At 59.7% G+C, this 57229-nt stretch carries 51 protein-coding genes and 1 pseudogene (1 of these 52 cut by a window edge); 36 read left to right on the top strand and 16 right to left on the bottom strand.

Annotated elements, in window-relative coordinates:
• The 3 genes in view from HMPREF3169_RS06855 to HMPREF3169_RS06845 are tightly spaced (at most 6 nt apart) and all read right to left on the bottom strand, a layout consistent with a single transcriptional unit that may run on beyond the window.
• Nucleotides 1–132: the 5' end (the start) of an alpha-(1->6)-mannopyranosyltransferase A gene (locus tag HMPREF3169_RS06855; RefSeq protein ID WP_070456011.1), read on the bottom strand. It extends 1428 nt beyond the left edge of the window; 132 of the gene's 1560 nt are visible here — the first part of the coding sequence; its start codon is at nt 130–132; the stop codon falls past the left edge of the window.
• Between the two features lie 5 nt (nt 133–137).
• A complete protein-coding gene (locus tag HMPREF3169_RS06850; RefSeq protein WP_070456010.1) occupies nt 138–1259 on the bottom strand; it encodes a polyprenyl synthetase family protein in 1122 nt (373 codons plus the stop codon).
• 6 nt (nt 1260–1265) lie between these two features.
• Nucleotides 1266–1829, bottom strand: coding sequence for a GNAT family N-acetyltransferase (locus tag HMPREF3169_RS06845; RefSeq protein WP_070456009.1), 564 nt, complete (start codon nt 1827–1829; stop codon nt 1266–1268).
• A 217-nt stretch (nt 1830–2046) separates the two neighbouring features.
• Between HMPREF3169_RS06845 and HMPREF3169_RS06840 the strand changes: the two genes are divergently transcribed.
• From HMPREF3169_RS06840 to HMPREF3169_RS06740, 21 genes are all read left to right on the top strand, one after another.
• Nucleotides 2047–2487, top strand: a complete 441-nt coding sequence (locus HMPREF3169_RS06840; protein WP_070456008.1) for an SAV_6107 family HEPN domain-containing protein — start codon at nt 2047–2049, stop codon at nt 2485–2487.
• A gap of 216 nt (nt 2488–2703) precedes the next feature.
• Nucleotides 2704–3075: a DUF3040 domain-containing protein gene (locus tag HMPREF3169_RS06835; protein WP_061923507.1), complete on the top strand. Its 372-nt coding sequence runs from the start codon at nt 2704–2706 to the stop codon at nt 3073–3075.
• Between the two features lie 735 nt (nt 3076–3810).
• Nucleotides 3811–4245 carry a division/cell wall cluster transcriptional repressor MraZ gene (gene mraZ, locus HMPREF3169_RS06830; protein WP_061923504.1) on the top strand — a complete coding sequence of 145 codons (435 nt, stop codon included), beginning with the start codon at nt 3811–3813 and terminating at the stop codon, nt 4243–4245.
• Nucleotides 4246–4400: 155 nt separating this feature from the next.
• Nucleotides 4401–5447 carry a 16S rRNA (cytosine(1402)-N(4))-methyltransferase RsmH gene (rsmH, locus tag HMPREF3169_RS06825; protein WP_070456007.1) on the top strand — a complete coding sequence of 349 codons (1047 nt, stop codon included), beginning with the start codon at nt 4401–4403 and terminating at the stop codon, nt 5445–5447.
• Entirely contained in the window at nt 5444–6253 is an 810-nt protein-coding gene (locus tag HMPREF3169_RS13120; protein WP_239238300.1) for a cell division protein FtsL, read from the top strand. The genes rsmH and HMPREF3169_RS13120 overlap by 4 nt, the downstream gene beginning before the upstream one ends.
• Nucleotides 6254–6719: 466 nt before the next feature.
• Nucleotides 6720–8552: a peptidoglycan D,D-transpeptidase FtsI family protein gene (locus HMPREF3169_RS06815; RefSeq protein ID WP_061923698.1), complete on the top strand. Its 1833-nt coding sequence runs from the start codon at nt 6720–6722 to the stop codon at nt 8550–8552.
• Between the two features lie 49 nt (nt 8553–8601).
• Nucleotides 8602–10182, top strand: coding sequence for a UDP-N-acetylmuramoyl-L-alanyl-D-glutamate--2,6-diaminopimelate ligase (locus HMPREF3169_RS06810; RefSeq protein ID WP_061923499.1), 1581 nt, complete (start codon nt 8602–8604; stop codon nt 10180–10182).
• Nucleotides 10179–11708 (top strand): UDP-N-acetylmuramoyl-tripeptide--D-alanyl-D-alanine ligase, encoded by a 1530-nt coding sequence (gene murF, locus HMPREF3169_RS06805; protein ID WP_061923497.1) that lies wholly within the window; start codon nt 10179–10181, stop codon nt 11706–11708. Before HMPREF3169_RS06810 ends, murF begins: the two co-directional genes overlap by 4 nt.
• Nucleotides 11709–11737: 29 nt before the next feature.
• Complete coding sequence (gene mraY, locus HMPREF3169_RS06800) at nt 11738–12850, top strand: phospho-N-acetylmuramoyl-pentapeptide-transferase (RefSeq protein ID WP_061923494.1); 1113 nt, start codon at nt 11738–11740, stop codon at nt 12848–12850.
• Nucleotides 12851–12852: 2 nt separating this feature from the next.
• Nucleotides 12853–14310, top strand: coding sequence for a UDP-N-acetylmuramoyl-L-alanine--D-glutamate ligase (gene murD / locus HMPREF3169_RS06795; protein WP_061923491.1), 1458 nt, complete (start codon nt 12853–12855; stop codon nt 14308–14310).
• Nucleotides 14311–14331: 21 nt separating this feature from the next.
• Nucleotides 14332–15753 (top strand): FtsW/RodA/SpoVE family cell cycle protein, encoded by a 1422-nt coding sequence (locus HMPREF3169_RS06790; protein WP_061923488.1) that lies wholly within the window; start codon nt 14332–14334, stop codon nt 15751–15753.
• A 29-nt stretch (nt 15754–15782) separates the two neighbouring features.
• On the top strand, nt 15783–16865 hold the full coding sequence (gene murG, locus HMPREF3169_RS06785) for an undecaprenyldiphospho-muramoylpentapeptide beta-N-acetylglucosaminyltransferase (protein ID WP_061923485.1): 1083 nt from the start codon (nt 15783–15785) through the stop codon (nt 16863–16865).
• Between the two features lie 43 nt (nt 16866–16908).
• Nucleotides 16909–18363, top strand: coding sequence for a UDP-N-acetylmuramate--L-alanine ligase (gene murC, locus HMPREF3169_RS06780; protein WP_061923482.1), 1455 nt, complete (start codon nt 16909–16911; stop codon nt 18361–18363).
• Complete coding sequence (locus tag HMPREF3169_RS06775; RefSeq protein ID WP_061923477.1) at nt 18356–19006, top strand: cell division protein FtsQ/DivIB; 651 nt, start codon at nt 18356–18358, stop codon at nt 19004–19006. Before murC ends, HMPREF3169_RS06775 begins: the two co-directional genes overlap by 8 nt.
• 249 nt (nt 19007–19255) lie before the next feature.
• Entirely contained in the window at nt 19256–20623 is a 1368-nt protein-coding gene (ftsZ, locus tag HMPREF3169_RS06770) for a cell division protein FtsZ (protein ID WP_070456006.1), read from the top strand.
• A gap of 31 nt (nt 20624–20654) precedes the next feature.
• The gene (gene pgeF, locus HMPREF3169_RS06765; RefSeq protein WP_061923470.1) at nt 20655–21383 is read left to right on the top strand and encodes a peptidoglycan editing factor PgeF; all 729 of its coding nucleotides are present in this window, start codon (nt 20655–20657) and stop codon (nt 21381–21383) included.
• On the top strand, nt 21384–22079 hold the full coding sequence (locus HMPREF3169_RS06760; protein WP_061923468.1) for a YggS family pyridoxal phosphate-dependent enzyme: 696 nt from the start codon (nt 21384–21386) through the stop codon (nt 22077–22079). It begins immediately after the preceding gene.
• 106 nt (nt 22080–22185) lie between these two features.
• Complete coding sequence (locus HMPREF3169_RS06755; protein ID WP_061923465.1) at nt 22186–22623, top strand: cell division protein SepF; 438 nt, start codon at nt 22186–22188, stop codon at nt 22621–22623.
• Between the two features lie 126 nt (nt 22624–22749).
• Nucleotides 22750–23040: a YggT family protein gene (locus HMPREF3169_RS06750; protein ID WP_061923462.1), complete on the top strand. Its 291-nt coding sequence runs from the start codon at nt 22750–22752 to the stop codon at nt 23038–23040.
• A gap of 235 nt (nt 23041–23275) precedes the next feature.
• Nucleotides 23276–24433 carry a DivIVA domain-containing protein gene (locus HMPREF3169_RS06745; protein WP_062038247.1) on the top strand — a complete coding sequence of 386 codons (1158 nt, stop codon included), beginning with the start codon at nt 23276–23278 and terminating at the stop codon, nt 24431–24433.
• Nucleotides 24434–24491: 58 nt separating this feature from the next.
• Nucleotides 24492–24692, top strand: coding sequence for a hypothetical protein (locus HMPREF3169_RS06740; protein WP_061923455.1), 201 nt, complete (start codon nt 24492–24494; stop codon nt 24690–24692).
• Between the two features lie 57 nt (nt 24693–24749).
• Here the strand turns inward: HMPREF3169_RS06740 and HMPREF3169_RS06735 are convergent, their stop codons facing one another.
• A complete protein-coding gene (locus HMPREF3169_RS06735; RefSeq protein WP_061923452.1) occupies nt 24750–25775 on the bottom strand; it encodes an HNH endonuclease signature motif containing protein in 1026 nt (341 codons plus the stop codon).
• A 344-nt stretch (nt 25776–26119) separates the two neighbouring features.
• Between HMPREF3169_RS06735 and ileS the strand changes: the two genes are divergently transcribed.
• Nucleotides 26120–29296 (top strand): isoleucine--tRNA ligase, encoded by a 3177-nt coding sequence (gene ileS, locus HMPREF3169_RS06730; RefSeq protein WP_061923448.1) that lies wholly within the window; start codon nt 26120–26122, stop codon nt 29294–29296.
• A 360-nt stretch (nt 29297–29656) separates the two neighbouring features.
• On the opposite strand, the gene HMPREF3169_RS06725 is transcribed toward ileS, so the two are convergent.
• A complete protein-coding gene (locus HMPREF3169_RS06725) occupies nt 29657–30841 on the bottom strand; it encodes an MFS transporter (protein WP_061923445.1) in 1185 nt (394 codons plus the stop codon).
• Nucleotides 30842–30972: 131 nt separating this feature from the next.
• On the bottom strand, nt 30973–31614 hold the full coding sequence (locus HMPREF3169_RS06720) for a GntR family transcriptional regulator (protein WP_070456005.1): 642 nt from the start codon (nt 31612–31614) through the stop codon (nt 30973–30975).
• A 168-nt stretch (nt 31615–31782) separates the two neighbouring features.
• On the opposite strand from HMPREF3169_RS06720, the gene HMPREF3169_RS06715 reads away from it, so the two are divergent.
• A complete protein-coding gene (locus HMPREF3169_RS06715; RefSeq protein ID WP_070456020.1) occupies nt 31783–33210 on the top strand; it encodes a DNA polymerase IV in 1428 nt (475 codons plus the stop codon).
• Between the two features lie 2 nt (nt 33211–33212).
• Here the strand turns inward: HMPREF3169_RS06715 and HMPREF3169_RS06710 are convergent, their stop codons facing one another.
• Nucleotides 33213–34130 (bottom strand): asparaginase, encoded by a 918-nt coding sequence (locus HMPREF3169_RS06710; protein ID WP_061923439.1) that lies wholly within the window; start codon nt 34128–34130, stop codon nt 33213–33215.
• Between the two features lie 168 nt (nt 34131–34298).
• On the opposite strand from HMPREF3169_RS06710, the gene HMPREF3169_RS06705 reads away from it, so the two are divergent.
• Entirely contained in the window at nt 34299–34943 is a 645-nt protein-coding gene (locus tag HMPREF3169_RS06705) for a WKL family lipoprotein (RefSeq protein WP_070456004.1), read from the top strand.
• Nucleotides 34944–34983: 40 nt separating this feature from the next.
• On the opposite strand, the gene HMPREF3169_RS06700 is transcribed toward HMPREF3169_RS06705, so the two are convergent.
• Nucleotides 34984–35943 (bottom strand): hypothetical protein, encoded by a 960-nt coding sequence (locus tag HMPREF3169_RS06700; RefSeq protein ID WP_061923433.1) that lies wholly within the window; start codon nt 35941–35943, stop codon nt 34984–34986.
• A gap of 33 nt (nt 35944–35976) precedes the next feature.
• Here HMPREF3169_RS06700 and lspA point away from each other — a divergent pair, with 33 nt between their 5' ends.
• The 4 genes from lspA (at nt 35977) to HMPREF3169_RS06680 (ending at nt 38321) form a co-directional block, all read left to right on the top strand.
• On the top strand, nt 35977–36504 hold the full coding sequence (gene lspA, locus HMPREF3169_RS06695) for a signal peptidase II (protein ID WP_061923430.1): 528 nt from the start codon (nt 35977–35979) through the stop codon (nt 36502–36504).
• The gene (locus HMPREF3169_RS06690; RefSeq protein WP_062038263.1) at nt 36488–37411 is read left to right on the top strand and encodes an RluA family pseudouridine synthase; all 924 of its coding nucleotides are present in this window, start codon (nt 36488–36490) and stop codon (nt 37409–37411) included. Before lspA ends, HMPREF3169_RS06690 begins: the two co-directional genes overlap by 17 nt.
• Entirely contained in the window at nt 37408–37983 is a 576-nt protein-coding gene (locus HMPREF3169_RS06685) for a hypothetical protein (RefSeq protein ID WP_062043989.1), read from the top strand. The genes HMPREF3169_RS06690 and HMPREF3169_RS06685 overlap by 4 nt, the downstream gene beginning before the upstream one ends.
• A gap of 74 nt (nt 37984–38057) precedes the next feature.
• Nucleotides 38058–38321 carry a hypothetical protein gene (locus tag HMPREF3169_RS06680; RefSeq protein ID WP_062038268.1) on the top strand — a complete coding sequence of 88 codons (264 nt, stop codon included), beginning with the start codon at nt 38058–38060 and terminating at the stop codon, nt 38319–38321.
• Here the strand turns inward: HMPREF3169_RS06680 and rarD are convergent.
• On the bottom strand, nt 38318–39184 hold the full coding sequence (rarD, locus tag HMPREF3169_RS06675; RefSeq protein ID WP_062038271.1) for an EamA family transporter RarD: 867 nt from the start codon (nt 39182–39184) through the stop codon (nt 38318–38320). The two genes, HMPREF3169_RS06680 and rarD, sit on opposite strands and share 4 nt — an antisense overlap.
• Nucleotides 39185–39284: 100 nt before the next feature.
• Between rarD and dnaE the strand changes: the two genes are divergently transcribed.
• Nucleotides 39285–42857 (top strand): DNA polymerase III subunit alpha, encoded by a 3573-nt coding sequence (dnaE, locus tag HMPREF3169_RS06670; protein ID WP_070433287.1) that lies wholly within the window; start codon nt 39285–39287, stop codon nt 42855–42857.
• Between the two features lie 130 nt (nt 42858–42987).
• Nucleotides 42988–44024: pseudogene (locus HMPREF3169_RS06665) on the top strand (cobalamin-independent methionine synthase II family protein).
• A gap of 86 nt (nt 44025–44110) precedes the next feature.
• Here HMPREF3169_RS06665 and HMPREF3169_RS06660 read toward each other — a convergent pair.
• Both HMPREF3169_RS06660 and HMPREF3169_RS06655 read right to left on the bottom strand, forming a co-directional pair.
• Complete coding sequence (locus tag HMPREF3169_RS06660) at nt 44111–44611, bottom strand: hypothetical protein (protein ID WP_061923410.1); 501 nt, start codon at nt 44609–44611, stop codon at nt 44111–44113.
• A 101-nt stretch (nt 44612–44712) separates the two neighbouring features.
• Nucleotides 44713–46632 carry a choice-of-anchor I family protein gene (locus HMPREF3169_RS06655; protein WP_070456003.1) on the bottom strand — a complete coding sequence of 640 codons (1920 nt, stop codon included), beginning with the start codon at nt 46630–46632 and terminating at the stop codon, nt 44713–44715.
• A 219-nt stretch (nt 46633–46851) separates the two neighbouring features.
• Here HMPREF3169_RS06655 and ilvA point away from each other — a divergent pair, with 219 nt between their 5' ends.
• From ilvA to HMPREF3169_RS06635, 4 genes are read left to right on the top strand one after another with little or no spacing between them, the layout of a single operon-like run.
• On the top strand, nt 46852–48135 hold the full coding sequence (ilvA, locus tag HMPREF3169_RS06650; protein WP_061923404.1) for a threonine ammonia-lyase IlvA: 1284 nt from the start codon (nt 46852–46854) through the stop codon (nt 48133–48135).
• A gap of 15 nt (nt 48136–48150) precedes the next feature.
• Nucleotides 48151–48792: a YigZ family protein gene (locus HMPREF3169_RS06645; RefSeq protein ID WP_061923401.1), complete on the top strand. Its 642-nt coding sequence runs from the start codon at nt 48151–48153 to the stop codon at nt 48790–48792.
• 38 nt (nt 48793–48830) lie between these two features.
• The gene (locus tag HMPREF3169_RS06640) at nt 48831–49067 is read left to right on the top strand and encodes a hypothetical protein (RefSeq protein ID WP_061923691.1); all 237 of its coding nucleotides are present in this window, start codon (nt 48831–48833) and stop codon (nt 49065–49067) included.
• A gap of 14 nt (nt 49068–49081) precedes the next feature.
• Complete coding sequence (locus HMPREF3169_RS06635) at nt 49082–49468, top strand: RNA-binding S4 domain-containing protein (RefSeq protein WP_061923398.1); 387 nt, start codon at nt 49082–49084, stop codon at nt 49466–49468.
• Here the strand turns inward: HMPREF3169_RS06635 and HMPREF3169_RS06630 are convergent.
• From HMPREF3169_RS06630 to HMPREF3169_RS06610, 5 genes are all read right to left on the bottom strand, one after another.
• A complete protein-coding gene (locus tag HMPREF3169_RS06630) occupies nt 49465–50490 on the bottom strand; it encodes a GTP pyrophosphokinase (RefSeq protein ID WP_061923395.1) in 1026 nt (341 codons plus the stop codon). The genes HMPREF3169_RS06635 and HMPREF3169_RS06630 overlap by 4 nt on opposite strands.
• A gap of 46 nt (nt 50491–50536) precedes the next feature.
• Nucleotides 50537–51202, bottom strand: coding sequence for a hypothetical protein (locus HMPREF3169_RS06625; protein WP_070456002.1), 666 nt, complete (start codon nt 51200–51202; stop codon nt 50537–50539).
• A gap of 94 nt (nt 51203–51296) precedes the next feature.
• Nucleotides 51297–52658, bottom strand: coding sequence for a 3'-5' exonuclease (locus tag HMPREF3169_RS06620; protein WP_070456001.1), 1362 nt, complete (start codon nt 52656–52658; stop codon nt 51297–51299).
• 36 nt (nt 52659–52694) lie between these two features.
• Nucleotides 52695–54866, bottom strand: a complete 2172-nt coding sequence (gene glgX / locus HMPREF3169_RS06615) for a glycogen debranching protein GlgX (protein WP_061923386.1) — start codon at nt 54864–54866, stop codon at nt 52695–52697.
• A 14-nt stretch (nt 54867–54880) separates the two neighbouring features.
• Entirely contained in the window at nt 54881–55459 is a 579-nt protein-coding gene (locus HMPREF3169_RS06610) for a TetR family transcriptional regulator (protein WP_061923383.1), read from the bottom strand.
• Nucleotides 55460–55767: 308 nt separating this feature from the next.
• Here HMPREF3169_RS06610 and HMPREF3169_RS06605 point away from each other — a divergent pair, with 308 nt between their 5' ends.
• Together HMPREF3169_RS06605 and HMPREF3169_RS06600 are read left to right on the top strand one after the other, a co-directional pair.
• Nucleotides 55768–56526 carry a hypothetical protein gene (locus HMPREF3169_RS06605; RefSeq protein ID WP_061923380.1) on the top strand — a complete coding sequence of 253 codons (759 nt, stop codon included), beginning with the start codon at nt 55768–55770 and terminating at the stop codon, nt 56524–56526.
• A gap of 115 nt (nt 56527–56641) precedes the next feature.
• Complete coding sequence (locus tag HMPREF3169_RS06600; protein WP_235591056.1) at nt 56642–57130, top strand: hypothetical protein; 489 nt, start codon at nt 56642–56644, stop codon at nt 57128–57130.
• The last annotated feature ends 99 nt before the right edge of the window (nt 57131–57229 follow it).

Below are 57229 nucleotides of genomic sequence, written 5' to 3'. Positions count from 1 at the left end.
TCCGCCGCGATTGCGCGTGGCGCCGCCCGAAAACGAGGCAAAGGCCAAGATGATGCTGGCGATGATTCCCACCGGCAGCGCATTGGGCAGGCGCACGGTATAAGTCTTGTGACCTTTCTCAGGTGCGGTCATAGTGCCTACATTCGACGGGCAGTGGACTTAATAGCCAGTGCCTCGAGGGTCTCTGTTACTGCAGGATCAACATGGGCCTTGCGCAAGTGGCCCAAGCCGGATTCGGTTAGTGCCGAAATCTGCTCCTCCAGCATTTGCGGGGCGCCGGAGTCAGCGATGATTTGAGCCATCTGCGCGATTTCGGCTGGGTCTTCCGTGTTGCCAATGAGCGAGCGCAGCACCTTCGCGGATGCTGGGTCCTTTTCATCAGCGCGCTGCAAAGCCAGCGAGAGCAGCACGGTGCGCTTGCCTTCGCGCAGGTCATCACCGGCGGGCTTGCCGGTGATTTCTGGGTCACCAAAGACACCCAGCTGATCATCGCGGAGTTGGAAGGCGATGCCGATGTCGCGGCCGTAGCCACGGAAAGCGCTGATAAGCGCGGCGTCAGCACCTGCCACCGCGGCACCCAAATGCAGCGGGCGCTCGATGGTGTAGGCGGCCGTCTTATAACGGTTCACGGAATTGGCCAAAGCGGGGTCCTCAGAGCCCGCTGCCTCTAGCGAGATATCGAGCAGCTGGCCGCCGATGACTTCGGTGCGCATGCCCGCCCATGGACCGCGCGCACGCTGCAAAGCCGCGCTGCTTAGACCTGAACCTTGCAGCATGTCTTCGGCCCAAGCTAGTGCGAGGTCACCGACGAGGATGGCAACCGACTGACCAAAGAAGTCTGCGTCACCGTGGAAGTTTTGTGCGCGATGCTGCGCTGCGACGGCGCGATGCACCGTGGGGTTGCCGCGGCGGGTATCAGAGGAATCGATGATGTCATCATGGATAAGCGCGCAGGCCTGAATGAATTCCAGCGACGATGCGGCGGTGGCCATGGCCTGCGGATCTTCCTCGCCGTCCAAGCCGCGTGCGCCCAAGAAACCCGCCCACGCGTAGATGGGGCGGATACGCTTGCCGCCGTCGAGGACAAAGTTTTCCAGGTAAGACGTGGCGCCAACGACGGGGCCGCCGATTTCGGCGACCTCGGGGCGGCGCTGGTCTAAAAACTCTAGGAGCTTTTCGCGGGCGGTATCCGGGAACTGCTCTAGGGAAGGAATGCTGTTGTCTTTCACTCCCCACACGTTACCTGTTGAACCGGACATTCCCTGTTACGTGGTGGAAAGCGGCAGGCGTGCCGCGAGAATTGCAAAGGCACGGGAATCAGCGGGGTATTCCAACTCGCGCAGCACATCGAAGAATCCCACCTTACGGTAGAGCTGAAATGCCGCGTTGGCCTCGTCGGGGACTTCCGGTGTCGACAGCAAAAGGTAACTGGCAGGAGCGTTCCACGCCAGCTCCTTTATTAGCGCCAATCCCAGCCCATGCCCTTGCAGGTTCGGTGCGACATGAATCTCGGCGAGCTCAAAGTAGTTGTGGAGAATCTCCAGCTGCTCCTGAGTGGCCCCGCCGGCCTCGGCGAATCCCCTTCGCAGCTGCTGGTCCCACCAGGTGTCGGGCGAACCGATGAAGCCATAAGCGACGCCGCCTATTCCATACTCATCTTCCGCGATCACCGCCGTAAACCCTGGCCGCATGATGTCTGCTTTCCATGCCTTGATTCGATTTGCACGCATGGTGGGGCTATATCCCATGGCGGCGATGTAAATATCGACCAAGGGGGGCGCCAGCATGGCGAACTCTTGCGGGCTCAAGCGACGAATACGAAAACTCACGTCTTTAATATCAGCAGATCTTGGCGGAGTTCGACAAGGAATTCCGGCAAAAGTTCCTGCCCTGCTTGGCGACGCCCCGATAAGGGGAGGGCATGTTCGAAAATAATTGGCTGTAGTGGGAAAACCATTGCCTTATTCGAACATTTGAACTAATCTGGAAGTAGATGTCCAGTGCACGCTCTAGATTTATGGTCAACAACAGTAAAGGAGGAGCATCATGGCACAGGTTATTTCTGCAACGGCACAGTTCAAGGGGTCGCGCGCTGCCGCAGGCGCGTTCAAGCGCGACCGTTTTCTAACGCAAGCCGGAGACCTTCTGTCGCAGGCCCGCGCCATGGCTGCCGCTGAGCGTTGGGACCAAGCCCTCGAGTTTGCATACCAGACAGGTCTGCGCACTGCCGGTGCGCGTATCGCAGATTCCGCAGTGTCAAAGCGGCGCCGTTTGCCCTCGAGTGCGTGGGAGCAGCTGGCCATGGTGGGCGCTTCCGAGAAGGATTGGGCGGAGCGTTTCCATGGATATTCCCGCCTTCGTTCTCGTGTGGCCTCCGGGCTGGATGATGCGCCGGATGAAGAAGTCGTTGTAAAGCTAATGGCCTTGGCTGCGGAATTTTTGGCAGAGGTTGAAGAGGGGATTGTCTTCGGTTCTCTTGCTGCCTAGCTGCGTGGTTTCGGGGCCAGCTATTTACTCCGGGTGTGACGTTGCCCAATAGTGGTGGGGGCAGACTGTGCTTGCGGGAACTTACTGATTACTCTGGGCGTTAGATAGTTAGTAGTTCACGAATCATGGTGTAATCCAAAGCCTGTGCGGTGGCGCGTAGTTGCATTGCAGCGTGGATTTTTGGCCCGATGCCCATTGAGATCAATTGGAGGAAAAGTGTCGCTTTCCGAGCACGAGCAGCAGGCACTGCGTGAAATTGAACGATCCTTGATGCAGGATGATCCCAAGTTTGGTTCCTCCGTTACGGGTGACTCCGGCTTTGGTAACGGCGGCGCCATCACCCTGCGCGGGGTTGCCCTCATCGTTGTTGGCCTTTTGCTGATGGTTGGCGGCGTAGCTTTGGCGCAGCAGTCACTGTGGTTTGTGGCCTTGTCTGTGCTGGGCTTCCTCGTGATGTTCGGTGCTGGCGTGTGGATGCTGCGCGGCCGTAAAGAGGCTGTTAGCTATAGCGCGCCGCGCCGCCCGGCTGGCAACCGTCAAGGCGTGAGCTCCCGCCTTGAGGAGAACTTCCGCCGCCGTTTCGAATAAGCTACCCGCTTTTTGGCGCTAGGGCCCGCATCCTTCTGGATGCGGGCTTTTAGTTTTCTCTGAGCTTTATCTCCCACTTTTACCCATTCCGCCCACTTCGACCCACATTCCCCACTTTGTCCCACTGCGGGGTGAGTGTGGCCTTTTGCGTGCGTTGGGCGGCGGTGCGTATCCCGGCGGTGTGCGAGGCGGCTGTGGGGTGTTCAAGAGGATTACCAGCCCTGGAAAACCAGACCTCCTGTTCGTGGGTTAGCGCTCTATGGGGTGACTGAAAACCGACCATGAACTCTGGGTTTCCAGCCCTGGGTATTTGTCGAAATGGATATAAAGACGGGCCGCCAAACGTCGGTACCCGGGCAGGCGGCTGCAATTGGGGTAGTCGTAAACGCGCATCGCGAGCTGAGCGCGGATTGCACTAATCGCAACATGCGGGGTTCAAGGTGGCGGTGGGGCGTAATATGTTGTTGTGATTGGTGGGGTAGTTGAGGTGTTTGCAGGGTGTTGTCAAGGGGGTGGCTGGGGAATTCTTCCCACCGTCAAAACGGTCTTCTACCTTGGCTGATTTGTCGGAAAACTTTTAAACACACAGCCGAAGGTGACAGAAGTGGGGGAAAGTGGGGTAGAGTGGGGGACAGTGTGGAACCGAGGGCCTGTGGATGTGTGTTGAACATCTGCCGGCGCGAGGGGCTGCACAGAGGAATCCGGAGTTTCGAGTAACAGGAAGGTGGACCCGGGATGTTTCTCGGTACCTACACTCCCAAGCTCGATGACAAAGGGCGGCTAACGCTTCCAGCGAAGTTCCGTGAAGAGCTGGCGGGTGGCCTCATGGTTACCAAAGGTCAGGACCATTCCTTAGCGGTGTACCCGCGTGAGGAATTTGCGGCGCGAGCGCGAAAAGCGGCGGCGGTATCTCGTACGAACCCAGATGCGCGTGCGTTTATCCGTAACTTGGCAGCAAGTGCGGATGAGCAAAGGCCAGACGGGCACGGGCGAATCACGCTTTCAGCAGCCCACCGCGAGTACGCAAGCCTCAAGAAGGAGTGCGTGGTTGTCGGTTCGGTGGACTTCCTTGAAATCTGGGACGCAGCCGCATGGGCTGAGTACCAGGCGCAAACTGAAGATGCTTACTCGGCGGCAGACGCCGATGACGTACTCGCTGGCTTGCTTTAGACATGCAGCTAGCGATGAGTGCGTGTACGGACTCTGCCCGAGGTGGATGCTCTGGTGTACTTCCCCGATATCAGAAACCTGCCTCGGACAGGGCCCTATACGCACTCTTTTGCACTGTAAGACAATTTTTCATAAGTGGGGGGTGACTAGCAGCGATGACGGCTCAGGACAATAACTCGGCAGTAAATTACGACGTAGCGGATAATCACGGCCACGTGCCGGTTATGCGTGAGCGCATGGCACAGCTGCTAGAACCTGCAGTTGCGGGCGATAACGCAGTGCTTATCGACGGCACCTTGGGGGCCGGCGGGCACACCGAGTACTTCTTGAACAAGTTCCCCAACGTCCGCGTAATTGGTGTCGACCGCGATGCCGCCTCCTTGGCGGCAGCCACCGAACGCCTTGCGCCCTTCGGAGATCGCTTCGTCGGCGTCAATGCCCGCTTTGATGATGTGTGTGCAGAAATTGAGCGCGCAGAGGGCGCGATTTTCGACGTCGCGCGTGAGCACGGAATCGCCGGAGCGCTCTTCGATTTGGGCGTTTCCTCGATGCAGCTTGACCAGGTCGAACGCGGTTTTGCTTATAAGACCGACGCGCCTTTGGACATGCGCATGGACCCTTCGCATGGGATTACCGCTGCGGACATCCTCAATACTTATAGCCACGGCGATTTGGCGCGCATCTTGAAGACCTACGGCGATGAACGCTTCGCCGGAAAGATTGCCTCCGCCGTCCTCAAGGAGCGCGAGAAGGAGCCCTTTAGTAACTCTGAGCGCCTCGTTGAACTGCTTTATTCCACCATCCCGGCTGCCACCCGCCGCACTGGCGGGCACCCTGCAAAGCGCACTTTCCAGGCGCTGCGCGTGGAGGTTAACCGCGAGTTGGAGGCAATCGAGCAGGTTATTCCTGTCATCACTGACGCGCTCACCGTTGGCGGGCGTGCGGTGTTCATGAGCTATCAGTCGTTGGAAGATCGCATCGTCAAACAGGCTTTTGCTGAGCTGACGAAGTCGAAAACTCCCGCCGGTTTGCCAATGGACCTGCCGGGTACGGCTCCGAAGTTCAAGACCGTCACCCGCGGTGCGGAAAAGGCGAGTGCCGAAGAGATCGAGGAAAACTCCCGCGCTGCTTCGGTTCGCGTCCGCGCTATCGAGCGTCTTGAGGGCGAGCCTTCGCTGCACCCACCGGGAGGCACGTCATGAGTCTTAACGAACGTATCCCTGAACGTAACTACTCTGCACAGACTTTTCAGAACCCAGCACTAGGAAGGACCCGCACCATGGGGGCGAGCCGCGACTTTACTACCGGAACTGATACCGGAGCCGCCACGACTCTTCTCGAGCCAGGCCGCCGTGCGGTCCCACAGCGTACTCCGCGCCGCGCCCCGCATCGCACGCAAGTGCCGACGCGCCGCGGCAACCGCTTGGGCTCGAAGCAAGTCGTGTCCTTCCGTGGCCGCCGGCTTCCGCAGCAAACCACCAAGAAGAACTCGCTGTTTACCCGGCTTTCCTTCATCGCAATCGGCTTGCTGATTTTCGGCGTGGTCGTCTCCATGTGGCTGTCCGGTATCTCCACCGCGCAGACCTTCGTGGTCAAGGATCTCACTGCCCAGGAGTCTGAGCTGGATAACCAGCTTGAGACTTTGAACCGCGACCTCGAAAACGTGCGTTCGGCATCCGACGTAGCGCGCCGTGCCAACGAGGCCAAGATGGGCGTTCCGACGCAGCCGGGCATCGTTGAGGTTGACCCAGAAGGTAACCCGCAAGAGAAGCGCCCAGCGGATCCGGCAACCGAAGCAATCGTTGACGTCAACGGCGCACCGGTTCGACCGGGACAGGCTTCCAGTGACCCGGATGCAACCAAGGATGTTTCCGGTAGCTTGAACGAGGTGCCGCAAGGCCGCCAACGCACGGACCGACAGCCAGGTGAAGAGAACGCCTCATCGCCGGCACCAGGCGCGCAGGTGGAATTGCCAAACATTCCGGCGCAAGCGCCGTATGCCAACTAGCTGTGAATGTGGTTTCTTCGGATGTGCTCGCGCGTGCCTGCGCGAGCACTTCGCATTTATAGGGCAAAATCTTGATCCAAGACTGTCTGCAGCGCGATGAGCTGTAAAAAGATAATCGGCAAAAGGAAAAGGTGACTTTGTGACTCGACCCAATTCAGGTGACCGCTATGGCGGTTCCCGGAGGGACCAGGGGCGCGCCGGCAGGGGCACCCCTGCGGATCGCAATAACCAAAGCCGCCTGGGACGCAACGAAGGCTACCGTCAGGGCCGTCCCACTAACCGCACCCATCGAGGAGCCAACACTGGCTCTGCCATGCCGCGTGCCAATGCGCTGCGTCCGAGTGAGCGCGTCACTGCCGCCAGCCGTGATAAGCAAACCCGCGGTCCTGCGGCACCCGGCCGCTTCAAGTTCTTGCCGCAGAAGGAAATCCTTAGCAAGCGCGTTAAAACCGTCGTTTCTGCGCTGATGGTCGTCCTCGTTATCCTGGGCGGGCGCCTAGCCTGGGTACAGCTCGTGTGGGGCCCGGATCTTGCCGCGAAGGCGGTGGCACAGCGTTCCCGTGTCTACATCGACTCCGCCCGCCGCGGTGAGATTGTTGACCGCAACGGCCAGCGCCTTGCCTACACCATGAAGTCCCGCTCGCTGACCGTTTCCCCGACCCGCTTGCGCGAAGAGCTACGGGAGCAGGAAGAGATTGAGGCAACTGGCGAGGATTCTTTCGACAGCATGGACGAAGCCTCCCGCAACAAGTTCCTAGATGACAAGGTCGAGTCCCGCCTGAAGGAGATGGCTGAGGGCATCCCAGACAAGATCAAGGCCGCGGGCCTTAGCACTGGCGACGTCAATTCCAAGCACATTCTCGATAAGCTCCACGCTGATACGCAGTATGAGGTCTTGGTCCGCAACGTCGATCCTGACGTCGCCGTAAAGATCGCCGAGGAGTACCACGGCTTGGCTGCCGACGAGCAGCAGATCCGCCAGTACCCCAACGGCGCAATTGCCGAAAACGTCATCGGTAAGGTTTCCATGGACGGCCAAGGCCAGTTCGGTTTCGAGGCCTCCGGCGATTCCACACTGACCGGTATCGACGGCAGCTCCACCGAGGACGTTTCCACCAGTGGCCAAGCCATCCCGGGCACCCTGCGCGATCAGGTTCCAGCTACAGACGGCAAGAACGTCACCTTGACCCTCGACCTAGACCTGCAGACCTATGTCCAGCAAAAGCTCGAAAAGGCCCGCGTGAACTCCAAGGCGAAGAACGCCCAAGCAGTCGTTCTCGACGTTGCTACCGGCGAGGTTCTTGCCATGGCTAACACAGGCACCATCGACCCAAACAAGGACATCGAAAAGCAGCTCAAAGAAGACAAGGCCTTCGACAACCGGAGCGTGTCCCACCCTTATGAGCCAGGTTCCGTTGCCAAGGTGATCACCGCCGCTGCCGCATTGCAGGAAGGCGTCACCACTCCGGACGAGGTCCACCAAGTCCCGGGCTCCATCGACATGTCCGGTGTGACCGTCAACGATGCGTGGCAGCACGGCGTCGAGCCGTACACCACTACGGGTATCTTCGGTAAGTCTTCCAACGTCGGTACCCTGATGCTCGCCCAGAAGCTGGGCCAGGAACGCTACGCCAAGTATCTCGAGGCCTTCGGCCTTGGCGAGACCACCGGCATTGAACTGCCAAATGAATCCGCAGGCCTCGTACCGGCTCAGGAACAGTGGTCCGGCGGCACCTTCGCCAACCTGCCCATCGGCCAGGGCCAGTCCTGGACCACCCTGCAATTGGCCAGCGTCTACCAAGCGCTTGCCAACGGCGGCGAGCGCATCGAACCGCGCATTATTTCCTCTATCACCGGCCCAGACGGCGAGAAGGAAAAACTCGACGAGCCGCGCAAGACCCGCGTGGTTAGCGAGGAAACCGCGAAGACCACCGTCGATATGTTCCGCGCCGTGTTCCAGAAGGATCCAAATGGCGTCCAGAACGGCACCGCGGGTGGCAATAACATCGAGGGCTATCAGCTTTCCGGTAAGACGGGCACCGCCCAGAAGGTCGATGAGAAGACCGGCGCCTACTCCAACTCCGCGTACTGGATCACTTTCGCGGGCATCGCGCCTGCCGACGACCCTCGTTTCGTCGTCGCCATCATGCTCGACGAACCGCAGTCGGGCGTCAACGACAACGGTTCCGGCGGCCAGTCTGCTGCGCCGGTGTTCAAGGACATCGCTAGCTGGCTGCTCAACCGCGACAACATTCCACCGTCCAAGCCCGCGCCGGAGCTGACCCTGCGCGCTCAATAAAAACTTCAACGAATACCACACCTTCGCACTACAAAAAGGGGAGAAAGCAATGAGCGTAGACCTAGAAAGCCTCGCTACTATCGGCGGCGGGCGCGTTATCGGTGACGAGACCGTCACTGTTTCCTCCTGCAGTCTCGACTCCAAGGCGATTGCTGCGGGCGGCCTCTTTGCAGCGTTGCCCGGAACCCGCGTGCATGGCGCCCAGTTCGCCGGCGGCACCGAAGCAGCGGCGATCCTCACCGACGAAGCCGGCCTGCAGCACTTGCAGGAAGCAGGGGAGCGCCGCCCGATCATCGTGGTCGAAGACATCCGCGCCGTGCTGGGGCTCATCGCCGCAGAAATCTATGAGCACCCGACGAAGTCGCTGACCGTCATTGCGGTCACCGGCACCTCCGGCAAGACGACCACCAGCTACCTGCTTGAGGCGGGCTTGCTCCACGCTGGCTACAAGGTCGGTCTCATCGGCACCACCGGCACTCGTATCAACCGCACGCCGGTTCCCACCAAGTTGACTACCCCGGAAGCACCGACGCTGCAGGAGCTGTTCGCACGCATGCTCGCGGAGGGGGTTACCCACGTGGTCATGGAGGTTTCCTCCCACGCTCTCGAGCTGGGCCGCGTGCGGGGCACACACTTCAAGGTCGGCGGTTTCAGCAACCTCAGCCAAGATCACCTTGACTTCCACCCGACGATGGAGGATTACTTCGGGGCCAAGGCCGCGCTTTTCGACGGCCCGCAATCCGCCGCCTCCGCCGTTATCTGCGTCGACGATGAGTGGGGCAAGCGCATGCTGGAGCGCGCCGCCGGTAAGCCGCGCACCGTGGTTGCCACCACCGCAGCAGAGCAGGCACAGCAACTGGCCGACGCCGTCGATGCAACTCTGGTCACCGCGACCCAGACCGGCACCGAGGTCACTGGCGAGCAGCATGTGGATATGAACTTCGCAGGCCAGCAGCATTCCTTCGAGCTGCCGATGCCAGGAAGATTTAATATTGCCAACGCCGCCCTGGCCACGGGCATGGCGGCCGCCGTTGGCGTTGACGTCGAGCAGTTCCTGGCCGGCATCGAGCGCGTGGCCGTTCCAGGCCGCATGGAGCGTATCGACCGCGGCCAGGAATTCGTCGCCGTGGTTGACTATGCCCATAAGCCGGCCGCAGTCGCCGCCGTTCTCGATACCCTGCGTGGCCAGCTCGAGGGAACCGATGGGCGCCTCGCGGTGGTCGTCGGCGCCGGAGGCGACCGCGACTCCTCCAAGCGCCCACTGATGGGTGCTGCCGCCGCAGAGCGCGCAGACCTTGTTGTGGTCACCGACGATAATCCGCGCAGCGAGGATCCAGCCACCATCCGCGCGGCCGTCATTGAGGGCGCGCGCGAGGCATCCTCGACCACCGATATCCGCGAGGTCGGCTCCCGTGCCGCCGCCATCGACGAAGCAGTCCGCTGGGCCGCACCTGGCGACGCCGTCATCGTCGTAGGCAAGGGCCACGAGGTCGGCCAAATCATCGGCGATGAGACTGTTCACTTCGACGACCGCGAAGAGCTCGCACGCGCTCTCGACGAAAAGCTAGCCGGCAACGCGCCACAGGAAAATGCGCGGTACGGTGACACTGTGGAAAAGGAACAAGCATGATTGCATTGACCCTTCAAGAAATCGCTGACATCACTGGCGGTCGCCTCGATTGCGTGGAAGATCCTTCCGTGCAGGTGACTGGATTCGTCGAATTCGATTCCCGCAAAGTCACCCCGGGCGGGCTTTTTCTCGCACTGCCGGGTGCTCGTGTAGACGGCCACGATTTTGCAGAAAAAGCAGTCGCATCAGGGGCAGTTGCTGTGCTGGCGGCACGTCCTGTTGGCGTGTCGGCTATTGTCGTTGAGCCGAAGGGCAAGGTCGAAGGCGACGGCGCCAACGCTGACATTTATGCCAACGATGAAGACGGCTCAGCCGCCGCAGTCATCGAGGCTTTGTCCGCACTGGCACGCGCGGTCACGCAGCGCCTAGCTACCGATTCCGCCCTCAACATCGTGGGCGTGACAGGCTCGGCCGGCAAGACCTCCACCAAGGATCTCATCGCCACTATCTTCCGCGCAGCGGGGGAGACCGTCGCGCCTCCGGGCTCTTTTAACAACGAGGTCGGCCTGCCCTATACCGCTCTGCGTTGCGACGAGCACACCGAATACTTGGTGGCTGAGATGTCCGCCCGCGGTATCGGCCACATTCGCCACCTCACTAACATCACCGCACCCAAGGTCGGTGTGGTCTTGAACGTCGGCTCCGCCCATTTGGGTGAGTTCGGCTCCCGCGAGAACATTGCCCAAGCCAAAGGCGAACTCGTCGAGGCCCTACCGAGCGCGAAAGACGGCGGCGTCGCAGTGCTCAACGCGGACGATCCTTTCGTCGCCGGCATGGCGCCGCGCACGGATGCGAAGGTGGTCTACTACTCGGCCGTGGATAAGCAAGGCTCTAATGTGCAGTACTACGCTACGCAGGTCCAGCTTGACGATGTCGCTCGTGCCTCGTTCATGATGCATACCCCAGACGCGCATCCGCTGCCGGTGAAACTGCAGGTTTTCGGCGCGCATCAGGTCTCCAACGCCTTGGCTGCCGCTGCAGCTGCCATCGAGCTGGGACTAAGCGCCGAGCTGGTAGCCAACGCTCTGTCTGGCCACCGCATTGCGTCGGAGCACCGCATGGACGTGCGCAACCGTCGCGATGGTGTCACACTCATCGATGACTCCTACAACGCAAACCCAGACTCCATGCGTGCGGCCATCGCCGCGCTGGCTTATACCGCGGCGGCGCGTCCCGACGCCCGTTCCATCGCCGTGCTCGGCGAGATGGGCGAGCTCGGCGAGGACGCACTCGACTCGCACCGCCAGTTGGGCAGTGAGCTGGCGAAGTACCACGTAGACCATCTGGTGGCCGTGGGCACTAGCGTCAACACGCGGGCGATGGCGGAAGCGGCACAAGCAAAGGGTATAAATACTAGTATCTGTGCCGATGTTGATGAGGCCGCAAAAATTGTTGACGGCCTTCTGCGTACCGCGCCAGTAGGCGTGGACGATTGGCCAAATAGGGACGCCAAAGATGTCGTCCTCGTCAAAGCTTCGAATGCCCAACGCCTGTGGCTCGTTGCAGAAAAGCTCAACCAGAGCTAGCTCACGAATATTAGAAGGAACCCAAGCAAGTGACACAGATCATCATCGCTGGTGTGGTCAGCTTTCTCGTAGCGATTTTCATCACCCCGCTGCTCATCCGTTATTTCTCGGATGTTGGCAAGGGTCAGGAGATCCGTGAGGACGGCCCGAAGTCGCACCTGCGCAAGCGCGGCACCCCGACCATGGGCGGCCTGGCCATTCTGGCAGGTATCACGGTGGGCTACCTGACGGTGGGAATCTACGGGCAGGTGACCGGCCACGGTGGCTTTACCTTCTCCGGAATCTTGGTGTTGGGCTTGACTCTGGGCCTCGGCGGCTTGGGTTTTGCCGATGACTTCATCAAGCTTTTCAAGCAGCGCAACTTGGGCCTAAACAAGACCGCCAAGTTGGTGGGGCAGCTCGCCCTCGCATTGGCTTTTGGCCTGCTCTGCCTGCAGCGCCCGGATGACACTGGCCTGACACCTGGTACCACGAAGCTGTCCTTCGTTCGAGATATTGAGACTTTCGACTTCGCGGTTGGCCCGACCATCGTGGGAACCATCGTGTTCTTGATCTTCATGTACATCTTGATCGCGGCGTGGTCGAACGCCGTGAACCTTACCGATGGTCTGGATGGTCTCGCAGCCGGCACCACCGCGATTGTCATGGGTGCGTATACCATCATGACCTTCTGGCAGTTCCGCAACTCTTGTGCCACCGAGTTCACAGCCGGCTGCTACCAGGTCCGCGACCCGCTGGATCTCGCGGTTCTCACCGCCGCTGGCCTAGGCGGCTGTCTGGGCTTCCTGTGGTGGAACGCGGCACCGGCGAAGATCTTCATGGGCGATACCGGCTCCCTCGCACTCGGTGGCCTCGTCGCAGGCATTTCCGTGACCAGCCGCACCGAGCTGCTGATGATCATCATCGGTGCGCTCTTTGTCATCGAGACCGTCTCCGTTGTTATCCAGATCGTGGTCTTCCGCACCAGCGGTAAGCGTTTCTTCCGTATGGCTCCAATCCACCACCACTTCGAAAACGGTGGCTGGGCAGAGACCGCAGTGGTCGTGCGCTTCTGGTTGATTGCCGCCATGGCGGCTATGGCCGGCGTTGCTATCTTCTACGGCGACTGGCTCGCTGATTCCGGTATCGGGCTGGTGGGCTAGTCATGTCGTCCGCTGCCTTCGATTTTGCTGCCTCCAATTCCGAGGTCTCGCCCGCGGCTCTGCCTGATTCCTTGCGCGGGCGCATCTTGGTCGCCGGCGCGGGCGTGTCCGGCCGCGGCTGTGCGAGCGTACTGCTGCGCCTCGGCGCCGACGTCGTGGTGGCTGATGGCAACGCGGATTCCCGCGCACGCCTGGAGGCCGACCTTTCTGTCACCACAATCGACGCCGCCACTGCCAACCCCGCCGATTACTCCCTCGTTGTTACCTCTCCGGGCTGGGCGCCGTCCTCGCCGCTTTTGCTCGCCGCAGCTGCGGCCGGGGTAGAGGTCATCGGGGATGTCGAGCTGGCCTATCGTCTTGATGCCGCCAGCGTCTTCGGCGCACCGCGCACCTGGCTTGCCGTCACGGGCACCAATGGCAAGACCACAACCACCGGCATGCTGGCCGCAATCATGGCCGCCGATGAGCAGCGCTCCGGAAAGCGCTCCCAAGCCGTCGGAAACATCGGCACCTCGCCATTCGACGCCCTAGCCGCCAGCCCACGCGTGGACGTCCTCGTCGCTGAGCTTTCCTCCTTCCAGCTGCATTGGTCCTCCCAGCTGCGCGCGGAGGTCGGAGTACTTCTCAACCTTGCCGACGACCACCTCGATTGGCACGGTTCCTTCGGTGCCTACGCTGAGGCCAAGGCAAAGGTGCTTGCCGGCGCCCACGCGGTCATCGGCCGCGACGACTCCCAGGTCCGCGAATACGCCGATGCCGCCGCAGAACGCGGCGCGCTTTCTCCAGACACCCACGCTTTTACCCACACCATTCCGAATGATGGGGAAGTAGGCGTCATCGACGGTCAGCTCGTTATTAACAACGTGGCAGGCGTTAGCGCCACCGTCATCGACGATGTCACCGCCCTTCAGCCCTCTGGTATGGCGGGCATTCTCGACGCCGCAGCAGCCGCCTGCGCTGCTTTGCTCGCCGGTGCCGAGCCGGCCTCAATCACCGAAGGCCTCGAAAGCTACACCGTCGCCGGTCACCGCGGCGAGCTAGTGCACCGCCATAACGGCATCGCTTTCATCGACAACTCCAAAGCCACCAATCCCCACGCAGCCGAAGCCGCGATGCGCGGGTTGGACAATGTGGTGTGGGTCGCTGGCGGCCAGCTCAAAGGCGCCGACGTCAGCGATCTTCTCGACGCCCACGCGGAAAGGCTAAAAGCAGCGGTTGTAATGGGCGTCGACAAGCAAGTGCTCTACGACGCCCTCCAGCAGCGTGGAGTTGCCACCACCGTCATCGAATCCACCGATCCCCTAAGGGCAATGGAGGAGGCGGTTACCGTCGCCGTGCAACACGCCGAACCCGGCGATACCGTCCTTTTGGCGCCGGCTGGGGCATCGTTGGATATGTACCAAGGCATGGCACAGCGCGGTGACTTCTTCGCCGCAGCCGCCCAGCGCATCGCACGTTAACCACGCAATTCAGGAGACTCCATGACCGCAACTAGGCCGCAACAACCAGCGTCGAAGACGCTCGGCCAACGCGTGGGCGAAATCCGCCAACACTACCGCGCGCAACCGGGGCTGGATTACCAGCTGCTGCGGATTATCATCTTTTCGCTGATTGGCATTGGCGTGCTCATGGCGTTCTCCGCATCCATGGCGATCTCCTTCACAGAAAACTCCAACGTGTGGACAGATGCCATCCGCCAGTGCCTGCTCGTGGCAGGCGGCCTGATTTTGTTCTGGATTGCGCTGCGGGTTTCTCCTTATACGCTGCGTAAGTTCGTGCCGTGGCTGCTGCTTTTGTCCATCATCTTGCTCATCGCAGTGTTGATTCCTGGCGTGGGTACCGGTCGTGAGACGGTGGGTTCGCAGTCCTGGATTCCGCTGGGCCCTGTGGCTTTCCAGCCTTCTGAGTTCGCACGTGTCACCGTAGCGATGTACGGCGCTTCGGCGCTGGCGGGCAAGCCGCACCGTTCGATGCGTCTTTCTGACCCATTCATGATGTACTCGCTCATCGCGTCTGTGATGTTCGTGCTCATCGTGTTGCAGGGCGATATCGGCATGGCGGCGTCGTTTGCCTTGGTGGTTATCTTCACCTTGCTTTTTGCGGGCGTGAATTGGCGCGTCGCTGCCACCATCATTGGCCTCGGCGCGTTGGGCTTAACCGCAGTCTTTCTGGGCGGCGGCTTCCGTACGCACCGTTTCCACACCTACTTTGATGCTTTCCGCGGCAACATCGAGGACACGCAGGGCACCGGTTTCCAGGCTTACCAGGGCTTCCTTTCGCTTGCCGACGGCGGGTTCTGGGGCGTTGGCCTCGGCCAATCCCGTGCGAAGTGGTTCTACCTGCCGGAGGCGAAGAATGACTTCGTCTTCGCCATCATCGGCGAGGAACTCGGGCTGTGGGGCGGCTTGCTGGTTATCGGCTTGTTTGCCGCACTGGGTTACATCGGGCTGCGTACGGCAAAGAATGCGCAGGATTCTTTCCAGGCGCTGCTGGCCGCCACATTGACGGTCGGCGTTGTTATCCAGGCGTTCATTAACATCGGCTATGTGGTGGGTCTTCTTCCTGTGACGGGCATTCAGCTGCCGATGATTTCCGCAGGCGGCTCCGCAGCGCTTATCACCATCGGTTCGATGGGCGTGCTGTGTAACGTCGCGCGCCATGAGCCGCTGCAGATTTCTGCGATGCAGAACTTCGGCCGTCCGCTGTTCGACCGTCTGTTTTTCATCCCCGAGCCGCAGCTTTTCGACGCCGCCCCGAAGCGTAAGGGAGGCCGCCATGCCTCGCAGCCGCAGAAGAATCGGGGCGGGCGTCGGCCAGCGGAGCGCGAGGAGCGCTTTGGCCGAACGGTGACGAGCCGTGGGCCTAGTGATTACCGCCTGCCGCGGCGCGGCGAGAAGCGGTAGGCCTGGGTGGCGCTGGTAGCCTGTAGGTCATGAATTCCACCCCCATTTCTGTCGTCCTTGCAGGTGGCGGCACCGCAGGCCATATCGAACCAGCGCTCGCAGTGGGTGAAGCGCTCCGGCAGCGTCACGGCGCGAAGTTAACCGCGTTGGGCACCGAGAAGGGACTGGAGCGCGATATCGTTCCCGCCCGCGGGGTGGATCTGCGCATGGTGACCCCTGTTCCGGTTCCGCGCAAGGTGAATGTCGATCTGTTTAAGCTTCCTTTGAACGTTGCAAAGTCGGTAATGCAAACCCGCAAGGTTTTAAAAGACGTTGAGGCTGACGTGGTCTTTGGTACGGGCGGATACGTTTCCGCTTCGGCCTACCTTGCTGCAAAGACTCTAGGCATGCCTTTTTATGTGCTAGAAACCAACGCGCTTTCGGGCATTGCAAATAAGCTTGGAGTGCGTTTGGGCGGAATCGGCTTCAACGCGCACCCGAACTCCGGCATGCCTGGCGAGGTCGTGGGTATCCCAGTGCGCCCAGGAATGGGTCAAGACCCTGACGGTTCTGTGGCTGCGGAGGCCCGTAAGCGCTGGGGGCTGCGCGAGGATATGCCCACCATCGTCATTACCGGTGGCTCGCAGGGCGCAGCCAGCATCAATAAGGCAGTGGCGGGCGCGTTGCCGGAGCTGACCAAGAAGTACCAGGTCCTGCATGCCTACGGCAAGAAGAATGAGGCGCCGGCGCCTGCTCCGAATTACACGCCTCTGCCGTACATCGACGATATGGCCGGCGCCCTTGCCGTAGCTGACTTGATGATTTGCCGCTCAGGCGCGATGACGGTCGCTGAGGTAACCGCTGCCGGCGTTCCTGCCATTTACGTGCCACTGCCAATCGGCAATGGTGAGCAGGCACTGAACTCCCGCGAGCTAGTAGAAGCCGGTGCTGCCGTGCAGATCGCCGACGCCGAACTCAACCCCCAGCGCTTGGTCTCCGAGGTCCGCGGCATTATGGAAGATGACGCTCGCTTAAAGGAAATGCGCGCGGCCGCGGCGACGAACTCTGCTGGCGACGTTGCCAACACCATTGCTGACCGAATCGCAACCACCATCGAGCAAGCGCGCGCCTAAAACCCTCGCGCAAGATCTTTGAAGCTGAAGGAATTTAAAGAAGATGACTGACTCTTATGACCTCACTCGCGTCCACATGGTGGGCATCGGCGGCTCTGGCATGTCTGGCCTGGCGCGCATCCTCGCTTCGCGCGGTGGCGTCGTTACCGGTTCCGACGTTAAGGAGTCCACGCCGGTGGAAATCCTGCGCACGATGGGCGTAAAGATTGCGGTAGGCCACGCGGCAGAAAATGTCGAGCTGGCGGGGGAGAAGCCGACTGTCGTGGTCACTTCCTTCGCAGCCATCCCGCAGGATAACCCGGAGTTGGTCGGCGCCCGCGAGGCCGGTATTCCGGTGATTCGCCGCTCTGACCTTCTCGCCGAGCTGATGGAGGGCCACCAGCAGGTGCTCCTCGCCGGTACGCATGGCAAGACTTCCACCACCTCGATGACTGTTTCTGCAATGCAGCAGGCAGGTCTTGATCCTTCCTTTGCCATTGGCGGCCAGCTCAACCGCGCGGGCACCAACGCCCATGGCGGAACTGGCAACGCCTTTGTTGCCGAGGCCGATGAATCCGATGCTTCCTTGCTGCGCTATAGCCCTGAAGTCGCGGTGATTACCAACATCGAGCCGGACCACCTGGATTTCTTCCACAATGCTGAGGCCTATTACCAAGTCTTCGACGACTTCGCCGATCGTATCGTGCCCGGCGGACATCTCGTCGTCTGCTTGGAGGATGAGCATGCAGCGCAGGCCGGTAAACGCGCCCTTGACCGCGGAATCAACGTTCTTGGCTACGGCAGCGCTCAAGCAGCCGCACAGTATCCGGAGATTCCCTTGGCCGCTGAGGTAGTAGAAGAGCAGGTCTCTGTCATTGGCATGCAAGTCCGTGCACGCGTCACGCTGCCCGGCGGAAAGTCGAAAGAGCTCTCCTATGAGCTGCAGATTCCGGGGCATCACATGGTGCTTAACTCTTTGGCCTCGCTTATCGCGGGCGGCTTGGCCGGCGGCGACCTGGACGATCTCGCGGTGGGCCTTAGTGATTTCACCGGTGTGCGCCGTCGCTTTGAGTATCGCGGCACCGAGCACGAGGTGCGCGTCTTCGATGACTATGCCCACCACCCAACCGAGGTCACCGCAGTCCTCGGTGCTGCCCGCCAAAAGGTAGAGGCAGAAGGCAAGGGGGCGCGCGTTATCGCATGCTTCCAGCCGCACCTGTACTCCCGCACGATGGAATTCGACAAGGAGTTCGCTGCAGCACTCGCGCTTGCCGACGCCGCCGTTGTCCTTGACATCTACGGCGCTCGGGAGCAACCGGTGGAGGGCATTACCTCCCGCATCATCACCGACAAAATGCCGGAAGAGATGAAGGTCATTTTCGAACCGGATTTCTCGGAGGCGGCTCAAGATGTTGTGTCCCTGGTGCGCCCTGGCGATGTCGTACTCACCATCGGCGCGGGTTCAGTCACGATGCTGGCCGCGGAGATCCTCGATGAGCTGAAGGCGCTTAATGACTAAGAAGACAATTGCGGTTTCTGTCACGGGGCTCGTGGCGGTCGTTGTGCTGGCGGCAGTTGCCGTGTGGATGTTTCCTGTGTTCAAGGTTTCTTCCTTCGAGGTACAAGGCATAAGCCACGTCGATGCAGCGCAGGTGGAAGAAGCCAGTGGCGTCGCTAAAGGCGAGAACCTAGTGCGGGTGGATGCCCGTGCAGCGGCGTCGGGAGTCGCACGCTTGCCGTGGGTAAAGTCCGCAACCGTATCGCGCGCATTTCCGTCCACCTTGAGCGTGGAGGTTACAGAACACGAGGCGGTGGCTTTCCGTGATAAGAACAAGCTTATCGACGCCGAGGGTGAAGAATTCGCCGAGGACACCCCTCCGGAGGGCGCAGTGGAAATTACCGGCAGCGCCGAGCCCGGCTCGGAGGAGATGAGTGATGCCGTGGAGGTAGTCGCCGCTTTGCCACAGCCGTTGCGTGCACAGGTGAAGTCTCTCGAGGCTAAAAACGCTTATTCGATGATCTTCCACCTGAAGGATGACCGCAGCGTCTTCTGGGGCGCCTCGGAGGATAACGCCAATAAGGCTTTGGCTTTCGAGACGGTTTTGAAGATGGAAGGCGGGCAGTGGAATATTTCAAACCCCGAATTGGTAACCACGAAATAGCCGTCTGAATTTAACGCCCTGCGCAGAGCCCATCTTGGTCATACAGGTGGGGTGCGTGGGGCGTTTGTGATTTGAAAACCCGCACGTCAGCAACCCTAAACTACAACTTGAGGGTACCGACACGCGGCAAAATGTACGTGAAAAACTACGGCACTTCCATAAAGATGGAAATAACCGCGCGTGAGAAAAAGTCGCGTGCAATAAAAATCCTCGTTTACGCACCAACAGTGAAAGGTGAGCACCCCTCACATGATCTCAACTAGCAATAACCTCGCGGAAATCAAGGTCGTCGGTGTCGGCGGCGGCGGCGTTAACGCCGTGAACCGCATGATCGAAGAAGGTCTGAAGGGCGTTCAGTTCGTCGCGATTAACACTGACTCCCAGGCGCTGATTTTCTCGGATGCTGACACCAAGCTCGATATCGGCCGCGAAGCCACCCGCGGTCTCGGCGCGGGCGCTAACCCGGAGGTTGGCAAGACCTCCGCAGAAGACCACAAGACTGAGATTGAGGATGCCCTGGAAGGCTCGGACATGGTCTTCGTCACCGCCGGCGAGGGTGGCGGCACTGGTACCGGCGCCGCTCCGGTCGTTGCTTCCATCGCGAAAAAGATGGGGGCGCTGACCGTCGGCGTTGTTACCCGTCCATTCAAGTTCGAGGGCGCACGCCGTACCCGCCAGGCAATGTCTGGCATCGAGGAGCTGCGCGACGTCTGCGACACGCTCATTGTTATTCCGAACGACCGCCTGATGCAGCTGGGCGGCGAGGAGCTGTCCATCGTCGAGGCATTCCGCGCAGCCGATGAGGTCCTCCACAACGGTGTCCAGGGTATTACGAACCTGATTACCATCCCGGGCATGATTAACGTCGACTTTGCCGACGTCCGCTCCGTCATGGCCGATGCCGGCTCCGCCCTCATGGGCATCGGCTCTGCACGCGGTGACAACCGTGCGCTCAATGCCGCTGAGCAGGCAATCAACTCCCCGCTGCTCGAGTCCACCATGGAAGGCGCAAAGGGTGTTCTGCTCTCCATCGCCGGCGGCTCTGATCTTGGTCTGCATGAGGTTAACGCCGCTGCATCCATGGTCGAGGAGCGCGCTGACGAAGACGCCAACATCATCTTCGGTACCATCATCGATGACAACCTGGGCGACGAAGTCCGCGTCACCATCATCGCCACCGGCTTTGATGCACAGGCCAACATGACCACCGCAGCTCAGCCGACACAGTCCCAGCCACAGCAGCAGCGTCCGGGCTCCCTGTTCGATAACCGCCAGGAAACTTCGGCGCAGCAGTCGGCGCAACAGTCGGCACAACAGCAACCAATGCACCAGCAGCAACCGGTACAGCAGCAGCCGCTGCAGCAGGAGCCAGTGCAGCAGCAGCCGGTACAGCAGCAACCGCGCTACGAGGAACCTGCGCAGCCGCGTTACGAGGAGCAGCCGGCTGAGACCTACCGTCCACGCCATTCCTCCAACGGTCTGTTCACCAGCTCCGATCGCTTTGCTCGTGAAGATCGCCGTGACGACTACCGCCTGTCCCGCCCGGCAGATCGTCGTGACGACCGTCGCCACGATGACGGCGATGATGATCTCGACGTGCCGTCCTTCATGCGCTAAAGCAGCAAAATACTGCGCTAACCTGGAGTGCATGCCAGTAAACGAGGAAGCACCTAAACGCCCCGTTCGCATGGTCTTTACGACTCGTGCGGGCGGGGTTTCGTCATCGCCTTACGACTCTTTCAACCTAGGCGACCACGTCGGCGATGACCCGGCAAACGTCGCCCATAACCGCGCCCGTCTCGCCAGGGTTCTCGGGCTCGATGAGATTGTGTGGATGGAACAGCTCCACACCAACACCGTTACGCGCGTCGACCGTAGCCATGTTGGCACCCCGGTGGCGGCGACCGATGCAATCGTCACTACCGAAAAGCGCTTAGGACTCGGGGTTTTGGTTGCTGATTGCACCCCCGTATTGCTCAGCGACATCTCCGCCGGCGTTATCGCCGCTGCCCATGCTGGTCGGCTCGGTGCCCGCAACGGGATCATTCGCAACACGGTTACTACGATGTGCGAGCTGGGCGCGAGCCCCTCCAATATTCAAGTTCTTCTCGGCCCCGCCGCATCGGGACTGAACTATGAGGTGCCTGAGGCTATGGCAAACGACGTCGAGAAGCATTTGCCCGGGGCGAAGACCCGCACAAAGAAGGGCACCTGGGGCGTCGACGTGCGCAAGGGCCTTGTCCGTCAGCTGATGGGGATGGGAATTACCAACATTGAAGCGGACCCTCGCTGCACCATCGAAGACAGCGACTTCTTTTCTTACCGCCGCGAAGGCACTACCGGACGCCAAGCCGGTGTTATTTGGTTGGAGGCATAAATGACACGCAAGCAGCAATTACAGGAAAACCTCGAGCGCACCCGCGCTGATATCGCAGAAATCGCCAAGAATGCCGGCCGTCCTGCGCCCGAACTGCTGCCGGTGACCAAGTTCCACCCGGCTGCCGACGTCGCGCTACTCGCCGAGCTTGGTATCACTGACGTCGCCGAGAACCGCGAACAAGAAGCCCGTGCCAAGGCGGCGGAGTTGCCGCAGATGTGTTTCCATATGATTGGCCAGATTCAGACGAAGAAGGCCAATCACGTCGCGCGGTGGGCACAAAGCGTGCATTCGTTGGATACGGAAAAGCTTGCGCGTGCGTTGGACCGGGGCGTCGGCAATGCTCTGCAAGCGGGCGAGCGCGAAGGAAAACTGCCGGTGTTCATCCAGCTCTCCCACGACGGAGATACTGCGCGCGGGGGAGTAGCCTATGCGGATGTCGATGAGCTTGTGGGCCTCGTGGAGGATCTCGACAACCTCGAACTGCGCGGTTTCATGGTCGTTCCGCCCCTAGATGCGGACCCCGTCGAAGTTTTTGCCCGAGTTCGCAAGCTCTGTGACGAGGTGAGCGGCCGCCTTGGACGGAAGCTTTTGATGTCGGCGGGAATGAGCGCAGATATGGCTGTGGCGATTGCCGCGGGAAGCGATATCGTGCGTGTCGGAACCGGCATCATGGGACCCCGCCCATTAGGTTAAGTGGCAACGCAAAAGCGCATTTCACGGGTGCAATTCACTGCTTTCACATGAGTAACATTCGCACCAAATAACATGCTCAACAATTAGGGTCAGAGGGAGACCAGAAATGTCATTGATTGATAGGACGAAAGAGTTCTTCGGACTGGGTCCGGTGGACATCGAAGCGGACGACGCATACTACGCAGACGAGCGCAGCTATGAGTCCAACGGCTCTGCTGCTTACGCGCCGCGCTCTTTCGAGCCGGCAGCGCAGGAGGAGTTCGTTCCGACTATCGTCGCGCTTTCCCTCGTTTCCTTCAACGATGCCGCCAAGGTCGGCGCACCGTTCCGTGATGGCGACGCCGTTGTCTTTGAGCTGACCGATGCGGACAAGGCGTCGGCAAAGCGTTTCATTGACTTTGCTGCTGGCCTGTGCTTCGGTCTCGAGGGTCGCATGCTCAACCTGACCAAGGGTATGGACACCGACCGTCGCGTTTTCGCCATCGTGCCGAAGGATGCAGGCATCTCCACTCTGGAGCTTGAGCGCGCAGCGCACCTGCGTTAAGCAGAAGCTTTTAAAGTAGCGCCGTCTTATCTTTCCTCTAAGTGTTGGTGGGGGAAGGGTAGGGCGGCGTTCGCCATTAGCGAGCCGAGTGCCGAACACGGGGGTAATTCATATAGGCTCGAGCGGGTGAGCATTATCGGATATAGTTTGTTGCTGCTTCTACGCATCTTCTCGTGGATTTTGGCCCTGCGAATCATCATCGAGATGATTCAGTCTTTCTCGCGCCAATTTAACCCACCGCGGTGGTTCATGGTGGTGGCAGAGCCGCTGTTTGTAGTTACTGACCCGCCAGTAAAGGAACTCCGCCGCGTGGTCCCGCCGCTGCGTCTGGGCGGTGTGGCACTGGACATGTCCATCCTTGTTTTGTTCCTGATTTTGATGCTCTTGCAACTGATTGTTGTTGGAGTGTTCTTGTAGTGCGGGTGTATTAAAACCTCCCGTTAACGTTGAGACTGCGTGCAACGTTAGATAATGTGGGCTTTTGGATATAGTCTTTACTGATATTCCGTAAAATTAAACGCACAAGTTCTTTGTTAGCGCGTCCTGTGTAGACACCTGAGTTCAGAATTTAGGTACTCTCGGGATACGTTTACATCTCCCAAAAACTCCGGACCCACCGGAGTTGCACCGACTCGAAGGGGAAGAGAAGTCAATGCCACTGTCACCAGCTGATGTTCACAACGTCGCTTTTAGCAAGCCGCCAATTGGCAAGCGTGGCTACAACGAGGATGAGGTCGACCAGTTCCTGGACCTCGTCGAGGACACCCTTGCCCAGCTGCAGGACGAGAATGATGACCTGCAGTCTCAGGTAGAGCAGCTGCAGTCCAAGGGCGGCGCTGGTGCTGTAGCGGGTGCCGCTGCAGGGTCCGCAGCTACTACGGGTGCAGACGAAGCTACCCTCCGTAAGGAGATCGAGTCCAAGCTGCGCGCTGAGTACGAGACCAAGCTTGCTGATTCCAAGAATGAAGTTGCCAAGGCTAAGGAAGAAGCAAAGCGCGCGCAGGAACAGGCAAAGAATGCTGAGTCCGCTAAGGCTCCGGCTGCTGCTTTCTCGAACAACGATGCTGAGCTGAAGGCTGCACGCGAGGACGCCGCAAAGGCAAAGCGCGAGCTCGAGGCAGCTCGTGCAGAGGCTACTCAGGCCAAGAAGGACCTCGAGGCTTCCAAGAAGGAGAACGAGGACCTGAAGAAGAACGCTGGCTCTGCAAAGACCGCAGCGGCTTCTGGTCTGGCTGGTGCAGGTGTTGGCGCTGCCGCAACCAAGGCTGCCGACGGCCTGGCTACCCCAGAGACCCACATGCAGGCAGCTCGCGTTCTGGGCTTGGCGCAGGAGATGGCAGACCGCCTGACCTCCGAGGCAAAGGCAGAGTCCGAGTCCATGCTCTCCGAGGCACGCACTGCCGCCGAGAAGCAGCTGACCGATGCTGATTCCCGCTCCAAGGCACAGCTCGCAGACGCTCAGCAGAAGTTTGACGCACAGCTCGCAGACGCTGATACTCGCTCCAAGAAGCTGGTTTCCGAGGCTGAGGCTAAGGCAAAGCAGACCGAGTCCGAGGCTAACTCCCGCGCTGAGGCACAGATTCGCCAGGCAGAGGAGAAGGCTGCTGCCCTGCAGGCTGACGCTGAGAAGAAGCACACCGAGGTCATGAACACCGTCAAGCAGCAGCAGACGGCTCTTGAGGCTCGTATCGCTGAGCTGCGCACCTTCGAGCGCGAGTACCGCACCCGTCTGAAGACCCTGCTGGAGTCCCAGCTGGAGGAGCTTGAGACTCGCGGCACCGCTGCTCCTAACGGCGAGGCTGGCAAGTAAAAGCTATTTATAAAGCGCCCTTCCGAGTATCCGGGAGGGCGCTTTTCTGGAGGTTTAAATGCTTGTTGCAGCACTCGTCTTGGCGTTCGTGGCTTTCCTAGCTCTCGTCAACTTCATTCTGACTGCAGCTGATTGGTCGCTGTATCTTCTCTTCGCTTCTGCCGGCCTAGGCATGGTGCTGTTCGTGATAGACGGTCTACGCAAGCGCAAACCTGATCTTGCGCAGGACGAGGAGGCAGGGGAGTACCCTGCCTCCTAGATTGTGGCGCATTGCCCTGACATTGCATTGCATATAGTCGTGGTTGTTGCCTTTTTGCTAGCCGCGCTGCCAGCGCACCTTTCCATCGACCCTGGCTAACCTACCGCGTAACGGCGGGGCGTTAGGGTCGTCCTCGTTCACGCCGTTGTGGTAATGACACAAAGTCGCAAGATTTGCCATGTTCGTTGGGCCTCCCTGCGACCAGGCGTTTAAGTGATGCACCTGACTAGTATCTGCCGGGTGATTACAACCTGGCCAAGCACAGGTGGGATTTTCCGCTCCCGCCATCAGTCTTTGCTTGTGGTTGGCAAAGCGCTTCGTGCGATAGAGATTCACTGGCCCCTCATGTGGATGCACGAGTGTGGCGAAGTCAAGGCACGAGTCCAGTGCTCTTCTCACGAATTCCGCGCCGGACATGACGGCGCCGTTTGTCATTTGCAGGCTTATCTCCTCGCCGTCGCCCTGCAAGATCTTTGCCAGCGCGGGCAGTTGTACGATGACGTTGGTATGTACCCGCGGCCTTTCTCCGGTTGCGCTAGACACCCTTGTTGAGTCCTTAGCAGCGGGGAAGAAGAGGTTCTCCAAAGACTCCAGGGGAGAAGCAGGGTCGATAGCCGCATGCATATCCGCGATTAAAGTCGATGGGCCGGTGATCGCTAAAGTCCATGGCTTATCCTTGCGGCGATAAAGCTTTACTCCTTGCTCTGGCTCGCGCTCGCTATTGAGCGCCTTCAGCTTTTTCTTCGCTAGCTGCTCCATCGCGAGGGTATCGGCCTTGGTATTGCACAGTTCCTCGCGCATCTGCCACGCCGCACGTTGGGTCTTCGCGCGCATTGCGTAGCGTTCGATAACTTCGATTGTGGGCAGGGAATGGCCAAGCCTTTGCGCCGCGGCCACGGAATCGCGTTGCTGGCGGGTGAAAGCGGTGCGGCCAAAGTAGACGTCGTAAAGCGCGAGCAATTGCTGTGCCGTTTTATCCGGCGCGCCAGCCGAAATCAAAGCCTTTTCAGACAGCCCTGCGCACCCAGCCACGATGTCCATGCCTGGGCGTATTGCCGCTAAGAATGTCTGAAGTGAAGTCATAAACCCACCCTAAAAAGCCCTATCGACAAGGCACAAGGGGCAATTTTCAACCTGTGGATAACTTTGTCTCAACCGACTCATTGATATCCATTTGCACCACTCGGGAACCTCAGCCTGTGAAAAGTTGACGCCGTGGGTATAATTTCCTCACGTATGCAATGATCCGGCCATCACCGGGGAGCATCTCGGAAGAACCTAAGCCACAGAGCTTAAAAGTAGAACCGAGCGGGTGGGACCGAAATCTCCTTCACCGAAATGAAGCGGGCGCATTTTCGCGCCAAGCAGGGTGGTACCGCGAGCCGCAAGGCGCGTCCCTGCACCAGCACTCGAGTGAAGGAAGATTAATGAGCGAAAACGTAGGCGGTGTCTACCCCAAGGTAGACATGACCGGTGGTTCCACCCGTTTCCCCGACATGGAGGAAATCGTCCAGAAGTTCTGGAAGGAAGACGATACCTTCAAAGCCAGCTTGGACCAGACCAAGGATTGTCCTGAGTACATCTTCTATGATGGCCCTCCCTTCGCGAATGGCCTGCCACACTACGGTCACCTCCTGACCGGCTACGTCAAGGACATCGTCCCTCGTTACCGCACGATGGCAGGCAATTATGTGCCACGTATCTTCGGTTGGGATACCCACGGCTTGCCGGCTGAGTTGGAGGCGGAAAAGCAGCTGGGCATCACGGACAAGGCTCAGATTCAGGACATGGGTCTAGCCAAGTTCAATGAGTACTGCGAGAAGTCCGTTATGCAGTATGCAGATGAGTGGGAAGACTACGTCAACCGCCAGGCACGCTGGGTTGATTTCGAGAATGGCTACAAGACGCTCGATATCAACTACATGGAATCTGTTATGTGGGCTTTCAAGGAGCTCTACGATAAGGGCCTTATCTACCAAGGATTCCGCGTGCTGCCTTATTCCTGGGCGGAGCATACTTCGCTGTCTAACCAGGAAACTCGCCTGGATGATTCTTATAAGATGCGCCAAGACCCGACGCTGACGGTGACTTTCCCGGTTACTGGTGCGAAGGCTGATTCGGCGGCTGCGGAGACGCTTTCCGCACATCCTGCGCTTGCCGACGCCTCCTTCCTCGCCTGGACCACGACACCTTGGACTTTGCCGTCGAATGCTGCATTGGCGGTCCACCCTGAGGTTAACTATGTCCTGTTCAAAGCTACGGATGGCGACTTCGCGGGCCACACGTTCATCATGGCCGAGGCTTTGACGGCGACGTTGGCCAAGGAACTCGGCGAGGTAGAAGTCCTCGAAACTTTCCAGGGCAATCAGTTGGAAGGCTTTACCTACGAGCCGATCTTCGGATTCTTCCCAGAGCTGGAGAACGCCTACCAGGTCATCCTTGCAGATTACGTCACCACTGAAGACGGCACCGGCGTGGTTCACCAGGCTCCAGCCTTTGGTGAGGACGATATGTTGACCTGCCAGAAGTACGGCATCGAACTTGCCATCCCAGTAGATGAGGACGGCGAATTTACCTCGCAGGTTCCGCCGTATGAGGGCCAGTTGGTCTTCGATGCGAACAAGGACATCATCAAGGATCTTAAAGCTGCTGGCCGCGTGGTTCGCCACGTGACGATTGAGCACTCCTACCCGCACTCTTGGCGTTCGGGCGAGCCTCTTATTTACAAGGCAATGCCGGCGTGGTTTGTGAAGGTGACCGAGTTCCGTGACCGCATGGTGGAGCTAAACCACAACGAAATCGAGTGGTTGCCGGAGCATATCCGCGATGGCCAGTTCGGTAAGTGGCTGGAAGGCGCACGAGATTGGAACATCTCTCGTACTCGCTACTGGGGTGCACCGATTCCGGCGTGGGTTTCCGATAACCCGGAGTACCCGCGCGTTGATGTCTACGGTTCTTTGGATGAGCTGGAGGCAGACTTCGGCGTGCGTCCTACCTCCTTGCACCGCCCATACATCGATGAGCTGACCCGCCCGAACCCGGATGACCCGACGGGCAAGTCCATGATGGTTCGTGTGCCGGACGTGCTGGATTGCTGGTTCGAGTCTGGTTCGATGCCGTTTGCGCAAAAGCACTACCCGTTTGAGAACAAAGAGTGGTTCGAGACGCATTCGCCGTCTGACTTCATCGTGGAGTACTCGGGCCAGACGCGTGGTTGGTTCTACGTGATGCACGTACTGTCTACGGCGCTGTTTGACCGTCCGGCGTATAACAAGGTCGTCGCTCACGGCATCGTCTTGGGCAATGATGGTCTGAAGATGTCGAAGTCTAAGGGCAACTACCCGAACGTCAACGAGGTCTTTGACCGCGATGGCTCGGATGCGATGCGCTGGTTCTTGATGTCCAGCCCGATTCTGCGCGGCGGCAATCTGATCGTCACGGAGCAGGGCATCCGCGAGGGCGTGCGCCAGGCCATCTTGCCGATCTGGAATGCGTATACCTTCCTGCAGCTCTACGCGAGCCGCGAGGCGAAGTTTGATGTCACTTCGGGCAATGTTCTTGACCGCTACATCCTGGCTAAGACCCATGACTTGGTGGAGCATACCGATGCGGCGTTGGCGAATACTGACATCGCTGCGGCGACGGAGGAGGTGCGTCACTTCGCGGACGTGCTGACCAACTGGTACGTGCGTCGCTCGCGTGACCGCTTCTGGTCGGGAGAGGAAGAGCACGCAGAGGCCTTTAACACCCTCTACACCGTGCTGGAGACTGTCACCCGCGTGGTGGCTCCGCTGCTGCCACACGTGGCTGAGGTCATCTACCGCGGCCTGACCGGCGAGCGCTCCGTGCACTTGGCTAGCTACCCGAAGGCTGAGGATTACCCGGCTGATGCGGAGCTGGTTTCCGCGATGGATGCAGTGCGCGCGGTAGCTTCCGCAGCCTCGAGCGTGCGTAAGTCCAACAAGCTACGTAACCGCCTGCCGCTGCCGAAGCTGACCGTGGCCATGGCTGATTCCGCGCAGCTCGCTGACTTTGCGGACATCATCCGCGATGAGGTCAACGTGAAGGATGTCATTCTGACCGACGACGTCGATTCCGTGGGCACCTTCGAGGTTGTCTGTAATGCAAAGATCGCGGGTCCGCGCTTGGGCAAGGACGTCCAGCGCGCAATCAAGAACCTGAAGGCGGGTAATTACGAGCGCCGTGGTGACGAGGTTGTCGTTGACGGCGATATCGTTCTGGGCGCTGATGAGTACACCGAGCGTCTGCAGGCGGCGAACCCGGCATCGACGGCGCGTATCGACGGCATCGATGGCCTCGTGGTCTTGGACACCGAGGTGACCGAGGAGCTCGAGGCAGAAGGCTGGGCCGCCGACGTCATCCGCGGCCTGCAGGATGCCCGTAAAGCCGAGGACTTTGAAGTCTATGACCGCATCAGCGTTGTCCTGTCCGTTCCGGCCGAGAAGGAAGAATGGGCACAGCGTCACGCGGAGCACATTGCGGCTGAGGTTCTGGCCACCGAGTTCAATGTGGTTACCGAGCCTCTCGAAGGCCACAAGGTGGTCAAGGACGTCACCGCGACCGTCGCGCGCACGAACGTATAGACACCTGGATGTCAGAGCTTAAGTGAATAATGCCCGGAAGGAGGTAGTCTCTCCTTCCGGGCACGTTTCTTTTTGGCCAGTTACCTGGGTATTTTTCTGTGTAGATTTGCAGGTATGCGAATCGAACACATGGCCATGTACGTACAGGGCTAAAGACCTATTTTCTGAGTTTCGAAGACGGTGCCCGTTTCGAAATCATGGCGCGACCAGGCCATGAAAAGCGGCTAGCTTCGGCTGGGTGGAATCATTTGGCATTGTCTGTGGGCAGCCGCGAGAAGGTAAATCGTCTCGCGGCGCATGGGTACTATGAATTCGCCTTTCTTGATGCGGAGGTGACTATTTAGGCCACAGTGCGCAAAGTCAGCGCTGTGCGCCGGGCAGGTGCGCACGCCAGGCAATAGTGACGTTGATTAGACACAAAATGGCCAAAATGCTGCCGATGATGAAAAGCTTCGTAAATCCGATGTAGGCCGATAGCGCGCTAAACGCCATAGGGATGAAGAAGCCGGTATAGGAGATGGAGTAGTACACGGCGGTGAGGCCTGCCAGCTCCTCTTCACCGGCGATCCGCTGGACCTCGGAGAGTCCTGCGACAAGGGCGAGGCCGTAGCCAGCGCCCATCGTGGCGGCAGCGGCGATGCCCAAAGGCAGCGACAACGTCTGCGCTGCGAAGGCCGCGACGAAAGCCCCGAGCGTAATAACCGCCATGGCGATCGCGGATGCTCGGGCGGACTTATGGGTATCGATGAGGCGTCCGAGCATTTGCACGCCAACGCCGCAGCCCAAAGTAATGACGGTCATGAGGCCGGAGAACGCAATGGGCGTTTGCCCCGCAGACGTGGCGAGCAACTGCGGGAGCAAGGCATAGGCGGCACCGGCACATCCGAATACCCACGGGGCAACGGGAACGACCACGCGCAGGAAGCGCTTGTGAGCGGCGGCCGGGATATGCAGCATTTCGAGCATCTCGCGAACCTTCAGCTCCAAGATGGTGGTCTTTACCGTACCGTGGCGTGGCTCACGAGTTTCCGGAGTATACGTCAGCCAAACCGCAGTCGCGAGAGTCAGCAGAATGTGCAGGATATAAGCCAAATGCGTGGGCCAAGGTCCCCATTGCGCCAGTACCGAGGCAATTCCGGCGCCTACCAAGAATCCGATGGTAAGGCACAGCGAAGCTTTTCTTGCACCGGCCGCGGGGTCCCCTCCAGCCCGGGAGACAAGCTCGGTAATCCACGTGGAACCCACCGCCATAACAAGGCCCAGCGCCATGCCACACAGCACGCGACCTAGCGCGATGATAAGCGGCTCATGCGGAGCGATGGACAGCAGGAAAGATCCCAGCAGCGACAAAGGCGCGGCCGGCAGGAGAGTAGGCTTGCGGCCGATGAGGTCGGATAGCGGGCCTCCCACAAGCAACGCGGGGACGATTCCTAAGACATAAGCCGCGAGCAAACCGTTGACGGTCACCTGCGAAAAGTGCGAAGTCTCGCGGTACATCACCAACAATGGGGTGAACTCGTTGCCGCCCCACGCGACCGCCACCATTGAACCGGCGACGGGAAACCACGAATGAGGCCTAAACGAAGGCAACACCTCCGGCGCCGGCGATGCGCTAGGCGCGGACTCAGTCGCGGGCACAGGGGAAAGCGACGATGTGGATGTTGAGGTTTGAGTGCTCACAGTTGATTCCTAGAAGTAGTCAGGTGGTCTTCGAGTTCGGTGAGGTAGGTGGAGTAGTTGCCGTGGCGGAGGGCTTCGGCAAGCAGGCGGTGCTGGGCGACGAAGCCACGCGCTCGCTCCACATTGCGGCCAATTGCCGTGGCTGTGAAGCGCTGCTGACGCTCGCGCAGTGTGTGACCGAGATGGGCAAGCAGGCTATTTCCGCCGTTGTCCATGATGGTCTGGTGGAAACGCGCATCGAGGTGGGCGTATGTGCGCAGATCACCGGCGTTGAGCGCGGCGTCTTGTTCCGCGATGATCGCATCGAGGCAATCAGCAATGACGGCGCGCTCTGCGGCGGGGAGGGCGCAGATATGGCGGGCGGAGTGGGCGTCGACAAGCAGGCGCGCCTCGTAGACCTCGCGAATCTCGCGCGGGCTGATCGGGACCACTAGCGCGCCGCGTTTGGGATAGAGCTTCAAAAAGCCCTCAACTTCCAAGCGGAGGAAGGCCTCGCGCATGGGAGTCCTGCTCATCCCGAGCTCTGAGGCGATGACTGCCTCGGAGAGCATCTCGGATTCGGCAATGTCACCTTCGATGATTGCACGCTTGACCCATTCATAGGCGCGCTCGGCGGCTGGTGTGCTTGCATTTGACATGCATTCATCTTGCATACAAGCCACGGGCGTTGTCTAAAAAATCGTGCTATTCGTGAGGCGGTGATCACCTTCGTGCTTTATGAGATCTGCGAGACTTTTCGCGTGTTTTCCATGCTAGAAAGCTGGGCAGTGCATGACATTTAGGACGCATGTTCTAAAATGGGGCGCATGCAACGCTGGGTTTTACACATCGACATGGACGCTTTTTTCGCGTCCGTCGAGCAGCTGACCCGGCCCACTTTGCGTGGGCGCCCGGTGTTGGTCGCGGGCGTCGGCGGGCGCGGCGTCGTGGCGGGCGCATCCTATGAGGCCCGCGCGTTCGGCGCCCACTCAGCTATGCCCACTTTCCGCGCCCAGCAGCTGGTTGGTCTGCGCGGAGTGGTGGTGCAGCCGCGGCACGTGGTGTACTCGGCGGCGTCGAAAAGAGTGTTTAAGATTCTCGCGGAACACGTGGGAGTTATAGAGCAGCTTTCCGTTGATGAGGCCTTTATGGAGCCTGAAGCTTTGATCGGCGCGAGCCCAGAAGAAGTAAAAGAATGGGCAGATAACCTGCGGGAGCTGATTCGTGCGGAGACTGGCCTGCCGAGTTCGATTGGGGCGGGTTCGGGTAAGCAATTTGCCAAGATTGGTTCTGGGGAGGCGAAGCCGGACGGCACGTTTGTGATTCCAGCAGAAAAACAGTTGGAGATTCTCCACCCCATGCCGGTGGGAAAGCTGTGGGGCGTAGGGCCTGTAACGAGGACGAAGCTCGCGGCTATCGGTGTGGAGACCATCGGGCAGCTGGCGGCGATGTCGCAAAAAGAAGTGGAGATTTCTTTAGGCGCGACGATTGGTGTGGGTTTGTGGAAGCTCGCTCAAGGCATCGACGACAGGGCGGTGGCCCCGCGCGCAGTGGCCAAGCAGATTTCCACGGAGCATACCTATCCTAAGGATTTGCTCACGGTAGCGGAGGTAGACGCTGCGATTGTGAGGGCGGCGGAGGGCGCGCATCGGCGCTTGCTTCGCGACGGCCGCGGTGCCCGCACCGTCTCCGTCAAACTGCGGATGGCAGATTTCCACATCGAATCGCGCTCGGCCACGCTTCCTTATGCCACGGATGATGTGGAAACCTTAAAAGCAACGGCATTCAAGCTCGCGCGCTATCCCGATGAGCTTGGTCCGATTCGTTTGGTGGGCGTGAGCTATTCGGGCTTGGAGGCCGCGCGCCAAGACGTACTCTTTCCTGAGCTGGACCGCGTGGTGGTGCGCCCGCCGAGTAAAGCGGACGATGACTACGAGGCCGGAGTTTCGGACAACGCACTTGATGAGGGGCGCGTGGAAGTAAGCATCGAGGACGAACCCGATAGCACGTGGCGGGCAACGCAAGACGTTTATCATCCCGATTATGGCCACGGCTGGATTCAGGGCGCCGGTCACGGTGTGGTCAGCGTGCGGTTTGAAACGCGTGCGACAGGCCCCGGCCGCACCAAATCCTTTGCTGCTGATGATCCGGATCTAATGCCCGGGGACCCACTTGATTCTTTGGTATGGCCGGAGTGGTTTGCGCAGGACGCTGATCCGGATGCTGAACCAGGCACTGAGTCAGGCGCTGTGTAAAGCTAGCGCGAGTATTGTTTCGGCGCTGCTTTGGCGGCGAAAACTTCGGAGACGGGAGTGCCGGTGGCGAGGGCGGCGGCGAGAAGGATTCGCGCTTGACCGGGGCGGAAAGCGCCAGCACTAACCGCGCCTTTATCGGCAAGCGTTGCACCACCACCGGAGCCGCCGTAGGCGAGGGAAGTAGTGCCGTAGGGCACGCGGGTGCTGATGGCAACGGGAAGGCCTGCTTCGAGTGCGCGCGCTACGCCTTCGCCCATACCTTCGCCCATGTTTCCGGAACCGAGCGCCTCGATGACGAGGCCCGAAAAGTGGGGAATGGCGGCGTCGACAAGCGTGGCGTCAGCGCCGGGGTACGCGGCAAGGATGGCAACCGGGTGTGGTGCGAGTGGGGCAAGCGGTAGGGGAAAGAGATTGGATTCGCCAACGGGCATCGATTCAAAGCCGTTGAGATGAAAGGTGTGGTTCTTGCGTGCCCCGCGCGCCGGGATGGTCATGCCTCCGAACTGGATATAAACACCGGGGGTTCCTTGCTCGATGAGGTGCAGGCTGTCGTGGAGGTTGCGCGGACCGTCGCCTCCGGGATGATCGAAAGACCGCTGCGCGCCTGTGAGAACAACGGGCTTTGTGCCCGGATCAAAAATGGAAAGCGCCATGGCGGTTTCTTCCATGGAATCCGTGCCATGGGTGATGAGGATGCCGTCGATGTCGGTGCGGGTGAGTTGCACGTGGACGGTGCCGAGCAGCTCATCGAGATCCGCCAAGGTGATGGAGCTGGAGTCGAGTTGGCGGAATTCGATGACTTCAATGTCTGCCGAAAGGCTACGGGCCAGTTCCTGGCCGGTGACTGTTGGAATGAGCGAGCCGTCCGCGGCCGCGGTGCAGGCGATGGTGCCGCCGGTGGCGATAAGCGCGATAGTCATGGACTCCACCCTAGCGATTAGCGGCGGGGTATTAGTAGCGAAAAAGATGGTGTTGGTGGGCGCGGGGCGCACGGAAATGGAAGTGGCGTGGGTAATGTGGTGTGAAGAAAAGCGACAATTATCGTGCGCTAAGATGCGAAGTCGCGCCACCCAACGTGAGGAGAAAAAGTGAAGTTCACCAAGCTCGGGGCCGCTCTCATGGCCGTTAGTGCTGCTACCGCTTTGGCTGCCTGCTCTTCTTCCGATGAAGCTGACAAGGCTAAACCATCATCTGCTGAGAAGTCCTCGAGTGCAGAGGAGACCTCAATTGCCTCCACTGAGATTCCGGATGCAGCTGCCCTCAACGCCATCCTGACCAAGGCCACCGACCCGAACGTGCCGGTCGAGGAAAAGACCAAGACCGTGCAAGGCTCCGAGGAGGCGCCAGAGCTTTTCGACGTCATGGCAGCCTCCCAGGCAGAGTCCGGCGCAGTTTTTGAGGTCGTCGACCCAGTGCTGCCGGGCTACAGCCCAGAATCCGCGCTGGCTACCGTTAACTTCTCTACCCCGGATGGCCAGGGCCAGACCGCAGACCAGGTTGAGTTTGTCTTCGAAAACGGCGACTGGAAGCTGTCGAAGAACTGGGCCTGCATCTTGGTTTCCAACATCGTGCCGCCAGAGCAAGTCCCGCCGATGTGCGCGGATACCGCAGGCGGCGCTGCAGGTGCGCCGGCAGAAAACGCTCCGGCCGAGCAGCCAACAGAGGGCGCTCCGGCAGAACAACCCGCCGAGCAGCCGGCAGAAGGTGCGCCAGCCGAGCAGCCGGCGCAGTAACAAGCGCTAGAAAAGAAGAGCTAAAACTCGAAGCCGGGAACTACTTAGCTGGGGAGAACTTCAGATCTGTGGTGGTGGACTGCACCACGCGCAGGTCGGAGGAGTCGGCGCCGTAGGTGATTTTGGTGTCGATGGCCACCTCGCCGTCGGTTGGCAGCGGCTGCGATAGGTCCACGGTCAGCTGGCCAGAGGAATCGGTTGTGGAGTCCATGACCTTGAGCTCTTTATCAGCCAGCTCCGTGCCCGCGGCTTGCCCTTCGAAAGACAGCGCGCCCAGGGATGGGCGCTGCTTTACAGAAACACTGAGCTTGACGACGTCGCCGTCCTGCTCATCCAGCGTATAAGTTGCGGTTTGCAGCAAAGTGGACTCGCCGGCCACGCGGGATTCCACTGACCACTTTGCGCCCTTGCCGATTTCCTCGTCCGGGAAGACTACAGGTAGGGAAGTCAGCTTCATGATGGCCTGTTCAGTAATGCCGCGGGCCTCGTCGGTGCCGTCTTGCGGCGCGGCCAAGCGCAGCGAAGACATCTGGCCCGAGTCCTCGGCACGCCAGCCAAACTGGAATCCCTCGCCGGAGGAAGCATCAGCATCCCCGGAGTATTCCGGCGTGCCGCTGGTGGCAAAAACGTTGCGGGTAGCAGGCAGCTGGCCCTCGACGTTCTCGGTAGCCTCATCGACGCTGGCCTCTAGCGGCAGCGTCGTGGTGGCCGCCTTAATCTTGGAGGCATTGAAGTCCTTGGCAGCTGTTGACTTCATCAGGTCCTGGCTAAAGCCCTCGGTTACGGAATAGGTGACTTTCTGCTCGGCATCGATGTCGTGGTAGGAAAGCACCCGCTTTTCTCCGCTGCCTGCGGATTCGACGGTGATACGCGGGGCGTCGATTGGCAGGCCCACCGGCTGCTCAACGGTTGGCGCAGGCTTTTCATAGGAGCAGGCGCTAAGCGGTGAGGCGGCGAGCGCGAGGACAGAAACGGTGGCTAAAGCTTTAACACGGAACACAGCATTCCAAATTACCGGAAGCGGGTGTTTAGAATGACTTGGGTGAGTCAAAAAAGAAGGAGTTTCGTTGGGCTGATGGCCGCGGTAGTTACCGCGGTGGCCGTCATTGACCAAGCAGTAAAGCAAATAATGCTGTCCATCCTCACTGAGGGGGAGCCGATGAATATTATCGGCGGATGGTTCCGCTTCTACCTTCTGTTTAACCCCGGCGCGGCCTTTTCTATGGGCGGCGAGGGCAGTACTTGGCTGTTTACCACCATTCAGCTGGCATTCGTCGTGGGCGTGGCTATCGCGGCGCCGCGGATGAAGGACAAATGGCAGGCCGTGAGCTTAGCCATGATCGCCGGCGGCGCGCTGGGTAACCTCATCGACCGACTCTTCCGCGAGCCGGGCTTTTGGTTTGGTCATGTAGTGGATTACATCTCCGTGGGACGGTTCGCAGTATTTAATCTGGCGGATGCCTCGATTACCTGCGGCGTAGTGGTATTCATTGTGGCGATGTTGCTGGAAGATACAAAGAAGCAAGCAGAAAAGGCAGGTGGCGATGCGCGAGAGTCGTAGACTTCCGATTCCAGAAGGCCTCGAGGGCATGCGTGCCGACGCCGCCTTGGCCAAGCTCATCGGTATCTCCCGGGCAAAGGCTGCGGATTTGTGCATGGCTGGCGACGTCGAGATGGACGGTGCTGCGGTAGCCAAGTCCGACCGCTTGGAGGCAGGCGGCTGGATTGACGTCATGATGCCCGCGCCGGAGGAGCCGCTGATTCCGAAGGAAGAACTCGTCGAGGGCATGGATGTGCTCTATGCCGATGACGATGTCATCTGCGTGCACAAGCCGGTGGGCGTGGCAGCGCATCCGACGCTGGGCTGGGAAGGCCCCACGGTCATCGGCGGTTTGCGCGCGGCGGGCTACCAGCTTGCCGACGCGGGGCCTACCGAACGCAAGGGCATCGTCCACCGCCTTGACGTCGGCACCTCGGGCGTGATGGTGGTGGCCGCAAGTGAGCGCGCCTATTCGCAGCTGAAGGCAGCGTTTAAAGAACGCACCGTGACCAAGACCTATCACGCGGTGGTCCAGGGCCTCCCGGACCCGATTGTGGGAACCATCGATGCGCCGATTGGCCGCCATCCCTCCTCCGGCTGGAAGTTTGCGGTGGTAGACGATGGCAAGCACGCCGTGACCCACTACAAGCTACTTGAAGCCTTTCGCGAGGCCAGCCTGCTCGAGGTACACCTAGAAACTGGGCGCACCCACCAGATTCGCGTGCACATGGCGGCAACGGGGCATCCCTGCGTGGGCGATCCCATGTATGGCTGCGATCCGAACCTGGCCAAGCGCCTGCGGCTGGTTAGGCAGTGGCTGCATGCGGTGACGTTGGGCTTTGCCCACCCGGGAACGGGCAAGTACTTCGAGGTGTCGGCGCCGTATCCGGATGATCTGCGCTTTGCGCTGGAGGAACTACGCGGATGAGGCATCCACCGGAGATTTATCGGCGGCGTCGGATAGCAGCGGGCGTTATGGCAGTAATGTTTGTTCTATTCATCCTGCTGTGCTTTGGGCTTTTCGGTACCAAGTCGACGGTGGCTCTGCAGGGGGATCAGCTAGGCCCCGATAATGAGTCGCGGGAGGAATACATAGCGCGGGCGGCAGATGCGCTTGCTGCTGCCGATGAACCGTCATATGCGTTGGTCAGCTTTGACGAGTCATTGAACTCGCAGCAGGTCGCCGCTCTGGCGCAGCCGGCCCCGCGCATGAGCGCCATCATCTTAGGGATGGCGGCACCTTTGGCAGTGCCGGAGCCTACTGCAGGAGCAGACCGCGCTGGCGTTATCGATACGGAGATAAAGCGCCTGCGCGATTCCTATGCGGGAGTAGGCCAAGCGAATGTGCCGTCGAAGGTGGATGCGGTCATCGTCTGGGCTGATGGCGATAGCCTGCGCGAGATTGCCGGCAACGAGTTGGTTGCTGCAGTAGAACCCGCGCCTGCCGACGCCGCCTGGGGCAGCTTTGGCGTCCGGCCCCTAAATTCCTTGCAGTACTAGTGCATGCTCAAGCACGGGCTCTCGCGAAAGGGCTCGCAAAAGAACCGGAAGAAGGAACACAGAAGAGGATAAAGATGCGCATTTTTGCCGATACCAGCGCCTGGATGCCGAACTACCGCTTTGCCTACATTGCCGTGTGGGCGGGGCTGGTGTTCTGTCTTATTGGGCTGGTGTTTCTGTTTTTTACTTCCGGTGAGCCGCTTTCGATTGGCATCTGTGCCTTCGTGGCCGTCTATTGCTTGTTTATGATTTTTCAGATGCCGCGCTGGGCGCTTGATGCGCGGGAAGAAAAAGAAAGGCGCCGCCGAGCAAAGGCAGCGCGGAAAGAGATGCGTTAGCGGGCGCGGCGTCGGGAAGCGCGGCGCGTGCGGACCAGATCCGCGAGGTAGATGATAACCGCCACCCAGATGATGCCAAAGCCAATCCAGCGGGCGGTGGACATGTGCTCGTGATTGACAAACAGTGCCCAGAGCATCTGCATGATAGGGGTCATGTACTGCAGCATGCCCACTGTGGCCAGCGGTAGCTGTTTGGCGCCCTTGGCAAAGCACAGCAGCGGCAAAGCGGTGATCAGGCCGGAGGCAATCAGAAGCACAATGTGGCTGGGGCCTTCGCTGGCGAATGTGGATTGGCCTTGGAAGGTTAGCCAGACCAGGTAGCCGATTGCCACCGGCAGCATCGCGATGGTCTCCGCCGCCACCGAACCAGTAGAGGAGACGTGGATGCGCTTTTTCATAAGGCCGTAGATGCCAAAGCTAAACGCCAAAGCCAGGGAGATATACGGTGCCTGGCCGGTCATAAACGTCAGCCAGATAACGGCGATGAAGGCCACTCCAACCGATGCCGCCTGCGCCTTGTTGAGCGTTTCCTTCAAGAAGATGATGCCGAGCGCCACCGAAACAAGCGGGTTGATGAAGTAGCCCAGCGCGGCGTCGGCAACATGCCCGGAGTTAATCGCAATGACGTAAGTGCCCCAGTTGACCGTAATGGCCACACCACACGCGAGCATCCATCCCCACGTGCGTGCGCTAAACGCCCGTAACTCGCGCCAACCGCCGGTGAGGAAAAGGAAACCGGTAACCAGCACGGCAGTCCACACGATGCGGTGCGCCAGAATCTCCAGCGGGCTCGCTGGCAGCAAAAGCGGGAAGAAAGCGGGGAAGAAGCCCCACATGAGATAGGCAGCAATGGTGTAAATCATCGGGAAATAATGTACTCGTTGGCAGCCGAAACTGCGAAGAATTCTTGTCAGTATTTTCGGCGCGGCGTCGGGGTTTGACGCGCCCGCTAAACTAACCCGCATGGCGAAAAACTCCTCCTTTGTTCACCTTCACAATCACACCGAGTTCTCGATGTTGGACGGCATGGCCAAGGTGGACATGCTCGCCGATGAGGTGGTGCGCCAGGAGATGCCGGCCGTGGGCATGACCGACCACGGCAATATGTATGGCTCTAACGCTTTCTATAAGAGGATGACCAGCGCGGGTGTGAAACCCATCATCGGCATTGAGGCCTACATGGCGCCGGAGTCCCGCTTTAACAAAAAGCGCGTGCTGTGGGGCACTCCTGATCAAAAGCGCGACGACGTCTCCGCATCGGGTGCTTACCTGCACCAAACCATGCTGGCGGAAAACGCGACGGGCCTGAAAAACCTGTTCAAGCTTTCCTCGCTGGCTTCTTATGAGGGCCAATTGGGTAAGTGGCCGCGTATGGATGCCGAGCTCATCGCAGAGCATGCAGAAGGCATCATCGCCACCACCGGCTGCCCGTCTGGCGACGTCCAGACTCGCCTGCGCTTAGGGCAGTTCGACGAGGCGCTGGAGGCTGCGGCGATGTGGCAGGACATCTATGGCAAGGACAACTTCTTCTTGGAGCTCATGGACCACGGGCTCGACATCGAGAAGCGCACGCGTGACGGCCTGTTGGAAATCGGCCGCAAACTGGACTTGCCGCCGCTTGTTACCAATGACTGCCACTACGTGCTGGAAAGCCAGGCGCCCTCGCATGAGGCAATGCTGTGTGTGCAGACCGGCAAGACCTTCATGGACCCGGATCGCTTCAAGTTTGACGGCACCGGTTACTACATCAAATCCGCAGCGCAGATGCGTGAGATCTGGGATGACATGATTCCAGACGGCTGCGATAACACCCTGTGGATCGCCGAACGCGTACAGGACTACGGCGAGATTTGGGAGGAGCATACCCACGACCGCATGCCGATTGCGGACGTGCCGGAAGGTCACACGCCAACTTCCTGGCTGACCCACGAGGTGATGGAGGGCCTGCAGGATCGCTTCCCGGGCAAGGAGGTGCCGGAGGAGTACGTGAAGCGCGCTGAGTATGAAATCAGCGTCATCGATATGAAGGGTTATCCTTCCTACTTCCTCATCGTGGCCGAGCTCATCAAGCATGCGCGATCCGTGGGCATTCGCGTGGGGCCGGGGCGTGGTTCCGCGGCAGGTGCGCTGGTGGCTTACGCGCTTACCATCACGAATATTGACCCAATTGAGCACGACCTCCTCTTCGAGCGATTCCTCAACCCGGAGCGTCCATCCGCACCGGATATTGATATCGACTTCGACGACCGCCGCCGTGGCGAGATGATTCAGTACGCCGCCGATCGTTGGGGCGAGGACAAGGTCGCGCAGGTGATTACCTTCGGCACCGTGAAGACCAAGCAGGCCATCAAGGACTCCGCGAAAGTGCACTTTGGCCAGCCAGGCTTCCAGATGGCTGACCGCATCAACGGCGCGCTGCCGCCTGCCATCATGGCGAAGGACATTCCGCTATCGGGCATCATGGACCCGGAGCACGAGCGCTACTCAGAGGCCACCGAGGTCCGGCAGATGATTGAGACGGACCCGGACGTCAAGAAGATTTATGAGACCGCGCGTGGTCTCGAGGGCGTCGTCCGCCAGGCCGGTGTGCACGCTTGTGCGGTGATTATGGCGTCCGTGCGCCTGATGGACCACATTCCGATGTGGCAAAGGCCTGCCGACGGCGCGTATATTACCGGCTGGGATTACCCGGCATGCGAGGCCATTGGCCTGCTGAAGATGGACTTCCTGGGACTGCGAAACCTCACAGTCATCGGCGATTGCCTAGAAAACATCAAGAAAAACCGCGGCGAGGAAATCCAACTGGAGGAAATCCACGCCGACGACCCTAACGTGTCAAAGGTATACGAGCTGCTTTCCCGCGGCGAGACCCTGGGCGTGTTCCAGCTGGACTCCGGCGGCATGCAGGAGCTGCTTAAGCGCATGAAACCGACGGGCTTTAAAGACATCGTCGCGTCGCTGGCGCTATACCGCCCGGGCCCGATGGGCGTTAACGCACACTGGGACTATGCGGACCGCAAGAACGGCCGCAAGGAAATCACGCCGATTCACCCCGAGCTGGAGGAGCCGCTGCGTGAGATCCTCGATGAGACCTATGGTCTTATCGTCTACCAGGAGCAGATCATGCGTATCTCCCAGAAGGTAGCCAATTACACCGCTGGTGAGGCAGATGGCTTCCGCAAGGCCATGGGTAAGAAGAAGCCAGAAGTCCTGGCCCAGCAGTACGACAAGTTCTGGGGCGGCATGCAGGAAAACGGCTACTCCAAGGACGCCATGGATGCGCTGTGGGGCACGATTGAGCCCTTCGCTTCCTACGCGTTTAACAAGTCCCACGCCGCAGGCTACGGCCTGGTTTCCTTCTGGACCGCGTATCTCAAGGCCTACTACGCGCCGGAGTACATGGCAGCGCTGCTGACCTCGGTGGGCGATAAGAAAGATAAGTCCGCTATCTATCTTTCCGATTGCCGCCACCTTGGCATCAAGGTGCTTTCGCCCGACGTCAACGAGTCTGTGGAGAACTTCCAGGCGGTCGGTGAGGATATTCGCTTCGGCATGGGCGCTATCCGTAACGTCGGCTCGGAAGTGGTGGAGTCCATCGTCAAGACCCGCAAGGAAAAGGGCGCATATACCTCTTTTTCGGATTACCTCGACAAGATTGAGCTGACCGCTTGCACCAAGCGCGTGACGGAATCGCTCATCAAGGCCGGCGCCTTCGATTCCATGGAGCACCCGCGCAAGGGCTTGATGCTCATCCACGAGGATGCAGTCGATGCCGTGCAGACCACGAAGAAGGCAGCGGACAAGGGGCAGTTCGACCTTTTTGCTGGCTTCGGCGGCGATGAGCAATCTGAAGTGGCTTCTGCCTTCGCCATTGATATCCCGGACGACAACTGGGAGCGCAAGCATGAGCTCGCCCTGGAGCGAGAGATGCTGGGTCTTTACGTCTCCGGCCATCCGCTGGACGGTTTCGAGGAAGCACTTGAGTCGCAGACGGATACGCCACTGCCGAAGATTCTCTCCGGCGAGGTTCAAAACGGCCAGGAGCTGGTCATCGGCGGCATCATCTCGGGCGTTGACAGGCGCTTTTCCAAGCGTGATGGCTCTCCGTGGGCGATCGTGAATATGGAAGACCACAACGGCGCGCAGGTGGATATTCTGGTATTCAACCAGGTCTATTCGCTGGTGGCCCCGCAGATTGCGGAAGACAACATCATTTTGGCCAAAGTACAGGTCAAAATTCGTGACGAGCGTATGTCCCTGTTCTGCTCCGATATCCGGGTGCCGGATTTGGGGCCAGGTGGGGGAGCGGGCCTGCCGCTGCGCCTTACCATGCGCACGGATCAGTGCACGATGGAAAACATCGCCAAGCTCAAGCAGGTGCTGGTCAACAACAAGGGCGAGTCGGATGTGTACTTAACGCTTGTCGACGGCGCGGAGTCCACCATGATGGTCCTTGGCGAACACCTGCGCGTGGAGCGTTCGGGCAACCTGATGGGTGACTTGAAGGCCACGATGGGTGCCGGAATTCTGGGCTAGACGGCCGCGTGACTTTAATGGGTGAACTTAGCAGGTGAATCTAAAGCGCCAAAAGCCTTAACGCGCGTGGAGCCTTCGGTTAATCTAGACAGCACAGTCTAGAAGTGAAAAATCGGAGGTACACGCACTTATGGTCAACAAGATTCGCACTACCCACGTGGGTTCGCTGCCGCGTACGGAGGAACTGCTGGAGGCTAACCTTCAGCGTTCTGCCGGAGAAATTAGCGACGAAGCCTTTCACGAGATCCTGGAGCGCTCGGTAGACGACGTCGTAAAGCGCCAGGTAAGATTCGCCTTTCTTCGATGAAGGATCGCCGTGACCGAGCGCTTTTCGCGGAGGCCTATAACGACCCTGACTCGGGCATTTTTACCGGTCGCAAGAAGGTGGCGAACCCAGAGTTCACCGGTCCCGTGACCTACATTGGCCATGACCAGGTGGATGCGGATGTTTCTTTGCTGAAGCAGGCGATGAGCAAGGCAGGGGCCAGCAACGGCTTCGTGGCGGCATTGTCGCCGGGCTCGGCGGCGCGCCTTCCCAACAAGTTCTATGAGGAAGACATCGACCTGGTCCGCGCCTGCGGTGAGGCCCTGAAAGCGGAGTACAAGGCCATCACCGATGCTGGTCTGACTGTTCAGTTCGATGCCCCTGACCTGGCAGAGGCCTGGGATAGCGTGGTGCCGGAGCCGTCAGTGGCTGACTTCCAGGCTTTCCTGCATGAGCGCATCGCGGTGCTCAACGAGTCCATCAAGGACATCCCGCGCGAGCAGACCCGCTTGCACATCTGCTGGGGATCGTGGCATGGACCGCATGTCACCGACATCCCGTTCGGTGACATCATCGAAGAGATTCTGCAGGCCAAGGTCGGTGGTTTCTCCTTCGAGGGCGCTTCGCCGCGCCATGCCCACGAGTGGCGCGTGTGGCAGGACCACAAGCTGCCGGAGGGAACCGTCATCTACCCGGGCGTGGTTTCGCATTCCACCAATGCGGTGGAGCACCCGCAGCTCGTGGCCGATCGCATCATCAAGTTTGCCGAGCTGGTAGGCCCGGAAAACGTCGTGGCCTCGACTGACTGCGGCCTGGGTGGGCGTCTGCACTATCAGATTGCGTGGGCAAAGCTACAAGCGCTTGTCGATGGCGCCGAGCTCGCCACCCGCGAACTGTTCTAGTCCTTCTGAATAGGTCTTCCACATACGAAAAGCGGCACGCGCCCTACCCCGCGAAAGTGAGGAGCGCGTGCCGCTTCTTTAAGGTTTTAGAACTTGACGCCTGCGTTGCGCAGCATCTGCTTGACCGGCTCGAGGATGGCCGGGTTAGCCTTAGCAACCATTGCGAGGACCTGGACAACCGTAGCGACGCCGGTCAGGGCGATGGAGACCCAAGCGAAGACTTCCTTGGTCTCCTCAGATGGGCGAGCGGACTGTGCCCACTCCGGCATCTTTGACCAATTTTCCTCTTCCTTGGCCTTAGCGGCGGCGTCCTTTTCTGCAGCAACGCATGGCGGGGTTGCCGGCATGCCGGAGGAACCGTAGCCGCTGAGGATTCCCTTGAGCAGCTCCTGTGGGCCCATGAAAGAAGAACCCGCGGTGCCGGCCTCAACAGCATCCTTGTGGTCCTGAACAGCCTTATCTACCTGGGCCTGGCATTCAGCGGACAGTTCTGGCGTGGGAGCAGCTGGAGCGGCGTTTGCGGCGACAGGGGTGATGAGAGCGAGACCGGTGGCGCAAGCTGCGACCATGGTGGTGGAAAGACGCATGAGAATTAGTTCTCCTTAGAGTGTGGCGCGGGAGCCAGTGAAGGCAATTAATAACTCATCTACCGTAGCAAGCTCGCGCGAATCAAGAGCCTAAAATTTTACTAGAAGAATTTTTCCAGTTCAGAGCGCAGATGTCCAGGCAGGAAGCCGAGAATCTGGTCACGTAGGCCCGGTGTGAAGGCCACACCGACCACCGCTGCGATCAAAGCGAAGATGCTCAGCGCCGCGCCCACGGAGGAGCCATGCGCGGAGCTTCCGGTCGAGCTCAGGGAAGAACCTTGCGATGAAGCCCCGGAAGAGGCGCGCGCGGGATCGTCTGCCGAGGTGAGGTCTTCGATGTCGTAGGTGGTGGTCGTGCCGGAGACCTCGTTGCCGACGATGAGCATGTAACGCCCGGTTGGGGAGTCCTTCTTGTCCACGAACGCAAAGCCCTCAGGGCCTAGGTCGCCGGCCTGGGAAAATTCATCGGTGCTGAAGTCACGGTTGTTGACGTAGGTGGTGAACTTAGCATTTGTGGGGTCGGTGACGTCGTAGACAAAGATGCCGCCGAGGCGCTCGGCGCCGATGAATACGTAGGTCCTGTCGTCAACCTTGCCAACAGCAAGTGCCTCTGGTTCCGGGCCCTTATTGTCAGAGCGATCATCAAACTCCGCAGACTCATTGTCGGCGTTGTGGTTTAAGACGCCTTCGGCATGCAGTTTGGCGCTGATTTTCTCGAACTCGGAGCCAGAATCGAATACAACATTGCCGGCGGCGTCGTAGATAGAAAAGGAACGGCTGCCAAAGCTATAGACCGTATCGAAGCATTCTTTGTCCGCATTCCAGCCGGAAGCCGTGGTGACCTTCAGGTTGCCGGCGACTTTCTTGCTGGCAAGCTCGTCGAGGTTGGCGTCGCCAAGCGCGCCCTCACATACCTTTCCTGCCTCAATGAGGTCCTTCAGCTTGGCCTCCTCGGAGTAGACACCCGTGCCGCCATCTTTCTCATCGATGCCCCACTCGCGGGCGTCGCCCTCGTTTGCGGTGGCGAAATAGGTTTGACCGTTGGTTTGGAAAGCGCCGATAGAATCCGGCATCGACAAGCCCTTAACCCCCAGGGTGCGCAGCTCAGCGGCGTCATCTTTGTTGGAGGTATCGAGGGCTACTTGGGAGTGGTCAGCGATGTGGGCAGGCAGAATTTTTTCCACGCTTGCTGATTCGATATCAACGACCGCAATGGCATTTGCTTCCTGCAGGCTCACGTAGGCCTTGCCCTCGGCGGAGGTGATGTACTCCGGCTCGAAGTCGATGGAAGGCTTAGGATCGTGTGCCTCCGGGCCAAACACCCGTACGCCTGCGGGAAGCGGGGTGTTATCAAAAGCTCGGAAATCAGCGATGCGAGCATCTGCCTGCGTCGGCGCTGCGACATCCTGCGGCAGCGCGATGACGGAGATGGAACCCTCCGGATCGCTTAGGTAGTCATCGCCAGCTGCGTTGAGCTCGTTAGAAGGCTCGCCCTCATTGGCAAGCAGAGCGTAAGCGCCATCAGCAGTGATGTGTACGTTATCCGGCAGTGCTCCGACGGTGATACGCCCCAACTCCTCGCCCGAGTTGACGTCAAAGAAGAGAGCCTCGCCCTGCTCGGTCTTGTCTTGTTGCTGAACAGCTGCGACGGCAAGGCCATCAGGGCGGACGGCGACGGAGTTGATTTCCTTGTCGCCGCCAGCGGAGACGGTAGAAACCTTGCGCGGGTGCGCGGCGTCGGAAGCATCCAGGATATCGACCTCACCCGATACCGCGTTGATGGTCAGGATGCGCTGGGAAGCGGCGTGGAAGGCCACGATTTCCGCGGCCGATTCGCCATGCACCCCGGACTCGTAGGTGCCCAGCGGGGTGAGTTTGATTCCGGCGTCGGCGGCAGATTCTTCTACCGGTTTCGCCACGATGGCGCCATGCGCGGGGCTAACCAGCGAAAAACTGGTCACAAGGGCCGCACACATTGCGGTGGCGCGCCGGCGGAGAGAAAAACGGGGAGCTTGAGACATAAGTTGTGAATTCCTTGAAGAAAGTAGGAAGAGAGTAGGAAAGAGAGATAATTCGTGCGAGAAAACGCAGCGAAAACCATCGAATACCTTCGCTGGAGAAAGTTATCCGCATGCTAACTTCAGCTAACTCTCCAGAAAGTTCTGAGTGAACTTCCCATAAACCGGTCGATTATTAGATAATCGCATCCCGCGGGGTAGCGGACACGCTAAACTTGGCGCATGACTGAAACTTCCGCTGCTTATTCACCCATCCATGCCTCCGATATTCAGATGGCACAGGCGAGAATTAGCTCGGAAATTTCTCCCACACCCCTGCACTATTGCCCGCGCCTTTCCCAAGAAATAGGCGCTGAAGTTTATCTCAAGCGCGAAGACCTGCAAGACGTGCGCTCTTATAAAATCCGCGGCGCGCTGTATGGCATCTCAAACCTTTCGGCGGAGCAGCGCCGTCTCGGCATCGTGACAGCTTCGGCCGGAAACCATGCGCAAGGCGTAGCTTATGCTTGCCGTTCGATGGGCATTCGAGGAAAAATCTTCGTCCCAGAACCTACTCCGAAGCAAAAACGCGACCGCATTAAGGTACATGGGGCAGACATGGTGGAGCTGGTGGTCACCGGTTCCACGTTCGATGAGGCCGCCGCAGCCGCGCATGCCGACGCCGCCGAGCACGGCGCCATTTTCATCGAGCCCTTCGACGCGCGTGACACCGTTACGGGGCAAGGCACCGTCGCTGCCGAGGTGCTTGCGCAACTGTCAGCACAGGGCAAGTCCCTGGATACCATGGTGGTTCCCGTCGGCGGGGGAGGGCTGATCTCCGGAATTACCTCTTATCTTGCAGACATGTCCCCGCGCACCCAGGTGGTGGGAATTGAGCCGCAGGGCGCGGCGTCGCTTAGCGCGGCATTCGCGGCAGGCGAGCCGGTGACCTTGGAAAGCGTTGATCCCTTCGTCGACGGCGCTGCAGTTAAACGAGTAGGGGTGTTGCCTTTTCAGATCCTGCAGGCAAATAGGCAGCGCGTGCGCTGGGACAGCGTTTCTGAAGGCGCTGTGTGCACCGAGCTGCTGGGGTTGTATCAGAACGAGGGCATCATTGCCGAGCCCGCCGGCGCGCTTTCGGTGGCAGGTCTGCGCGAGCTGGAGTTAGCGCCAGGCAGCGTGGTGGTGTGCGTGATATCCGGCGGTAACAATGACGTCTTGCGCTATGCCGAAATCATGGAGCGCTCGCTGGTGCATCGCGGCTTGAAGCACTACTTCTTGGTTAATTTCCCGCAGGAACCAGGCCAGCTGCGACATTTCCTGCAGGATATTTTGGGCCCGGATGATGACATCACGCTGTTTGAGTACTTGAAGCGAAACAATCGTGAGACTGGGGCTGCCTTGGTGGGACTTGAGCTGGGGCGTGCAGAGGACCTGAACGGACTGCTTGAGCGCATGGAAAGTTCCAAGATTCACGTCCAACAGCTGCATCCAGGCACTGCCGAATATGACTTTCTGGTGGCATAGGTAGACTGACACGCAGTGTTGACCAGCTATGAACGGCCCGTTCCGGGCGAGATTGAAAATGAGATCGAGATTAAGCACTCGCGCTTTATCACGCTCGTGGATCGAGTGACCTGTGAGAGTGAGGCGCGTGCGTTTATCGACGCCGCGCGCGAACGCTTCCCTGATGCCCGCCACCATTGCTCGGCGTATATCTACCACGTTGACGAAGCCAACCCAGTGGAGCGTTCCTCAGACGACGGCGAGCCTTCCGGCACAGCCGGAAAACCCATGCTTGACGTGCTGAAAGGCTCGGGAATGCTGGATATCTGTGCCGTAGTCGTGCGCTACTTCGGTGGCGTGAAGTTGGGCGCGGGCGGGCTCGTTCATGCTTATGGCGGTTCGGTCAGCGAGGCGCTCGAACTGGTCGAGCGCAGCACGCGGGCGCTGCGGGAGCTATATACCGCCGAATTCAGCCATGCCCAGGCCGGCCGCGTGGAAGCGGAGCTGCGCAATCGTGGTTATGAGATTACTGATACCGCATATGGTGCGGCGGTGACCTTTACTCTGGCTATCGAGCCCGGCGGCAGGGAAGACTTGGATGCCACGCTCGCCGCACTTTCCCAGGGCGAGGTGGAATCTAGCGAAGCCGGCACCGCCTGGGTGGAGCTTGGCGCCTAGGGGCGAGGGAAAGTCGGCGCTGCGCTAGAATGGCCGCCATGACTATGCAACGACGCCCCAACAATCCGATCGAGCTGAAGAAGCAGCAGGTTCGTAAGTACTCCCGGAACGGAGTAGTTAGCGTGGTCGGCGGCGTTGCTGGTGGCGTGCTGCTTGGGTGGGCCTTGTCTGGTTTCTGGGTCTTTATGACCTTGGGCCTTATCGTCGCCGTGGTTGGCGGTGCCTATAACTGGCGCAAGGTGCAAAAGATCGTCAACGAAAACCACAATTACTAGACCCGAAGGCTTAGATGCCGATCCAACCTGACTCAAAACCCGTCCGTATCGACGCCTGGGTGTGGTCTGTGCGCATGGCAAAGACGCGCTCGGAGGCTGCTGAGGCGGTGAAGGCGGGGCACGTAAAGCTCAACGGCAATGCGGTAAAGCCTGCCCAGCAGGTGGTTCCGGGAGATCGCGTACGTATCTGGCGCAATCACCACGAGCATGACTTGGAAGTCCTAGCCACCGTGGCAAAGCGCGTCGGAGCGCCGGTGGCTCGTGCGTGTTACATCGACCATGCGCCGCCGCCACCGCCGAAGGAGTTCATGCCTTCGGTTCCAGTCCGCGAGCGCGGCGCGGGCAGGCCTACCAAGAAGGAACGCCGCCAGATGGAAAAGTTCCGCGGCGGCTTCCGCTAGTTATTGGCCTCTTTTTTCTCCGTCTTTGAGGAGTGCGCGCGGTAATTCTGCAGCGCTTTGTAGCGGCCATTGAGGCGGCGCTTGCGGTCTTTGCGGTCTCCTGCAAGGGCAGTGGCCTCCACGTGCTGCTTGCCAAATTTATTAAGCAGCAGGTCGTCGATGAGGCGCACCTGGCCGGGGCGGAAGCGGTAGTTGATGGCGTCGTGTACGAAGGCGATGTCACCTGCATTCAGCAGCGACTTCAATTGGCTCATTGTGGTCACACCGTTGAGCTCCAAAATCTCTGCTAGGAAGCGGTAGTGCTCCGAACGCGAGCGCGGGAAGCGCCCGCCCATCAACACAGCCAAGACACCGGGCAGGGTCTCGGCGGAAAGCTCTACGTCTTCGCTGGTATCCGTGGAAGGATCTTTCAGCGCAGCAATCTGATCGAATTGCTGGTCCGCCAGCTCGATAAGCCCGGCGGCCAAGGTAAAGAGGCGGTCAACCTGCGCGGAAGGAGCCGCAGTGCCTTGCTTATAGCGGATATCGTGCTCGAACTCTGCCCACGCATGCTGCAGCGCGGTGCGTATTTGTACCTCAAAGGTCCAGCCTTCGTACTCTGCGAGCTCTTCAATCGCGTTGGTCACGCGCAGCACTAAATGGTGGGAGCCGTAGCCAAAACCGCCGGAAATGCGGGTCTCTGCGGCCTTATCCACCGAGCGCACCACCGCAAAGGAATCGCCCAAGACCTCGAGCGCCTGGGGGATAGCGGTGGAGTGGAAGACCGTAATGCGCACGCCGAGAACGTCGTGGATGTCTTCCCAGGGTCTGGGGTAATAAAGCTCGCCGTTTGCGTGGCGCTTTTTGGCCTTGGCTTTTAGCGATGGCCAGCGCTTGACGCGGGCGGAGGCGCGGTCGAAGATAACGCCGGCGTCGTTAAGCAGGTCCTCGATGGCCTCGTTGAAGTCTGCTTCTGCTCGTGGATGCCGGCGAACCCACTCGTGATACTGGTTGCTCAACCGAGAGATGGCGGATTCCTTCACCCCGCACCGACCTCCTGACTTTTTGCTTAAGCATGCGTTTATTCCCCTAAGCTTCTAGAGGAAATCCGTTAGCCCATAATAGTGGTTCGGGCGCAAGAACCGCACCGCGCAGGCGCCTTTGCTCGTTTATTCGCCGTGACCAGTGCCGGACGCGCTTTAGCGGCGAGTCATGCAAGGCCACCACCGTGGCGGGATCCGGAACCAGGTAGTACAACGTCTGCCGAGCTGTTGCATGGGTTAAGCGGCGCAGGTGCGAGTCCATGATGCTGAAAGTCTGCGGATGCGCCAACCACGCACTAGCCTCGGCGCCGCGGGCCTGGATTTGAATGCCTTCCTCGCAGCCCGGCAGAATCTCCGCCGCGCAACGGGTGCGAAAGCGCAGTCCTTGGGCAGTAAGAGCGCGCCTTTGCAGGTTCGCTGCCGCCAAGTCCCACGCGCGGCGGGTGCTCAAGCCGAAACCGCTGATAGTGCGATGCGAAACAAAAGCCCGCGGAGCGTGCGCGGAGGTGTCTGCGAACTCGTCGCGCTGAAGGAATAGCACCGAAAGCTGGCGGGAGAGCTGCACTCCAGCAGGAGTATCGCCAAAGCCCTGGTCCGTCAAGGTAGCGCCCGAAAAGTCCTTCCGGCGCGCTAGGGCCGGCAGCAACCCCGCTAGGGCGATAGCTTCGAAATCTAGCGACTCAAACTTTTCCGGCGCAATGGCAGTGGTCATGGCGTGTGTCCTCCCCGCAGGACGAATATTTCACTTTCTGCACTAATTGGACTGCCATTTCCCGCCATCGGTTCCCAACGGAGTAGGAGAGTTTTTAAAAAGGCGGCTGCTCGTTGAGCTGGAGTTCTTCCAGCAGCTTCGACGCCGGCCACAATGCGATGTCCTGGCCTTTTTCGATGAGCTCTTCGGCGCGCTTTTCCTTCGAGGTCTTCGTCGCCCACTCGCCGAGGACCAGAATGGTGGTCTTTTTGGTGACGTTCTTGCCAATCTTGCCGCCGCGCTCAGCGATGCCCTTCCAGAGCAGACCTTTATCGAAAGGCTCAAAGTCACCGGTCAGAGTTACGTTTTGGCCAAAGAGCGCGCCTTCCGGATCCGCATCGAGGTTCGGGTCCGGAATGGTATCCGGTGTGGCTACCGACTGCCACGGAGCGGGTCCGCGGCCGGACTTCTTTTCCTTTCCGCCGGCCTTTGCGTCGGTCTTAGTACCCGACTTACGGGTCTTGTCGCGGAAGTCCGTGCCAGCGCCAAGGTCGGCCGCAGAGGTAGGCGCGGTATGCGCGCGCAGTACCGGCAGAATTGCCTCTTTATCCAACTTGCCGAGGCTAAATTCGCGGGAACGGAAGAGCTCATCCACCGAGCCCACGTGCCCAAAGCGCCGCGCAAGGTCCGCGACGATGACGCCGGCTGCGCGGGCGTCGGCAGTTGCCTCGTGGTGTTGGAAGTCATCGGCGCCACAGAATGCAGCCACCGTGGGCAGCTTGTGGTTGACCACATCGATAACGCCGGCAGAAGAGGCATCGCGAGCCAGTGCTAGCGAACATGCCAAGGTGATCTCCGGAATCGAACCGCCAGCCTTCAGCAGGCCCTGGCGCAAAGCGGTGGAATCAAACTGCGCATTGTGCGCGACCAAAACATCGCCGTCCATGAACTCAAAAAGTTCCGCCGCGGCCTCTGCAAAAGGCTGGGCACCCTCGACGTCGGCAGGCTTAATGCCGTGAATCGAGATGTTGATATCGGCGAACTTCTCAAGGCCCGGCGGGGGAGTACACAGCCAAGTGCGGGATTCTGTTTCCTGCCCATCGCGGAAACGCACCGCACCAATCTGGCACACCGAACCCCAATCGTCGTTGGCGGTTTCCACATCAACGGCGGTGAAGTTCAGCCCGCTGACCGAGGTCTCCTCCGCCGGCGCCTCACCGCGCAGCGCAGCCTCGACCGCACGCGCGAAAGCCGCCGCGTCCTGATTGGGGGCAAAGGCGATGCGCTTGCCGACGCCGCCTAATTCCACGTATCCAAAGCCCGCCGCGGTGGGGGCGCAGACGGTGACATCGGTGACGTCGCTTAGCGCAACCTGCTCCTGTTTAGCCTTGCCCAGGCAAGCAGAAAGCAAAGAAGCTTGGAAAATAAGCTCCTTATTCGTGACATCGATGCGGGTGGCGTGGGCGTGAAAAGACACGAACTACCTTTCCGGGGAAAATCGGAGGAAAATTTCTTAAGCGTCGAAGACTGGCGGCTCTTCCTGGCGCAGAATCAGCGTCGAGCGCGGTTGAACAGTGATCGTACCCTCTGCATCAATGTAGGTTTCCTCCGCGGGGTAGCCGCCGGAATCCGCCGTATCGACCATAAGCCGCCAGCGCGCGCCCAAGTCCTTGGTAGGCAGGGTGAACTCAATCTCGCCGTGGTGGGCGTTGAAGATCATGATGAAGGAATCATCGGTGATGCGCTCGCCGCGGGCAGTGGTCTCGGTGATTGCGTTTCCGTTGAGGTAAACCATCAACGCGCGGCCAAAGTCATGATCCCAGTCGTCCTGCGTCATCAGCTTGCCAGAGGGCACCAGCCAGGCGATGTCGCGGTCCTGCACGTCGGAGCCCAGCGGGCCACCGGCCAAGAAACGCTGCCTGCGGAAGACCGGATGCGCGCGGCGGATGGCGAGCACACGCTTGGTAAAGCCCAGCATCGCCTCGGACTTTTCTTCTTCCAGCAGCGACCAATCCATCCAGGAAATCTCGTTGTCCTGGCAATAGACGTTGTTATTGCCGCCCTGCGTGCGCCCGAACTCGTCGCCGTGGCAAAGCATCGGCGTGCCCTGGGAAAGCAACAAGGTGGTCAGGAAGTTGCGCACCTGCCGGCGGCGCAACTTCTTTATCTCTTCGTCCTCGGTAGGCCCTTCCACGCCGTGGTTCCAGGAACGGTTGAAGGACTCGCCGTCGCGGGAGTCCTCGCCGTTTTCCTCATTGTGCTTGTCGTTGTAGGTGACGAGGTCCCGCAGCGTAAATCCATCGTGGGCGGTGATGAAGTTGATGGAAGCGGTAGGGCGGCGGCCATTGTTGCCATAAAGATCGGAAGAGCCGGTAAGCCGCGAGGCAAACTCTCCCAAGGTGGCGGGCTCGCCGCGCCAGAAATCGCGCACGGTGTCGCGGTACTTGCCGTTCCACTCGCTCCAAATCGGTGGAAAGTTTCCCACTTGGTAGCCATCATGGCCCACGTCCCAGGGCTCCGCGATGAGCTTTACTTGGCTGACCACGGGGTCTTGTTGCACGAGGTCGAAGAAGGTGGCGAGCTTGTCGACGTCGTCAAGCTCCCGCGCCAGCGTCGCCGCCAGGTCGAAGCGGAAGCCGTCCACATGCATCTCCGTGACCCAGTAGCGCAGCGAATCCATAATCAGCTGCAGCGAGTGCGGATGCCGAACGTTAAGGGAATTACCGGTGCCAGTGTAGTCCATGTAGAGGCTCTTGTCCTCATCAACCAGGCGATAGTAGGCGTGGTTATCGATGCCGCGGAAGGCGATGGTGGGGCCTAGATGGTTGCCCTCTGCGGTGTGGTTATAGACCACGTCGAGGATGACCTCGATGCCTTCCTCATGGAAGGCACGCACCATGGCCTTGAACTCCGCGACGGCCTCGCCGGGCTTTTTGGCATAGGCATAGTCCAGGTGAGGAGCGAAGAAGCCGAAGGTGTTGTAGCCCCAGTAGTTGCGGAGGCCGAGGTTGCGTAGGCGATCATCCTGCAGGAACTGGTGCACCGGCATCAGCTCGACGGCGGTGACGCCGAGCTCCTTGAAATAGTTGATGATCGCTGGATGCGCCATGCCCGCGTACGTGCCTCGCAGCTCCTCAGGCACGTCGGGATGGCGCATAGTCATGCCCTTGACGTGGGCTTCGTAGATGACCGTCTCATTATCAGGGGTGCGGGGGCGGCGGTCGCCGGCCCAATCGAAGAAGGGGTTGATGACCACCGAAAGCATGGTGTGGCCGAGGGAATCTTCAGTGTTGCGGCCGGTGCCTTCCTCTTCGGCGTGGATGTCATAGGAGTAGAGGGAGGCGTCGCCATCGAAATCGCCGTCGAAGGCCCTAGCATACGGATCTACCAGCAGCTTTGAGGGATCGCAGCGCAGGCCATTGGCGGGGTCATAGGGGCCATAGATGCGATAGCCATAGCGCTGGCCCGGGCCAACGTTGGGCAGGTAGGCATGCCAGACGTGGGCTGTTATTTCATTCAGCTCGACGCGCTCTTCTTTTCCTTCGCGGTCGATGAGGCAGAGCTCGATTTTTTCGGCGATTTCAGAAAAGATGGCGAAGTTTGTACCGGAGCCATCGAACGTGGATCCTAGTGGCGCGGGTTTTCCTGGCCAGGCTTGGGTAGGGCAGACAGCGGTTTCAGTCATGCCCTAGAGCATAATTAATTTTCCGTGCCCGCGAGCGGGTTGCGCAGGCCGTTTACGATGATCTCGACGCCGCGGTGGATATCTGGGCGGTGGTCTACGGGGGATTTATCCGCGGCGTCTGCAGAGGCTGTGGCCTTAGCTGACTCTGCCAACTGCTGGCGCGATTGTTCCATCTGGGTAGCGCCCAAGACTAGGTGCGCGATGGCTAGCGACGCCGCCTGAACCTCGGCTTCCAAGGCGCAGTGGCCTTCGACTGACTTAAATGAGGCGGCGATCTTTTCGGTGAGTACTTCCCAAGTCCCGGAATCAGGGTAGGCGAGGCCCGCGCTGGCAACCTCTGCGCCATCGCGCCAGCTGAGTAGGGCAGAGTGCAGGCTCTTTGCGACGTTTAGCGGGCTCGTGCCGGAAACAGGCGCCAGGATTTTCTCGGCCATGGCGGCGATGAGCGCTTGCTTGTTGGCGACGTGCCAGTACAGCGCGCCGGGCGCTACGCCGAGTGCGGTGGAGACTCTGCGCATCGTAACGTCCGCGAGCCCGTAGGAATTTAAGAGCTCGAGGGCAGTCGAAAGAATACGGTCTCGGTCTAATTGCACGCTGTTATCTTACCCGTCCGGCTGTCGGTGCATCCGTGCGGCACGGCAGGTGTATAAGGCCTGTGCGCCGAATAGTGGTGACTGGCTTAACATTTGCCAGTAAATGTGTAAGAAAAGGCCTAAGTTCACAGGCTTCTTTGAGGGATCCGACATGTATTCCGCACCTTCGACTTGTTAGGATGAGGCGGAAAGAAAACTGGCTCAGGCTGTTTCGCTCGCGCTGAATCGGCGACCATTCGGAACCGATTTACAGCGACCTACATTTAGCCTTGACGCCAGCCATCGTAAATATTTCAGGAGCCTAACCCTTGTCTTTTCTAACCCCTGCGAAGAAGTCCCTCGTTGCTGTAGCCATGGTTCTGCCGATGACCCTCGTTGCCTGCGGTAACGACGAAGAAGCCAACAACGCTCAGGGTGGCGACAAGACCACCGCCACGAAGACCACGCAGGCTTCCAAGGATGCGGACAAGTCTGCTGCTCCGAGCAAGGAAAAGAAGTCCGAGGACAAGGACGCAAACAAGGATAAGAAGGACGGCAAGGACGCAGAGAAGAAGGGAGGCGCAGACAAGGACTCCAACGCAGCCGCTGCGGAGGAGACCCTGGCTAACCCATTCGAGGGTGGCGCCAACCCGCTTGAGAACGCCGCGCCGGTCGCTCCGGTTGAGGGCGCTCCGGCAGAGCAGGGAGATGTCGACGGCATCAATCAGCTGGTCCGTGGCCTCTACGAGACCAAGACCATGCGCCAGTTCTTCAAGTACATGCCGGATCACACCTGCTCCGCAGTGCTGAACGCGCAGGGCTCTGAGGTTGCCAACATGGACTACAACCAGATCCCGGATGTTCCGATGAACGAGCTGAAGAACATGCTCGCAGCTTCCGGCCAGGACACCTCCCAGCTGGATGGCTTCGACTGGAACGCAATTGGCGTTGAGTCCATCAACGACGTTGTTGTCAACGGTGACGATGCTTCCGCAACCGTCAACGTCAACACCAACGAAGGTCTGGATAGCTCCACCATGCGTTTCCGCCGCGAGAACGGCAACTGGACCTTCTGTGGCGAGGTCTAAACTCTCCGCGGAGAAAATAGCGTCAAACAAGGCGCTGTAATTTATAAGGAGGGAGTGCTTTGGCACTTCCTCCTTTTCGTTTTAGTTCTTTCGAGTCAGGCCTTATAAAGAAATGGTGTCCAAGTCCAAGTTTCGTATTCCTCGCTCCATCGGGTTCGGTGCGGGGCTGCTTGCCCTAGTCCTTGTTGTCTATTCGGTAGTGGGGGCGGTGTGGGGGATGTGGCGCCCGACTCTTACCGGCCGTGAAGTAGAAGACGGCGGCTATGCCATCGAAAATGTTGCTGACGTGCAATTTTCTTCCTTCATTGTATTCGCTGTCCTGGTGGGTTTCTTGGGGCTTTGCTTCGGGCTGTTTTCTTATATGCGCGGCGCGGCGTTCCGCGGCGTCGGGCAATTGCTGTGGTGTGGGGTGGCCTGCCTGGCAGGTGCGGCGGCTTTCTATGTGGTTGGCGGGGTAACGGCGCATTCCGCGCCGGCGGATCCGGGGCAGGTGGTCCAGTTTGTGCCAAAGTTTGCCCCGGGGATCGCGTGGGTGGTTTCGCCGTTTATGGCGATGTTTGCTTATTGGTCGGCGGCCTTCGTGGATGTGCCGGGCGTAGATTAGAGGCCGAGGATGCGGGGCTCGGGGGTATACATTATGTGTAATTTGCTGGACGTGTGGCGGGAATCATGTCGATTTGGGGTAGTTGGTACCGCGAGTCCG

Source organism: Corynebacterium sp. HMSC08C04 (genome assembly GCF_001807495.1).
Lineage (GTDB): Bacteria > Actinomycetota > Actinomycetes > Mycobacteriales > Mycobacteriaceae > Corynebacterium > Corynebacterium simulans.
Note: the sequence above shows the minus strand (reverse complement) of the source record. Positions and strands in the feature narration are given on the sequence as shown.

Excerpts from the sequence above, each read along its gene's own strand:
- HMPREF3169_RS06850 (WP_070456010.1), bottom strand. The coding sequence starts at position 1,259 with ATGTCCGGTTCAACAGGTAACGTGTGGGGAGTGAAAGACAACAGCATT.
- HMPREF3169_RS06840 (WP_070456008.1), top strand. The coding sequence starts at position 2,047 with ATGGCACAGGTTATTTCTGCAACGGCACAGTTCAAGGGGTCGCGCGCT.
- mraZ (WP_061923504.1), top strand. The coding sequence starts at position 3,811 with ATGTTTCTCGGTACCTACACTCCCAAGCTCGATGACAAAGGGCGGCTA.
- rsmH (WP_070456007.1), top strand. The coding sequence starts at position 4,401 with ATGACGGCTCAGGACAATAACTCGGCAGTAAATTACGACGTAGCGGAT.
- HMPREF3169_RS13120 (WP_239238300.1), top strand. The coding sequence starts at position 5,444 with ATGAGTCTTAACGAACGTATCCCTGAACGTAACTACTCTGCACAGACT.
- HMPREF3169_RS06815 (WP_061923698.1), top strand. The coding sequence starts at position 6,720 with ATGGTCGTCCTCGTTATCCTGGGCGGGCGCCTAGCCTGGGTACAGCTC.
- HMPREF3169_RS06810 (WP_061923499.1), top strand. The coding sequence starts at position 8,602 with ATGAGCGTAGACCTAGAAAGCCTCGCTACTATCGGCGGCGGGCGCGTT.
- murF (WP_061923497.1), top strand. The coding sequence starts at position 10,179 with ATGATTGCATTGACCCTTCAAGAAATCGCTGACATCACTGGCGGTCGC.
- murD (WP_061923491.1), top strand. The coding sequence starts at position 12,853 with ATGTCGTCCGCTGCCTTCGATTTTGCTGCCTCCAATTCCGAGGTCTCG.
- HMPREF3169_RS06790 (WP_061923488.1), top strand. The coding sequence starts at position 14,332 with ATGACCGCAACTAGGCCGCAACAACCAGCGTCGAAGACGCTCGGCCAA.
- murG (WP_061923485.1), top strand. The coding sequence starts at position 15,783 with ATGAATTCCACCCCCATTTCTGTCGTCCTTGCAGGTGGCGGCACCGCA.
- murC (WP_061923482.1), top strand. The coding sequence starts at position 16,909 with ATGACTGACTCTTATGACCTCACTCGCGTCCACATGGTGGGCATCGGC.
- HMPREF3169_RS06775 (WP_061923477.1), top strand. The coding sequence starts at position 18,356 with ATGACTAAGAAGACAATTGCGGTTTCTGTCACGGGGCTCGTGGCGGTC.
- ftsZ (WP_070456006.1), top strand. The coding sequence starts at position 19,256 with ATGATCTCAACTAGCAATAACCTCGCGGAAATCAAGGTCGTCGGTGTC.
- pgeF (WP_061923470.1), top strand. The coding sequence starts at position 20,655 with ATGCCAGTAAACGAGGAAGCACCTAAACGCCCCGTTCGCATGGTCTTT.
- HMPREF3169_RS06760 (WP_061923468.1), top strand. The coding sequence starts at position 21,384 with ATGACACGCAAGCAGCAATTACAGGAAAACCTCGAGCGCACCCGCGCT.
- HMPREF3169_RS06755 (WP_061923465.1), top strand. The coding sequence starts at position 22,186 with ATGTCATTGATTGATAGGACGAAAGAGTTCTTCGGACTGGGTCCGGTG.
- HMPREF3169_RS06745 (WP_062038247.1), top strand. The coding sequence starts at position 23,276 with ATGCCACTGTCACCAGCTGATGTTCACAACGTCGCTTTTAGCAAGCCG.
- HMPREF3169_RS06740 (WP_061923455.1), top strand. The coding sequence starts at position 24,492 with ATGCTTGTTGCAGCACTCGTCTTGGCGTTCGTGGCTTTCCTAGCTCTC.
- HMPREF3169_RS06735 (WP_061923452.1), bottom strand. The coding sequence starts at position 25,775 with ATGACTTCACTTCAGACATTCTTAGCGGCAATACGCCCAGGCATGGAC.
- ileS (WP_061923448.1), top strand. The coding sequence starts at position 26,120 with ATGAGCGAAAACGTAGGCGGTGTCTACCCCAAGGTAGACATGACCGGT.
- HMPREF3169_RS06725 (WP_061923445.1), bottom strand. The coding sequence starts at position 30,841 with ATGGTGGCGGTCGCGTGGGGCGGCAACGAGTTCACCCCATTGTTGGTG.
- HMPREF3169_RS06720 (WP_070456005.1), bottom strand. The coding sequence starts at position 31,614 with ATGTCAAATGCAAGCACACCAGCCGCCGAGCGCGCCTATGAATGGGTC.
- HMPREF3169_RS06715 (WP_070456020.1), top strand. The coding sequence starts at position 31,783 with ATGCAACGCTGGGTTTTACACATCGACATGGACGCTTTTTTCGCGTCC.
- HMPREF3169_RS06710 (WP_061923439.1), bottom strand. The coding sequence starts at position 34,130 with ATGACTATCGCGCTTATCGCCACCGGCGGCACCATCGCCTGCACCGCG.
- lspA (WP_061923430.1), top strand. The coding sequence starts at position 35,977 with ATGACTTGGGTGAGTCAAAAAAGAAGGAGTTTCGTTGGGCTGATGGCC.
- HMPREF3169_RS06690 (WP_062038263.1), top strand. The coding sequence starts at position 36,488 with ATGCGCGAGAGTCGTAGACTTCCGATTCCAGAAGGCCTCGAGGGCATG.
- HMPREF3169_RS06685 (WP_062043989.1), top strand. The coding sequence starts at position 37,408 with ATGAGGCATCCACCGGAGATTTATCGGCGGCGTCGGATAGCAGCGGGC.
- HMPREF3169_RS06680 (WP_062038268.1), top strand. The coding sequence starts at position 38,058 with ATGCGCATTTTTGCCGATACCAGCGCCTGGATGCCGAACTACCGCTTT.
- rarD (WP_062038271.1), bottom strand. The coding sequence starts at position 39,184 with ATGATTTACACCATTGCTGCCTATCTCATGTGGGGCTTCTTCCCCGCT.
- dnaE (WP_070433287.1), top strand. The coding sequence starts at position 39,285 with ATGGCGAAAAACTCCTCCTTTGTTCACCTTCACAATCACACCGAGTTC.
- HMPREF3169_RS06660 (WP_061923410.1), bottom strand. The coding sequence starts at position 44,611 with ATGCGTCTTTCCACCACCATGGTCGCAGCTTGCGCCACCGGTCTCGCT.
- HMPREF3169_RS06655 (WP_070456003.1), bottom strand. The coding sequence starts at position 46,632 with ATGTCTCAAGCTCCCCGTTTTTCTCTCCGCCGGCGCGCCACCGCAATG.
- ilvA (WP_061923404.1), top strand. The coding sequence starts at position 46,852 with ATGACTGAAACTTCCGCTGCTTATTCACCCATCCATGCCTCCGATATT.
- HMPREF3169_RS06640 (WP_061923691.1), top strand. The coding sequence starts at position 48,831 with ATGACTATGCAACGACGCCCCAACAATCCGATCGAGCTGAAGAAGCAG.
- HMPREF3169_RS06635 (WP_061923398.1), top strand. The coding sequence starts at position 49,082 with ATGCCGATCCAACCTGACTCAAAACCCGTCCGTATCGACGCCTGGGTG.
- HMPREF3169_RS06625 (WP_070456002.1), bottom strand. The coding sequence starts at position 51,202 with ATGACCACTGCCATTGCGCCGGAAAAGTTTGAGTCGCTAGATTTCGAA.
- glgX (WP_061923386.1), bottom strand. The coding sequence starts at position 54,866 with ATGACTGAAACCGCTGTCTGCCCTACCCAAGCCTGGCCAGGAAAACCC.